At 72.3% G+C, this 57671-nt stretch carries 43 protein-coding genes (2 of these 43 running past the window's edge); 18 read left to right on the top strand and 25 right to left on the bottom strand.

Features of this window, described 5'->3' with window-relative positions; genetic code table 11:
* The 6 genes from F4692_RS19160 to F4692_RS19135 all read right to left on the bottom strand — a co-directional run.
* Window positions 1-1430, bottom strand: partial view of a bifunctional metallophosphatase/5'-nucleotidase gene (locus tag F4692_RS19160; RefSeq protein ID WP_179621332.1) — the 5' portion only. It extends 916 nt beyond the left edge of the window; only the first 1430 of its 2346 coding nucleotides appear in the window; the start codon lies at window positions 1428-1430; its stop codon lies beyond the left edge, outside the window.
* A 138-nt stretch (window positions 1431-1568) separates the two neighbouring features.
* Complete coding sequence (locus F4692_RS19155) at window positions 1569-6902, bottom strand: ExeM/NucH family extracellular endonuclease (RefSeq protein ID WP_257030056.1); 5334 nt, start codon at window positions 6900-6902, stop codon at window positions 1569-1571.
* Between the two features lie 153 nt (window positions 6903-7055).
* On the bottom strand, window positions 7056-7676 hold the full coding sequence (pgsA, locus tag F4692_RS19150; protein ID WP_179621330.1) for a CDP-diacylglycerol--glycerol-3-phosphate 3-phosphatidyltransferase: 621 nt from the start codon (window positions 7674-7676) through the stop codon (window positions 7056-7058).
* Entirely contained in the window at window positions 7673-9121 is a 1449-nt protein-coding gene (gene rimO / locus F4692_RS19145; RefSeq protein WP_218858802.1) for a 30S ribosomal protein S12 methylthiotransferase RimO, read from the bottom strand. Before rimO ends, pgsA begins: the two co-directional genes overlap by 4 nt.
* Window positions 9122-9253: 132 nt before the next feature.
* Window positions 9254-10951, bottom strand: coding sequence for a helix-turn-helix domain-containing protein (locus F4692_RS19140; protein ID WP_179621328.1), 1698 nt, complete (start codon window positions 10949-10951; stop codon window positions 9254-9256).
* Window positions 10951-13602: an FtsK/SpoIIIE family DNA translocase gene (locus F4692_RS19135; protein ID WP_179621327.1), complete on the bottom strand. Its 2652-nt coding sequence runs from the start codon at window positions 13600-13602 to the stop codon at window positions 10951-10953. Before F4692_RS19135 ends, F4692_RS19140 begins: the two co-directional genes overlap by 1 nt.
* 197 nt (window positions 13603-13799) lie before the next feature.
* On the opposite strand from F4692_RS19135, the gene F4692_RS21405 reads away from it, so the two are divergent.
* Window positions 13800-17234, top strand: a complete 3435-nt coding sequence (locus tag F4692_RS21405) for a M4 family metallopeptidase (protein ID WP_179621326.1) — start codon at window positions 13800-13802, stop codon at window positions 17232-17234.
* Between the two features lie 72 nt (window positions 17235-17306).
* Here the strand turns inward: F4692_RS21405 and F4692_RS19125 are convergent, their stop codons facing one another.
* Window positions 17307-18173, bottom strand: coding sequence for a M56 family metallopeptidase (locus tag F4692_RS19125; protein WP_218858782.1), 867 nt, complete (start codon window positions 18171-18173; stop codon window positions 17307-17309).
* A gap of 12 nt (window positions 18174-18185) precedes the next feature.
* On the bottom strand, window positions 18186-18548 hold the full coding sequence (locus tag F4692_RS19120; protein ID WP_179621325.1) for a BlaI/MecI/CopY family transcriptional regulator: 363 nt from the start codon (window positions 18546-18548) through the stop codon (window positions 18186-18188).
* A 109-nt stretch (window positions 18549-18657) separates the two neighbouring features.
* Between F4692_RS19120 and F4692_RS19115 the strand changes: the two genes are divergently transcribed.
* From F4692_RS19115 to cydD, 3 genes are read left to right on the top strand one after another with little or no spacing between them, the layout of a single operon-like run.
* Window positions 18658-20106, top strand: coding sequence for a cytochrome ubiquinol oxidase subunit I (locus F4692_RS19115; RefSeq protein WP_179621324.1), 1449 nt, complete (start codon window positions 18658-18660; stop codon window positions 20104-20106).
* A gap of 38 nt (window positions 20107-20144) precedes the next feature.
* On the top strand, window positions 20145-21164 hold the full coding sequence (gene cydB / locus F4692_RS19110) for a cytochrome d ubiquinol oxidase subunit II (protein ID WP_179621323.1): 1020 nt from the start codon (window positions 20145-20147) through the stop codon (window positions 21162-21164).
* Window positions 21161-24556 (top strand): thiol reductant ABC exporter subunit CydD, encoded by a 3396-nt coding sequence (cydD, locus tag F4692_RS19105; RefSeq protein ID WP_179621322.1) that lies wholly within the window; start codon window positions 21161-21163, stop codon window positions 24554-24556. The genes cydB and cydD overlap by 4 nt, the downstream gene beginning before the upstream one ends.
* Here the strand turns inward: cydD and F4692_RS19100 are convergent.
* The 3 genes from F4692_RS19100 to dapA form a co-directional block, all read right to left on the bottom strand.
* On the bottom strand, window positions 24533-26314 hold the full coding sequence (locus F4692_RS19100) for an ATP-binding protein (RefSeq protein ID WP_179621321.1): 1782 nt from the start codon (window positions 26312-26314) through the stop codon (window positions 24533-24535). The two genes, cydD and F4692_RS19100, sit on opposite strands and share 24 nt — an antisense overlap.
* 62 nt (window positions 26315-26376) lie before the next feature.
* The gene (locus tag F4692_RS19095) at window positions 26377-28062 is read right to left on the bottom strand and encodes a ribonuclease J (protein ID WP_179621320.1); all 1686 of its coding nucleotides are present in this window, start codon (window positions 28060-28062) and stop codon (window positions 26377-26379) included.
* A 23-nt stretch (window positions 28063-28085) separates the two neighbouring features.
* A complete protein-coding gene (gene dapA, locus F4692_RS19090) occupies window positions 28086-28976 on the bottom strand; it encodes a 4-hydroxy-tetrahydrodipicolinate synthase (protein ID WP_179621319.1) in 891 nt (296 codons plus the stop codon).
* Between the two features lie 60 nt (window positions 28977-29036).
* On the opposite strand from dapA, the gene F4692_RS19085 reads away from it, so the two are divergent.
* Both F4692_RS19085 and F4692_RS19080 read left to right on the top strand, forming a co-directional pair.
* A complete protein-coding gene (locus F4692_RS19085) occupies window positions 29037-29375 on the top strand; it encodes a TfoX/Sxy family protein (protein WP_179621318.1) in 339 nt (112 codons plus the stop codon).
* Window positions 29375-30193, top strand: coding sequence for a hypothetical protein (locus tag F4692_RS19080; protein WP_179621317.1), 819 nt, complete (start codon window positions 29375-29377; stop codon window positions 30191-30193). Before F4692_RS19085 ends, F4692_RS19080 begins: the two co-directional genes overlap by 1 nt.
* Here F4692_RS19080 and F4692_RS21890 read toward each other — a convergent pair.
* The 9 genes from F4692_RS21890 to gcvT all read right to left on the bottom strand — a co-directional run bounded on the left by F4692_RS21890 (window position 30190) and on the right by gcvT (window position 37564).
* Window positions 30190-31983 carry a M12 family metallo-peptidase gene (locus F4692_RS21890; RefSeq protein WP_179621316.1) on the bottom strand — a complete coding sequence of 598 codons (1794 nt, stop codon included), beginning with the start codon at window positions 31981-31983 and terminating at the stop codon, window positions 30190-30192. The two genes, F4692_RS19080 and F4692_RS21890, sit on opposite strands and share 4 nt — an antisense overlap.
* 101 nt (window positions 31984-32084) lie before the next feature.
* Window positions 32085-32507 carry an NUDIX hydrolase gene (locus F4692_RS19070; RefSeq protein ID WP_179621315.1) on the bottom strand — a complete coding sequence of 141 codons (423 nt, stop codon included), beginning with the start codon at window positions 32505-32507 and terminating at the stop codon, window positions 32085-32087.
* Window positions 32508-32735: 228 nt separating this feature from the next.
* On the bottom strand, window positions 32736-33083 hold the full coding sequence (locus F4692_RS19065) for a GntR family transcriptional regulator (protein WP_179621314.1): 348 nt from the start codon (window positions 33081-33083) through the stop codon (window positions 32736-32738).
* Entirely contained in the window at window positions 33080-33586 is a 507-nt protein-coding gene (locus tag F4692_RS19060) for a dihydrofolate reductase (protein WP_179621313.1), read from the bottom strand. The genes F4692_RS19065 and F4692_RS19060 overlap by 4 nt, the downstream gene beginning before the upstream one ends.
* Window positions 33587-33595: 9 nt before the next feature.
* Window positions 33596-34405 (bottom strand): thymidylate synthase, encoded by an 810-nt coding sequence (locus tag F4692_RS19055; protein ID WP_179621312.1) that lies wholly within the window; start codon window positions 34403-34405, stop codon window positions 33596-33598.
* A 53-nt stretch (window positions 34406-34458) separates the two neighbouring features.
* Window positions 34459-35232, bottom strand: coding sequence for a class I SAM-dependent methyltransferase (locus F4692_RS19050; RefSeq protein WP_179621311.1), 774 nt, complete (start codon window positions 35230-35232; stop codon window positions 34459-34461).
* A 42-nt stretch (window positions 35233-35274) separates the two neighbouring features.
* Window positions 35275-36135: a hypothetical protein gene (locus F4692_RS19045; protein ID WP_179621310.1), complete on the bottom strand. Its 861-nt coding sequence runs from the start codon at window positions 36133-36135 to the stop codon at window positions 35275-35277.
* Window positions 36136-36203: 68 nt separating this feature from the next.
* Window positions 36204-36455 carry a hypothetical protein gene (locus F4692_RS19040; protein ID WP_179621309.1) on the bottom strand — a complete coding sequence of 84 codons (252 nt, stop codon included), beginning with the start codon at window positions 36453-36455 and terminating at the stop codon, window positions 36204-36206.
* Complete coding sequence (gene gcvT, locus F4692_RS19035) at window positions 36455-37564, bottom strand: glycine cleavage system aminomethyltransferase GcvT (RefSeq protein ID WP_179621308.1); 1110 nt, start codon at window positions 37562-37564, stop codon at window positions 36455-36457. Before gcvT ends, F4692_RS19040 begins: the two co-directional genes overlap by 1 nt.
* Before the next feature lie 65 nt (window positions 37565-37629).
* Between gcvT and F4692_RS19030 the strand changes: the two genes are divergently transcribed.
* Window positions 37630-39135, top strand: a complete 1506-nt coding sequence (locus F4692_RS19030; RefSeq protein WP_179621307.1) for a leucyl aminopeptidase — start codon at window positions 37630-37632, stop codon at window positions 39133-39135.
* Here F4692_RS19030 and F4692_RS19025 read toward each other — a convergent pair.
* Window positions 39132-39389 (bottom strand): hypothetical protein, encoded by a 258-nt coding sequence (locus F4692_RS19025; protein ID WP_179621306.1) that lies wholly within the window; start codon window positions 39387-39389, stop codon window positions 39132-39134. The two genes, F4692_RS19030 and F4692_RS19025, sit on opposite strands and share 4 nt — an antisense overlap.
* Entirely contained in the window at window positions 39386-39748 is a 363-nt protein-coding gene (locus tag F4692_RS19020; protein ID WP_179621305.1) for a hypothetical protein, read from the bottom strand. The genes F4692_RS19025 and F4692_RS19020 overlap by 4 nt, the downstream gene beginning before the upstream one ends.
* Before the next feature lie 145 nt (window positions 39749-39893).
* Here F4692_RS19020 and lpdA point away from each other — a divergent pair, with 145 nt between their 5' ends.
* The 4 genes from lpdA (at window position 39894) to F4692_RS19000 (ending at window position 47966) form a co-directional block, all read left to right on the top strand.
* Entirely contained in the window at window positions 39894-41270 is a 1377-nt protein-coding gene (gene lpdA, locus F4692_RS19015) for a dihydrolipoyl dehydrogenase (RefSeq protein ID WP_308645384.1), read from the top strand.
* Window positions 41271-41321: 51 nt separating this feature from the next.
* Window positions 41322-43304 carry a 2-oxoglutarate dehydrogenase, E2 component, dihydrolipoamide succinyltransferase gene (gene sucB, locus F4692_RS19010; RefSeq protein WP_179621303.1) on the top strand — a complete coding sequence of 661 codons (1983 nt, stop codon included), beginning with the start codon at window positions 41322-41324 and terminating at the stop codon, window positions 43302-43304.
* Window positions 43305-43495: 191 nt separating this feature from the next.
* Complete coding sequence (locus F4692_RS19005) at window positions 43496-47011, top strand: ATP-binding cassette domain-containing protein (protein ID WP_179621302.1); 3516 nt, start codon at window positions 43496-43498, stop codon at window positions 47009-47011.
* Window positions 47012-47075: 64 nt separating this feature from the next.
* Window positions 47076-47966: a TIGR01777 family oxidoreductase gene (locus tag F4692_RS19000; RefSeq protein ID WP_179621301.1), complete on the top strand. Its 891-nt coding sequence runs from the start codon at window positions 47076-47078 to the stop codon at window positions 47964-47966.
* Here the strand turns inward: F4692_RS19000 and F4692_RS18995 are convergent.
* Entirely contained in the window at window positions 47912-48484 is a 573-nt protein-coding gene (locus F4692_RS18995; protein WP_179621300.1) for a hypothetical protein, read from the bottom strand. The two genes, F4692_RS19000 and F4692_RS18995, sit on opposite strands and share 55 nt — an antisense overlap.
* 66 nt (window positions 48485-48550) lie before the next feature.
* Here F4692_RS18995 and lipB point away from each other — a divergent pair, with 66 nt between their 5' ends.
* From lipB to F4692_RS18980, 3 genes are read left to right on the top strand one after another with little or no spacing between them, the layout of a single operon-like run.
* On the top strand, window positions 48551-49321 hold the full coding sequence (lipB, locus tag F4692_RS18990) for a lipoyl(octanoyl) transferase LipB (RefSeq protein ID WP_179621299.1): 771 nt from the start codon (window positions 48551-48553) through the stop codon (window positions 49319-49321).
* Window positions 49322-49368: 47 nt separating this feature from the next.
* Window positions 49369-50310, top strand: a complete 942-nt coding sequence (gene lipA, locus F4692_RS18985) for a lipoyl synthase (protein ID WP_179621298.1) — start codon at window positions 49369-49371, stop codon at window positions 50308-50310.
* Window positions 50311-50344: 34 nt separating this feature from the next.
* Window positions 50345-51055, top strand: a complete 711-nt coding sequence (locus F4692_RS18980) for a DUF4191 domain-containing protein (protein WP_179621297.1) — start codon at window positions 50345-50347, stop codon at window positions 51053-51055.
* A 15-nt stretch (window positions 51056-51070) separates the two neighbouring features.
* On the opposite strand, the gene F4692_RS18975 is transcribed toward F4692_RS18980, so the two are convergent.
* A complete protein-coding gene (locus F4692_RS18975) occupies window positions 51071-51454 on the bottom strand; it encodes an RDD family protein (RefSeq protein ID WP_308645383.1) in 384 nt (127 codons plus the stop codon).
* Between the two features lie 179 nt (window positions 51455-51633).
* On the opposite strand from F4692_RS18975, the gene glnA reads away from it, so the two are divergent.
* Window positions 51634-53055 (top strand): type I glutamate--ammonia ligase, encoded by a 1422-nt coding sequence (gene glnA, locus F4692_RS18970; protein WP_179621296.1) that lies wholly within the window; start codon window positions 51634-51636, stop codon window positions 53053-53055.
* 434 nt (window positions 53056-53489) lie between these two features.
* On the opposite strand, the gene F4692_RS18965 is transcribed toward glnA, so the two are convergent.
* Window positions 53490-53639 (bottom strand): hypothetical protein, encoded by a 150-nt coding sequence (locus F4692_RS18965; RefSeq protein WP_179621295.1) that lies wholly within the window; start codon window positions 53637-53639, stop codon window positions 53490-53492.
* Window positions 53640-54402: 763 nt separating this feature from the next.
* Here F4692_RS18965 and F4692_RS18960 point away from each other — a divergent pair.
* The 3 genes in view from F4692_RS18960 to F4692_RS18950 are tightly spaced (each overlapping or abutting the next) and all read left to right on the top strand, a layout consistent with a single transcriptional unit that may run on beyond the window.
* Complete coding sequence (locus tag F4692_RS18960; RefSeq protein ID WP_179621294.1) at window positions 54403-55983, top strand: DUF2397 domain-containing protein; 1581 nt, start codon at window positions 54403-54405, stop codon at window positions 55981-55983.
* The gene (locus F4692_RS18955) at window positions 55980-57281 is read left to right on the top strand and encodes a TIGR02678 family protein (RefSeq protein ID WP_218858781.1); all 1302 of its coding nucleotides are present in this window, start codon (window positions 55980-55982) and stop codon (window positions 57279-57281) included. Before F4692_RS18960 ends, F4692_RS18955 begins: the two co-directional genes overlap by 4 nt.
* A protein-coding gene (locus F4692_RS18950; protein WP_179621293.1) for a TIGR02680 family protein crosses the window boundary here: on the top strand, window positions 57278-57671 show its 5' end (the start). It continues 3920 nt past the right edge of the window; 394 of the gene's 4314 nt are visible here — the first part of the coding sequence; it begins with the start codon at window positions 57278-57280; its stop codon lies beyond the right edge, outside the window. Before F4692_RS18955 ends, F4692_RS18950 begins: the two co-directional genes overlap by 4 nt.

The raw sequence follows: 57671 nt of genomic DNA, 5'->3' as shown, positions 1-57671 counted from the left end.
ACGCGGCGCTGCCACTGCTGCTCGAGCGCGTTCTTGATCTGTGCGCCCGTCATCTTCATGTTGACCAGCGTGTTGGCGAACGGCTGCACGACGGCTGCCTGCTTGTAGGTCAGCGCGCCGTTGGTCCCGGTCATGTCCTGACGGAGACCACCCGGGTTCATGAAGGCGATCTGCGCGGCGCCGGCCTCCGGGGTCGACGTCGCCCAGCGCTGCACCTCGGCGACGAGGTTGCCGAGCGTGGACTCACCGCCGCGGTTCTCGGTGGTGCCGTCGGCGAGCTTGGCGCGGTTGAACGGACCGCCGAGCTTGCCGAGCTCACGGGCGCCGAGGACCTCGGCCTTGGCGCTGGCGGCGGTGACGCTCGCCTGGACCGCGTTCTTGGTCGCCACGGCGTCCGGGTCGGTGACCGAGACCTGGTTGGCCTGCACGACGTCGATGTCGCCCGGTGCGAAGGTGACGGCGTTGGTGTCGGTGTCCACCGTCAGCCGGAGCCGGTTGAGGTTGGTGCCGTACTGCCCGGCTGACACGACCGGGACGCTGCCGACGAGGCAGGTGTACTTCTGGTGGGTGTGGCCGGAGATGATGGCGCTGACGCTCGAGCCCACGCCGGTCACGATCTTGCCGAACGCACTGGCGTCGGACGTGCCGGCGCACGGGTCCGCCGTGTTCGCCGCCGCGCCCTCGTGGACGAGCATCACCACGACGTCGGCGCCGTCCGCCTTCAGGGCGGCGGCGCCGGCCTTCACCTCGTCGACGATCGACGTGACCTTGACGTCGGCGATTCCCGCCGGGGACACCAGGGTCGGGAGGTCCTCGGTCACGGCGCCGACGAATCCGACCTTGACGCCGCCGACGGTCGTGGACCACGTGCCGCCGTTCGACGCGTCGTTGGCGTCGGACGTGCGAGCGGTGACGTCCGGGAGTGCGTAGCTGTTGTCGGACTTCTTGCGGACGTTGGCCGCGAGGTACTGCCAGTTCGCGCCGCCCTCGGCGTTGGTGGTGTCGTCCGCAGCCGCCATCACGCGGTTGACCAGGTCCCCGTAGCCGCCGTCGAACTCGTGGTTGCCCGCGGCCGAGACGTCGAGCCCGGCGGCGTTGAGGGCGTCGATGGTGGGCTTGTCGCGCTGGATGAACGACTCGAAGGTCGAGGCACCGATCAGGTCGCCCGCGGCCGCGAAGACGGTCGGGCCGTCGAAGTCCGCCTCCAGCTGCTTCACCGCTCCGGCGAACTGGGCTGCACCGGCCTCCTGGGCACCGTTGCTGGTGTTCGACAGGAGACGGCCGTGGAAGTCGTTGGTGCCGAGGATCTGGATCTGGACGACGGCTGACTGGGCCGGCGCGGCCGTCGCGATGACGGCGAGCGGGGCTGCGACGAGCCCCGTCAGGGTGGCGGCGAGCGCGAGCTTGCCGCCGGGTCGGGTTGCTGACACGAGGTGGCCTTTCGGTTGAGTGCGTGCGAGTCGCGTCACCCTAACCCGGACTTTTTCGCGCCAGACGCGTCCACGGGCGGAGGAACGCACGAACGGCCCGGCCGACCCCGAAGGGGCGACCGGGCCGCACGTGTCAGGTCAGCGCCTGATCTTCAGCTTCACCACCGTCTTCTCGCGCTTGACGGTGTCGTCGCCGAGGTAGCGCACCACGAGCTTCTTGGTGCCGGGACGCGCGAAGGCCGGCAGCTTGACGACCGCCTTGCCGTCCTTGACCTTGAACCGGTACGCCTTCTTGGCGCCCTTGACCTTGACCGTGATCCAGCCGCTGGCCTTCTCGTCACCGGCCTTCACCTTGATCACGAAGCGGACCTTCTCGCCCACGGTGCCCGTGGCGTCGACGGGCTTGAGGGTCGGGTCCACCTTGTCCGGCACGCCCGGGGGCGCGGTCGGCGGCGTGGTCGGGGGCGTGGTCGGGGGCGTGGTCGGCGGCGTGGTCGGCGGCGTGGTGACGGCCTTGGCCTTCACCGTGACCGTGACCGTGCTCGACGACGAGGCGTGCAGGTCGTCCCCGACATAGGTGAGCCGGAGCGGGTGCACGCCCACCGGCAGCGCACCGGCCGCCAGCGGGATCGTCGCCTTGCCGTCGACCAGCGTGGCGTCCAGGGTCATCTGGCCCAGCCCGAGGACGACGTCACCGGTGGCCGTCGCGGGGGTGACCGAGACGGCGATCGAACCGGCCGAGCCCTCCTCGAGGGTGAGGTCGGTGCCGGCGACCATGGTGGCGATGCACTCCGGGCCCGTCAGCTCCACCGGCACGCGCACCACGGTGCCCGTGTTGTTGCCGGTCAGCGTGAGCGGGAGGTCCCCGGTGACGCAGGTCGGCGCCTCGACCTCGACGTCGGCGGTGCCGGTCTCGTCGAAGCCCGGCAGGGATGCCTGCACCGCGGTGGTGACCGTGGCGGTGCCGAGGACCTTGCCCCCCTGCGCCACCTCGAGCTCGGTGTCGGTCACGTCGCCGGGACCGCTCATCGAGAGAGAGGAGAGCGAGAGCTCGATCGTGTCGCCCGATCCGTAGCTCGCCGGCGCTCCCGCCGGGAACGCCACGTTGACCGCACGCTGCGAGTAGTCGACCGCGAGGGGCTCGTCGCCCTCCGCCGCGTTGGCGAACTCGTCCATGTACTCGACCATCGCGGCGAGGTCCACCTTGCCGGTGTCCTGCTTGCCCATCGCCTGGTTGAAGGCGCCGAAGTTGTCGCCACCGCCCGCCAGGAACGAGTTCGCCGTCACCGAGTAGGACGTGGTCAGCCCGACCGGCTCACCGTCGAGCCACATCGCCGTGATGCGCGAGCCCGCGGGCTTCGTGGCGTCGTAGGTGTAGGTGAAGCCCTCCGAGACACCGAGGCGCAGGAAGGGTCGGCTCGCACCGGCCGGCTGCCACTGCTGCTCGAGCACGGCCTTGATCTGGGCACCGGTCATGTCCATGTTCACCAGCGTGTTGGCGAAGGACTGGACGTTGGCTGCCTGCCGGTAGGTCAGGGTGCGCGGGAAGTCGCCCGCGTTGCCCACCATGTCGGCACGGAGGCCGCCGGGGTTCATGAACGCGATCTCCGCGCCCCCGACGGTGGCCGGGGTGGCCCACCTCTGGACCTCGGCCACCAGGTTGCCGAGCGTCGACTCGTTGCCGCGGTTCTCCGTCGTGCCGTCAGCGAGCTTGGCACGGTAGAAGGGGCCGTCGATCTTGCCGAGCTCGACGCTGCCGAGCGTCTCTGCCTGGGCGACCGCTGCGTCCACGATGGCCTTGGTGTCGGCGTCCACCGGGTAGAGGGCGGCACCGGTGGCGCTCTCCAGGTCGAGCAGGTTCTGCGTCTTGGCCTGCACCTCACCCGTGGCGGCGTCGACCTCGAACAGCAGCTGGTTCAGGCGCGTGCCGTACTGACCGGCCGAGACGACCGGGCGCTCGGTCACGGGGCGGCCGGTCCAGCCGGGCACCGGGAACGAGCAGTTGTACGCGAGGTGGGTGTGCCCCGACACGATGGCGTCCACGTTGTCGTTGACACCGTTGATGATCGAGCCGAAGTCCGAGGCAGGGTCGTCGTCCATGGTCGCGCACGAGGTGCTGGGGGCACCCTCGTGCACGAGCAGCACGATGACGTCGACACCGGCGGCCTTGAGGGCGTTCGCCTCGCGGTTGGTGGCGGCGACGACGTCCTCGATCTCCACGCCCTCGATGCCGGCCGGGGAGACCAGCTCGTCGAGGTGCTCGGTGACGGCACCGATGAAGCCGACCTGCACGCCGTCCATCTCCTTGACCCAGGTGGACTCGAGGAGGTCGTCGGCGGGCGCACCCGGCTTCTTCACGTTGGCGCCGAGGTACGTCCAGTCCGCGAGCGGGATGACGCGGTCGACCAGGTCGGAGTAGCCGGCGTCGAACTCGTGGTTGCCCACCGCCGACACCTCCAGGCCGGCCTCGTTGAGGGCATCGATGGTCGGGACGTCCTTCTGGATGAACGACTCGAACGTGGAGGCACCGATCAGGTCGCCCGCCGCGGCGAACACGGTGTTGGGCTTCTCGCCGCGCAGCTGCTTCACCGCGCCCGCGAGGACCGCCGCACCAGCGTCGTTCGGGAACGGGGACCCGGTGTTGTTGAGCAGTCGTCCGTGGAAGTCGTTGGTGCCGAGCACCTGGACCTCGACCGGTCCGGCCGGTGCGGCCGCCGTGTTGATGCCGATGATCTCCGGGTTGTGGTCGGAGGACTTGAACGGCGTGGCGGCGTAGAGGTTGGTCGCGTTCGAGTTGAACCGGCTGTACTCGTAGTAGACGGACTCGCTGGCGTTGATGTCCCAGATGTCGACGCCCTCGACGTCGGCCAGGGCCTCGTCGTTGGCCAGGACGTGGTCGAGCGAGCCGATCATGCCGTCGAAGTTGTAGCTCTCCTCGCCCTCGGTGTCGGACTCCAGGTTGGTGTACCCGGCGTCGTTGAGGACCTGGATCGGGTCCTCGTGGGTGTAGGCGTTGAAGTCGCCGGCGAGGAAGACCCGCGAGATCCCACGCGCGGTCTTGAAGGCGTCGGCGAAGGTCACCAGGGCGTTGGCCTGCGCGACGCGGTCCGGGTTGGCGTTGCCCTGCCCGGTGCCGTCGTTGGTGCCCGAACCCTTGGACTTGAAGTGGTTGACGACGACGGCGAAGGCGTCGGCGTCGTCCGTGCCGACCTGCTTGAAGGCCTGGGCGAGCGGCTCGCGTGCGTTGCCGAACGCCGCGCTGCCGACCAGGATCTTCGAGGTGCCCACGAGGGCCACGGCGGCGGGCTGGTAGATGAAGCCGGTGCGGATGACGTCCTCGTCGGCCAGCGGCGGGAGGTCCGCGCCGGTCGGCGAGGGGGCGTAGGCCCACTTCCCGGCGTTGCCCACGTTGAGCGCGTCGACGAGCTTGCCGATCGCGAAGTCGCGGTCCTTGCCGAACTTCGCCGAGTTCTCGAGCTCCTCGAGCGAGACGATGTGCGCCCCGGAGCCGTTGATGGCTGCGACGATCTTGGCCTGCTGCCGCTCCAGGCTCGCCTGGTTGGCGGCGCCGCGCGGGCCGTTGGGGTTGCACGAGTCGACCGTGATGCGGTTGCCCTGCCGGTCGGTGTACCAGCTGCAGGTGCCGCCCGAGCCCACGAACTCCTCGCCGGTGGTCGGGAAGAAGTTCAGGACGTTGAACGTGGCCAGCTTGATGTCACCGCCGACGTCCTGGGGGGCCAGGTTGTCCGCGCGGGTCTGCTCGACCTGGGGCTGCGAGGCCGTCGGCTTGCCGACCACGCGCGTGGTGGGCAGGAGGCGCCAGGTGCTGAAGCCCTCCGTGAAGACGACCGGCTCCGGGAACGTGACGGCGGCACCCACGCGCACCGCGTGGTCCGCGGTCAGCCACGGGAACGGCTGGTCGGTGTTGCTCGCGGTCACGGCGTAGTTGAGGCTCGAGCCGTCGTCGAGGACGATGCGGCGGGCGTTGTTGTACGCCGTGCGCTGGGCGATGAGCGTCGCCTCGGTCTGCGCGTCGTAGAGCTCGGTCGGGGTGACCAGCGGCTGGTCGGAGCCGGCGGCGAGGCCGATCTCGCCGTACATGGCCGGCGACGTGGTGTTCCCGGGCCAGAACGGGCTGCCGTCGTAGACGTCGGTCACGGTGAAGTCGGCGGTGGGCTCGAGGAGCTCACCCTCCATGGCCTCGCGTGCGGACGCCAGGGCGGCCACGGTCTCGCACGTGGCCCCCGGGAGCGCGCAGGTGGTGCCGGGGATCGTGGTCTTCGGGGTCACCTCGCCCAGCGAGGCGATCGCGGTGACCGAGCCCAGGGTGGCGTTGATCTGGGTCTGGCCACCGTTCTCACCGGCCACGCCCGTGACCTCGACGGAGTCGCCGATCGCGGGGTAGGTGGTGAAGCCGTTGGTGCCGCCCCACACGAAGACGGCGTCGGACGCGTCGGGCGTGTCGGCGCCCGGGGTCTGGATGTAGAAGCCGTTGAGGCCGCCGGTCGGGTAGGAGGCGGTCACGACGCCGCGCGTCTTGACGCCCTGCCCGCTGACCGGGGTGGTCGCACCGGTGCCCTGGATCTGCGCGATCGGGACGAGCGCCGCTGCCGGGCTGATGGTGAACGTGAAGCCCACCTCGTCGCTGGCGGCCGGGGTGGCGGAGTCGGTCGCGGTGGCCGTGACGTTGAACGTCCCGGTCGCCGTCGGGGTGCCGGAGACGACACCCGCGGTCGTCGCCTCGACGCCCGCGGGGAGGCCGGTCACCGACCAGGTGTACGGCGCGGTCCCGCCGCTTGCGGCGAGCGTGAAGGTCGCGATCGGCGAGCCGACCTGGCCGGTCTTGTTGCCCGGCGAGGTGGCCTCGAGGCCGGCCGGGGTCGACGGACCGGAGTTCTCCGGGACCGGCGTGCCGACGGTGAAGTCGACCGAGTTGTTGTCGGTGTCGGCGCCCGCAGCGTTGCGCGACGCAGCGGTCGAGTTCGAGAGCGCGCCTGCTGCCGTTCCCTCGCGGACGGTGGCGCTGCCGAATCCGACGACGTCGACGTCCGCGCCCCCCTTCGTCAGCTTGACGGTGCCGTTCGTCGCCCCGAGCCCGAGGGTGTAGGTGGCGTCGGGGGTCGGCAGGGCCACACCCGCGCCGGCGCCGGCGCCCTCCTGGATGAGGAACTTGCCACCGGGCGCGATGGTGCCCGTGAGGCCGTGGGAGCCACCGGGGTTGCCGTTGGCCGCGAGGTAGACGATCCCGTACTGCGCCAGGTCGACCTCGTTGGCCGTCGGGTTCTGCAGCTCGATGAAGTCGTTCTTGAAAGGGGCACCGCTGTTGCCGCCGCCTCCGAACACCTCACTGATGACGAGGTCGGTGCCTTCGGGGTTCGCGGAAGCTGCGAAGGGGGTGAGTCCGGCCGCCAAGAGGGCCAGACCGGCTCCTGCCGCGACATGGCGCGGCGAGGGGAGCGCGGGTGAGCGCATGTTTACTCCGGATGTAGGTGTGCGGGTGATGTGCACCGCATCTTGACCCACGAACTCCCGGATTCACCCCTGGCAACCGCACCTTTTCCTGCGATCGTTGCCAAAAGTTCACGATCGTCTTCGTCGCGATGTGACGTGGCCCACTCGGAGGGTTCAGGCGGGGTGCGTGGCGCGCTGCTTGCGCACCTCGCGGACGAACTCCCAGCCCGACCACATCGTCATCACGACCGCCACGGCGAGCATCGCCTGGCTGACGTAGAACAGCACCTCGCCCAGCGGCCCGGGCCAGAAGTCGAAGGCCCCGCCGTGCGCGTCGCCGTGCGGGAGGGGCCACAGGAGGCCCGCGAGGGCGAAGGCCTGGAGCACCGTCTTGATCTTCCCGCTCTGCGCGGCGGGGATCACGACGGTCTTGAGCACGGACAGGCGCAGGAGGGTCACGCCCCACTCGCGCAGCAGCACCACGATCGTCACCCACCACCAGATGTCGCCGACGATCGAGAGGCCGATGAACGCCATGCCCGTGATCGCCTTGTCGGCGATCGGGTCGGCGATCTTGCCGAAGTCGGTGATGAGGCCGTGCTTGCGGGCGAGGTCGCCGTCGACCTTGTCGGTGATCATCGCGACCGCGAAGATCGCGAACGCGACCCACCGCCACGTCGCCGACTCACCGCCGTCGTGCAGGAGCGCCCAGCCGAAGAGCGGCACCATCACGATGCGGAGCACCGTGAGCACGTTGGCGATGTTCCAGTTGGAGACCTGCTGGTCGGTGGTCATGCGACTCCGTCCACGTGCGCGATCAGGTCCACCCCGTCCGTGCCGGTGACGACCGCGGTGAGCAGGTCGCCCACCCGCGCGCCCTGCACGTCTGCCACCTGCGTCGTGCCGTCCACCTCCGGACCCTGGTGGGCGGCACGTCCCTCCGCGACGCCGTCGTCGACCGACTCCACGAGCACCACGACCTCCTCGCCGATGCGCTCCTCGGCCCGCTGGGCGTTGAGCTCCTCGACGAGGGCGGTGACGTGCTCGGTGCGGGCGCGGATCTCGTCCTCGTCGAGCTTGAGGGCGTCGTCGAAGCCGGCCGCCTCGGTGCCGTCCTCGTCGGAGTAGCCGAAGACACCGGTGACGTCCATCCGCGCGGCCTCGAGGAAGTCGCACAGCACCCGGAGGTCCTCGTCGGTCTCGCCCGGGAAGCCGACGATGACGTTGGACCGTACGCCCGCCAGCGGCGCCAGCGTGCGGATGGTGTCGAGGAGGCCGAGGAAGCTGTCCGGGTCGCCGAAGCGACGCATCCGGCGCAGCACGCCGGCACTGGCGTGCTGGAAGGAGAGGTCGAAGTAGGGCACGACGCCCGGCGTCGAGGCGATGGCCTCGATCAGGCCGGGGCGCGTCTCGGCGGGCTGGAGGTAGGACACGCGGACCCGATCGATGCCGTCGATGCCGGACAGCTCGGGCAGCAGCGTCTCGAGGAGCCGGAGGTCGCCGAGGTCCTTGCCGTAGGAGGTCGAGTTCTCACTGACGAGGAAGAGCTCCTTGACGCCCTGCGTCGCGAGCCACTGGCCCTCCTGCAGCACGTCGCTCGGGCGGCGGCTGACGAAGGAGCCGCGGAAGGCGGGGATGGCGCAGAACGAGCACCGCCGGTCGCAGCCGCTGGCCAGCTTGAGCGGGGCCATCGGGCCGGCGTCCAGGCGACGGCGTACGGCGCGGGGACCCGTCGCGGGCGCCCCGCTGCCGATCTCGCTGGTGTCGGCACGTACGTCGTGACCGGGCACGGAGATCGCGGAGGCGTCGCGCTCGACCGGGGAGATCGGCAGCAGCCGGCGGCGGTCGGACGGGGTGTGCGGGTGGTGCGTCTCGCCGCCCACGATGGCGCGCAGCTTGGAGGCGATGTCGGGGTAGTCGTCGAAGCCGAGGACCGCGTCGGCCTCGGGAAGCGACTCCGCGAGGTCCTTGCCGTAGCGCTCGGCCAGGCAGCCCACGGCCACCACGGCCTGTGCCTTGCCGCCGTGGCCGGCCGACTCCTTGAGGTCGGCCGCCTCCAGCAGCGTGTCGACGGAGTCCTTCTTGGCCGCCTCGACGAAGCCGCACGTGTTGACCACGACCGTGTCGGCGTCCTCCGGGTCCGCGACGAGCACGAAGCCCCCGGCCTCGAGCCGGCCGGCCAGCTCCTCGGAGTCGACCTCGTTGCGTGCGCAACCGAGCGTCACCACAGCGACGTTCAGCGGGGTCTCGGGGGTCGTGGTCTGAGTCGTCATCGCAGTCGTGAGTATGCCCGTCCATCGGTCGCGGACCCACAACGCCGTCGCGGTGAGGCCTCTCACCACCACGGGCTGCGGGTCCCGCGACGTCCGCTGTCAGTCGGCGACGAAGGTGCCCTGGCCGGCGACGCCCGGCTCCCCCACGGCCCGCGCCCCGCCGCCCGCGAGCGACACCGTGACCGCCCCGTCCGTCGACTGGACCCGGACGGGCGGCGACGCCTTGAGCTCCTTGGTCTCGCCGACCGCCAGGCCGCCCTTGAAGAGGATCTCGCCGGACGCATCGCGGACGACGACCTTCGCCCCGCCGTTCGCGGCGCTGACCACCACGGGCACGGCGTCGGCGAGCGGCGCGTTGCCCGCACCCTGGGGACCGCCGGAGCCGTTGAGCACGGGCGTCTGGTTGCGCAGCTCGGGAGGCGCGTCCATCACCAGGCGCGCGATCGACCATGCCAGCACGAGCGCCATGACCACGGCGACGAGGACGGACCAGTTGGGACCGCCGCGCGTGCCGCGGATCGAGCCGTTGGCGCCGGTCGCGAGCTCGGCCTCGAACACGCGGCGCGGGTTGATCGGTGCGTGGGCGTAGCGCTCGTCGTACGACGCGAGCAGCGGCGCGACGTCGATGCCGAGCACCCGCGCGAGGGTGCGCAGGTGGCCGCGGGCGTAGAAGTCGCCACCGCACGGCTCGAAGTCGTCGACCTCGACGGCCTCGATCACGTGCGGCCGGATCCGGGTGCGCTCGGCGAGCTGGTCGACGCTGAGCCCGAGTCGGGTGCGGGCGGCGGCGAGCTCGGGGCCGATGACCGGGTCCTCGGCGGGCTCGACCTCGAAGTCGTCGAGCACCAACGGCTCGACGGGCTCCCCCGGTCGGGCGATCGCGCGGACGCGGTCACCCCACGACTGGGTCTCCTCGACCAGGCTGACCCGGCCGGGACGGCTGAGCTCACGGCCCTGCGGCTCGTCGTCGTCGGCGTCGGCCGCGACGAAGTCGCGGCGGACCTCCGATCGCCGCGCGGCACCGGTCTCGCGCAGCGCAGCCGGGGTGGGGCTCGCGACCACCGGGGTCACGACCTCGTCCTCGGCCACCGCCTCCCGCGCGGACGAGCCCTCGACGGCGTCCTCGACGGGCGCGTCCTCGACGACGGTGTCCTCGACGACGGTGTCCTCGACGACGGTGTCCTCGACGGGCACCGCCGGCTCGAGCACCACGATCTGGCTGGCGTCGCGGGCCACCCGCGCCAACGCCTCGGACAGGTCCCCGTCGGCACCCACGACGCGCGTCGAGAGGCCGAGCGGCACGGCCAGCGGGGCGCCGTGGAGCAGCCGGGACAACGAGGTGTGCCGCTTGCCGGCCCCGGTGAGCTCGGCCTCGATCAGCTCGAGGTTGTGCGGGACGACGACCAGGCGACCGTCGCGCAGCAGGCCGCGGCGGGGAGTGTGCTCGACGTGGTGGACGGCCGTCCACGGCAGCCCGCGCCAGGTGCGGCCGAGCCGGATCCGCAGCCCCTGCGCGTCGGCGACGAGCAGCGGCGTGCGCGCGTCGACGAGGCCGTACAGCCAGTACGCACCGAGCAGGCCCATCGCGACCACGAAGGCCCAGTCGAGGGCCGAGCCGGTCTGGGCCGCCCGGCCGAGGTAGGCGATCGCGACCGCGGAGGCGGTCAGGCCCACGCCGGCGGCGACGCCGGCGTGGCGGCGCACCTCCACGTGGTCGGGGACGGCCGCGGGGGCAGTCCCCGCGGTCTCCTCGTCCCACGTGCCGGCGACGTCGTTCTCGTCAAGGACCGTGCTCATCAGGCTCCCCCCTCCAACGTTGCGATCACTGAGTCGAGCTCGTCCGGCTTGACCAGGACGTCACGCGCCTTGGACCCCTCGCTCGGGCCGACGACACCACGGCTCTCCATGATGTCCATCAGTCGACCGGCCTTGGCGAAGCCGACGCGCAGCTTGCGCTGCAGCATCGACGTCGAGCCGAACTGCGTGGAGACGACGAGCTCGATGGCCTGCACCACGAGCTCCATGTCGTCGCCGATGTCGTCGTCGAGGTCCTTCTTGGACTGCTGCGGGACCGTCACGTCCTCGACGTAGGTCGGCTCGAGCTGGTCCTTGCAGTGCTTGACGACCTGGTGGATCTCGGCCTCGGTGACCCACGACCCCTGGACGCGGACCGGCTTCGAGGCGCCCATCGGCAGGAACAGGCCGTCACCCTGGCCGACGAGCTTCTCCGCACCGGGCTGGTCGAGGATGACGCGGCTGTCGCCGAGCGAGCTCGTGGCGAAGGCCAGTCGCGAGGGCACGTTGGCCTTGATGAGGCCGGTGACCACGTCCACCGAGGGCCGCTGCGTGGCGAGCACCAGGTGGATGCCGGCGGCACGCGCGAGCTGGGTGATGCGCACGACCGAGTCCTCGACGTCGCGCGGCGCGACCATCATCAGGTCGGCGAGCTCGTCGACGATGACCAGCAGGTAGGGGTACGGCGTCAGCGTGCGCTCGCTGCCGGGCGGCACCTCGACCTTCCCGGCCCGCACGGCCTTGTTGAAGTCGTCGATGTGACGGAAGCCGAAGTTCGCCAGGTCGTCGTAGCGCATGTCCATCTCGCGCACGACCCACGCCAGCGCCTCGGCGGCCTTCTTGGGGTTCGTGATGATCGGCGTGATCAGGTGCGGGACGCCCTCGTAGGCGTTGAGCTCCACCCGCTTGGGGTCGACCATGATCATCCGCACCTCGTCGGGCGTGGCCCGCATGAGGATCGAGGTGATCAGCGAGTTGATGAAGCTCGACTTGCCGGATCCGGTGGCGCCGGCGACGAGCAGGTGCGGCATCTTGGCCATGTTGGCCACGACGAAGCCGCCCTCCACGTCCTTGCCGAGTCCGGCCACCATCGGGTGGTGGTCCGAGCGCGCGGTGGTGGACCGCAGGACGTCGCCGAGGGAGACGATCTCCTTGTCGAGGTTGGGGATCTCGATGCCGATCGCGGACTTGCCGGGGATCGGGCTGAGGATGCGGACGTCGGCGGAGGCGACGGCGTAGGCGATGTTCTTCGACAGCGCCGTGACCTTCTCGACCTTGACGGCCGGACCGAGCTCGACCTCGTAGCGGGTCACCGTCGGGCCGCGGGTGTAGCCGGTGACGGTGGCGTCGATGCCGAACTCCTCCATCACCTGCATCAGTCGCTCCACCACGGCGTCGCTCGCCTTGGAGCGCGCCTTGTGCGGCGAGCCGGGCTTGAGCGCGGAGTTCTCCGGCAGCGAGTAGGTGATGTCCCCCGACAGGGCGAGCTGCTCGACGCGCGCCGGCAGCGGGGTGTGCGGCGGCGGCTCGAGGGTGCCGGTGTCGTCCTTGCCGGCACCGACGACCGCCGGGGTGACCTCGGTCGGCGCGTCGGCGGTCGCGTCGGCGGTCGCGTCGGCGGTGGGGTCGGCGAACAGGTCGATCCCGTAGTCCTCGACCGGCTCGACGTCCTTCTTCCTGCGACGCTTGCGCAGCTCGCGGTCGGCCAGGACGGGGCTGTCGTAGGCCGGGTCGCCCATCTCCGGGTCGACGTCGTTGTCGAGCATCGAGCGGCGGCGGGTGCGCACCGGCTTCGTGGTCTCGTCGGCCTCGGCCTCGTCCGTGACGGGCGTACGGCCCAGCGCGGTGTCGCGCAATGCGGCCAGCCGCGCCGGGACCTGGTAGACGGGCGTGGCGGTGATGATGAGGACGCCGAAGCTCGCCAGCAGCGCCAGCAGCGGCACCACGACGTACGGCGTCTGCATGAGGTCGAGCAGCAGGCTCGAGGTCACGTAGCCGACGGCGCCACCGGCGCCCTGGAGGTTCGTGGCGTCGCCGAGGACGGGCTGCGGGTTGCCGTTGGCGATGTGCACGATGCCGAGCAGGCCGAGGGCGAAGGCCGCCCAGCCGATCACCTGGCGGCCCGCGGGGCCGTTGCGCTCGGGGTCGCGCAGGGTGCGCCAGCCGGCGTACACGAGGAAGAGCGGGACGAACCAGCCGACCTTGCCGACGGCACCGGCGGTCACCGACCGCGCGAAGTCCATCACCCCGCCGGGGAGCTGCCACCACACGGCGGCGGCGACGACCATGGCAAGGCCGAAGAGGAACAGCCCCACCCCGTCGCGGCGGTGCTCGGGGTCGAGGTCACGGGCGGACTGCCCGATCGACCGGGCGACCGCGCCGAGGGAGTGGGCGATGCCCAGCCACACGGCGGCGACACCCCGTCCGAGCGCGCCGAACGTGCGCGCGACAGGGCCCTGGCCGTTGCGCACCGCGCGGGGCGCCGGGCGTCCCTTGGACGCGCTGGACCGGCTCCGGCCCTTCGCTGCGGTGGAGCGCGGGGCGGGGCGCTTGCTGGTACTCCGTGATCGGGTGCTCGAACCCTTGGTGGTGCGCTTGGTTCCAGACGTGCTCGAGCTCCGCGACCCCGGCGGGGAAGACGTACGGGTCGCCATGGTCCGACCCTACGGCCACGTCCCACCAGTCACAGGGACCACACACGTGCGTGTCGCCGCCGCACCCGCCTTGACGAGGTGTTGAGGAAGGACGTCGGGCCGCCTCCCTTCCCAAAAGTCGGACGTCCTACTTATGGTGAGCCGGATCACTCGGGCGACTTGGGTTCCGGGTGCGTCTCGGAATCGGAGGATAGAGAGTGAAGCTCCTCAACAGGGGCCTTGCGCTCGCGGTCGTGGGGGCCGGGCTCGCCGCCCTGCCCACGATCGGGGTGCAGGCAGCACCGGCCGCACAGGCCGACACCAACGGCGTCGCCGCCATGGCCGACCGGGCCGACGGCACCGTCGCCGTGACGCGCGAGGAGGCGACCAGGAAGGTCGGCTTCATCCGCGTCAAGGGCGAGGGCGACCTCCTGCCGGGCGTCGAGGGCGACTCCCTCGCGGCGGCCAGGGACAAGGTCGACGCCTACCTCGACCGCTACGCCACCAACTTCGGCGCGCGGCCGGGCGAGCTCGTCCGCTCCGGCGTGACGAAGTCCGCGGCCGGCTGGACGGTCACCTACACGCAGTCCTACCGGGGCGTCGACGTCTTCGGCTCGATGCTGCGCGCGCAGGTCGACGAGCAGGGCGACCTGACCGCCGTCAACGGCTACGCCGCTCCCGACCTGTCGCTGTCCGTCGACCCGCGCATCGGTGCCGGCGACGCGGGCAAGCGCGCCGTCGGCCTGGTCCGCGAGGACCCGCCGGCCCACGACGGTGAGACCGCCGACCTGACCGGCATCGCGCCGCAGGGCACCGAGCTGGTCGTCTACCGCATGGGCGCGACCCGCGGTGAGGCCGGCGACGCCGTCCTGGCCTGGAAGACCGAGGTCACCAACGAGAAGAACGTGCGCGACGTCGTCTTCATCGACGCGCAGACCGGCAAGGCGCTCAACCGGTGGTCGCTCGTCCACGACGCGCTGAGCCGCGAGCTCTACGAGGCCACCGGCACCGCCCAGGCCCCGGTCCTGACCCGCGTGTGGAAGGAGGGCGACGCGTTCCCCGGCGGCCTCAACGCCGACCAGCAGAACCTCGTCAACTCCGCCGGCGAGTCCTACTGGATGTTCGAGAACACCTTCGGCCGCGACTCCTACGACGGCAACGGCGCGATCATGCGCACGGTCAACAACGACCCGCGCATCAGCTGCCCCAACGCCAACTGGAACGGCGTCACCACCAACTACTGCAACGGCGTCACCTCTGACGACGTCGTCTCGCACGAGTGGGGCCACGCCTACACCGAGTACACCTCGGGCCTGATCTACCAGTACCAGTCCGGCGCGCTCAACGAGTCCTACTCCGACGTCTGGGGCGAGACGCTCGACCTGATCAACGGCCGCGAGGACGAGGACGAGGAGTACACGACGAAGCGCGAGGTCGGCGACTGCGACGTCACCGCTCCCCCGGGCCTCGACATGGCGATCACCGCTCCGGCCAACCTCGCCGGCCCGTGCGTCGCGGTCGCCGCGACCGGCGCCAAGCCGTTCACCACGACCGCGACCACCGCACAGGTCGTCCGGGCCACCGACGCCGCCAACGCCGACGGCCCCTCCACCACCGACGGCTGCTCGGCGTTCTCCAACGCCGCCGCCGTCGCCACCAGGTGGGCCTACGTCGACCGCGGCACCTGCCCGTTCGCGACGAAGGTCGCCAACGCCAAGGCCGCCGGCGCCACCGGCATCGTCATCGGCAACAACAACGTCGACCCGCCGGCCGGCTTCACCGGCGACCCCGCGCTCTACGGCGTGATGGTCTCGCAGGCCGACGGCGCGAAGTTCAAGAGCACCGCCGACCCCGTCACGGTGTCCGTCACCGCCGAGGACGTCAGCACCCGTCCGGACACCACGCGCTGGCTGATGGGCGAGAAGTCGACCGCCTTCGGCGGCGCGATCCGCGACATGTGGAACCCCACCTGCTACGGGGACCCCGGCAAGGTGACCGACGCCGAGTACAAGTGCGACCCGACCGGCGCCGACGCCGGCGGCGTGCACAGCAACTCGGGCGTGCCGAACCACGCCTACGCCCTCGTCGTGGACGGTGGCGAGTTCAACGGCCAGACGGTCACCGGGCTCGGCCTCGACAAGGCCGCCGCCATCTGGTGGCGCGCACAGACGGCGTACCTCACCCCGCAGTCCAACTTCATCGACGCGGCCAACGCCTTCGAGCAGTCCTGCGTCGACCTGGTGGGCGCGCCGATCAACAAGCTGACGACCGAGCCCAACGCCACGCCGGAGTCGGCCACGCCGATCGCCGCCGGTGACTGCGCCTCGGTCCAGGCCGCCACGGCTGCGACCGAGATGCGCACCGAGCCCGTGAAGTGTGACTTCAAGGCGCTCCTCGCCAAGGACGCCCCCGCCACCTGTGGCGACGGCTTCACCGAGGACGTCCTGTGGAGCGAGGACTTCGAGGACGGCCTGACCGGCTGGGCAGCGAGCAAGGAGGTCGTCTTCGCCGGCGGCATCAACGAGCCGTGGCAGTCCGTCGCGTCGGCTCCTGCGGGCACCGGTGCGGCCCACCCGAGCAAGGTGGCCTTCGGACCGGCTCCGGACGAGGGTCAGTGCGTCAACGGCGCCGGTGACTTCTCGAGCCGCGACTCCATCACGGGTCCGGTCGTGCAGCTGCCCGCCAGCCTGCGCTCGGCCAAGCTCACCTTCGAGCACTACGTCGCCACCGAGATCGGCTACGACGGCGGCAACGTGAAGATGAGCATCAACGGTGGTCCGTTCACGGCCGTCCCGGCGGCGGCGTTCCTCTACAACGCGCCGACCACCCTCACCGGTCCGGCCACCAACACCAACCCGCTCGCCGGCCAGCCCGGCTTCACGGGCACCGACGGTGGCCAGACCAAGGGCAGCTGGGGCCAGTCGCAGGTCGACCTCGCCGCAGCTGGCGCCAAGCCCAACGACACGGTCCAGGTCCGCTTCGACATCGGTCGGGACGGCTGTGGCGGCAACGAGGGCTGGTACGTCGACAACGTGAAGATCGTCGACTGCAAGCTCGTCACCCGGACGACGGCGGTGCACCAGCCCGAGCCGTCCACCTTCGGCACGGCGTCGACCGCCGAGGTCACCGTCGCCCGCGACGGCTCGGTCGGCGGCGCGCCCGAGGGCACGGTCACCGTGACCGACGCCGCCGGCAAGACCCTCGGCTCGGCCACCCTCGCCGGTGGCAAGGCCTCGGTCGCCCTGCCGGCGGACCTGCCGGTCGGTGCCAACAAGCTCACCGCGACCTTCTCGGGCGACGGCACGCTGGCGAAGTCGTCGGCGACGTTCACCGCGACGGTCAAGGCGGCACCGCTGCCGGGCAAGGCCGAGTCGACCACCACCGCGAAGGTGAAGCCCGAGAAGCCCCGCCACAAGCAGGACTTCCGGGTGGTCGTGAAGGTCGAGGCCGACGGCACCACCCCGACCGGCAAGGTCGAGGTCAGGATCGACGGCACCAAGGTCGGCACCGCCCGGCTGGACGACGGCCGCCTGGTCCTGAAGGTGAAGAAGAACCTCAAGGTCGGCAGCCACAAGCTCGTCGCGAAGTACCTCGGGTCCGACACCGTCGGCACGAGCAGGGACAAGCTGACGTTCAAGGTCGTGCGTCGCTGACCTGACGCACGGCAGCAGGAGCACCACCCACGAGGGCCCCGGCGGAGCGATCCGTCGGGGCTCTCTGGCTGCTCAGGCGAGACCGGCCAGCCAGGGCAGCACGACCAGCAGGGTCGGCACCGCGAGGATCGTGGCCGCCAGCGCGACGACGGCCGCCGCCTGCACCCGGTGCGGCCGGGTGTCGCGCAGCACCTCGACGCGCGCCGCCAGTGCCGATCCGGCCGAGCCGAGCGAGCCGGCCGGCGCGGGAGACCCGGCGAGGGCGAGCAGGGCGCCCAGGAGTGCGCGTCGGTCGCCGGAGCGGCAGGCGGCGCGGTCGGCGAGGACCTCGACCAGCACCTCGACCTCCCGCCGCGCCGCCTCGCTCGCGACCCACCGCGGGAACGCCAGGTGGAGCGCGGCGAACGCCTCCAGCACGAGGTCGTGCCGGGCGCGCAGGTGCGAGCGCTCGTGCTCGAGCACGGCCTCAAGCTCTGCGGGCGCCAGGCTCCGCACCGTCGACCGGGAGACGACGATGCGCGACCCGGTCATGCCCGGGACGCAGTACGCCACGGGCAGGTCGTGCTCCAGCACGGACACTCCCCCCGAGACCCGCGCCACCAGGTCGACGCGCTCGCGGTGACGGCGCCGCAGCCGGCGCAGCGCCGTGCCGGTGCGGTGCCCGCTGAGCAGGAGCCGCGCCAGCACGACGGCGGTGACCGCGCCCGCCAGTGCCGCGACGACGACGTCGGCCGGCGCCACCGGCGGCGCCCACAGCCGATCGGTCGCGAGCGACAGCCCCGCACCCAACGCGGCCAGCACGGCGGCCAGCGCGGTGCTCTGCCAGAGCAGCATCGCCGCGGCGGGCGTACGCCTCAGGTCGGTCCACCGCGACAGCAGCCACGGCAGCGGCCCGGCGAGGAGGACCGCCAGTGCCCCGAGGACGACGGGGGTGAGCACGGGACGGGCCCGTCAGGCGAGCTCGTCGAGGGCCCGTCGCAGGGCCGCCAGGTCCTCGGCGCTCGCCTCCCCGACGAAGGAGACCAGGGCCTGGTCGCGGTCCGCGCCCGTGCCCTGGAGGGCCTCGTGCATCAGCTCGGCCGTCATGGCCGCCCGCGTCCGGCGCGGGACGTAGCGGAAGGCACGGCCGTCGCGCTCGCGGTCGAGGACCCCCTTGCGGGCCAGGCGGTCCAGCACGGTCATGACGGTGGTGTAGGCGAGGTCGCGACCGTCGAGCCTCTCGTGCACCTCGCGACCCGACGCTGCGCGGTCGAGGCTCCACAGCGCCTCGAGCACGGCCTGCTCGAGCTCTCCCATCCGGGACCTTGGACTCATGGAACCGGAGTCTAGGGGCCCTGTCCCCGGAATTACGACACGGCGTAGTATCTACTACGATATGTAGTAACAACGCGCGCCGCCGGCGCCGACCCGACAAGGGGTGCCCATGGAAGTCCTCGACATCGCTCGCTGGCAGTTCGGGATCATCACCGTCTACCACTTCCTCTTCGTGCCCCTCACCATCGGCCTCACGGCCGTCATCGCCGGGCTCGAGACGGCATGGCTGCGCACCGGCAACCAGGACTACCTGCGGCTGACGAAGTTCTTCGCCAAGCTCTTCCTGATCAACTTCGCCATCGGCGTGGTCACCGGCATCGTGCAGGAGTTCCAGTTCGGGATGAACTGGTCGGACTACTCCCGCTTCGTCGGCGACGTGTTCGGTGCCCCGCTGGCCATCGAGGGACTGCTCGCCTTCTTCCTCGAGTCGACCTTCCTCGGCCTCTGGATCTTCGGCTGGGACAAGCTCCCCCGCGGCCTCCACGCCGCGTGCATGTGGCTCGTCCACCTCGGGACGCTGGCGTCCTCGTGGTTCATCCTCGCGGCCAACTCGTGGATGCAGCACCCGGTCGGCCACCGCTTCAACCCCGAGTCGGGCCGCGCCGAGCTGACCGACTTCTGGGCCGTGATGTTCAACAAGGTCCAGGTGGTGACGTTCCCGCACGTCATCTTCGCGGCGTACATGACCGCCGGCACCTTCCTGCTCGGCGTCTCCGCCTACCTCTACATGAAGCGCACGCACGCGGACGACCGCCCGATGTACCACCGTGCGATCCGCATCGGCGCGGTCATCACGCTGCTCGCGGGCATCGGCGTCGCGGTGACCGGCGACCTGCAGGGCAAGGTCATGACCGAGGTGCAGCCGATGAAGATGGCGGCCGCGGAGGGCCTCTACGAGACCAGCGAGGGCTGCGCGCCGTTCTCCGTGCTCACGATCGGCACCCCCGACGGGCAGCACGAGAAGTTCGCCCTCACCGTGCCGTGCCTGCTGTCCTTCCTCGGCACCGGGTCGTTCGACGGGACCGTGGAGGGGATCAACCCGCTGCGCGAGCAGTACGTCGAGGAGTACGGCCAGGACCCCACGTCGACGACGTGGACCGAGAGCGGCGACTACACCCCCGTCATCCCCGTCACCTACTGGTCCTTCCGCTTCATGATGGGCCTGGGCATGTTCGCCGCGGCCGGCGCCGCGCTGATCCTCTGGCTGACCCGCGGGGGGCGTACGCCAGGCGTCCGCTGGCTCGGCGTCCTCGGCCTCAGCCTCCCGATCGCCACGACGCTGGCCTCGTCGTGGGGCTGGATCTTCACCGAGATGGGCCGCCAGCCGTGGGTCGTGTTCGGCCTGATGACCACCGAGTCGGCCGTCTCCCCCGGTGTCTCGGTGTTCGAGGCGGCGACCTCGCTCGTCGTCCTGACCTCGCTCTACGCCGTGCTCGCCGTGGTCGAGGTCAAGCTCCTCGTCACGTACGTCAACAAGGGCGCGGCCCCCTTCGTCGAGCCGCCCGACGTCGGCGTCGGCGGCGCCGACGAGGACCAGCCGCTGACCTTCGCCTACTGACGCCGACCACCGACGCCCGACCTGACAGAGAGATCACCATGGAACTCACCACCGTCTGGTTCGCCCTCATCGCCGTGCTCTGGGTGGGCTACTTCTGCCTCGAGGGGTTCGACTTCGGCGTCGGCATGCTGCTGCCGGTGCTGGCCCGCGACGACACCGAGCGTCGCGTCATGATCAACACCATCGGGCCCGTGTGGGACGGCAACGAGGTCTGGGTGCTGGTCGCGGGCGGCGCCACCTTCGCCGCCTTCCCGGAGTGGTACGCCACCCTCTTCAGCGGGTTCTACCTGCCGCTGCTGATGATCCTGGTCGCGCTGATCGTGCGCGGGCTGTCCTTCGAGTACCGCCACAAGCGGGAGGAGGCGAGCTGGAAGGCACGCTGGGACGCCGCCATCATCTGGGGCTCGTTCGTCCCGGCGCTGCTGTGGGGCGTGGCGTTCGCCAACATCGTCGCCGGGGTCCCCATCGACGCCGACAAGGAGTTCACCGGTTCGCTGCTGACCCTGCTCAACCCGTTCGGCCTGCTCGGCGGCCTGGTCACCCTGACCCTCTTCGCCACGCACGGCGCTCTGTTCGTGGCGCTCAAGACCGACGGCGACATCCGGCACCGCGCGCGCGACCTCGCCGTCCGGATCGGGTCGGTCGCCGCGGTCCTCGCGGTCCTCTTCCTGGTGTGGACCCAGGTGCGGACCGGCACGCCGACCACCGCGGTGGTCTTCGCGGCTGCCTCGCTCGCGCTCGTCGGCGGGCTCGTCGCTGCGCGGGCCGGGCGCGAGGGGTGGGCGTTCTCCGGCACGTTCGTCACGATCGCGCTGGCCGTCGCCGGCCTCTTCCTGGCGCTCTTCCCCGACGTGATGCCGTCGACGACCGACCCGGCCTACTCCCTCACCACCACCAACGCGGCGGCGACGGCGTACACGCTGAAGGTGATGACCTGGGTGGCGGTGGTCTTCACCCCGATCGTCCTCGGCTACCAGGCGTGGACCTACTGGGTGTTCCGCAAGCGCATCTCGGTGCACCACATCCCCACGCCGGTGCTCGCGGACGCGACGCGATGAAGCCCCTCGACCCCGCCGTGCTGCCGCACCTGCGGCCCGCAAGGGGGGCGTTGTCCGTCGTGGTCGCCGCCGGGGTGGTGGCCGGTCTCGCCACCGTCGCGCAGGCCTTCGCGCTCGGGGCGCTCGTGGTCGCCGCGGTCAGCCCTCCCGCGGGCGGCTGGCAGGCGGCGGCGGGGGCCTTCGCCGGCTTCGTGCTCCTGCGCACGGGCGCGGCGTACGTCGGCCAGCGGGCCGCCGCGCGCGCCGCCGGCGACGTGTCCGGGGCGCTGCGCGAGCGACTGCTCGAGGCGGCCCGGCGCACCGACGTGGCCCCCGCCCGGCTGGCCGTGCTGGCCACGCGCGGCGTCGCCGGCGTCGAGCCGTACGTCGCCCGCTACCTGCCCGCCCTCGTGCCGGCCGCCGTGCTGCCGGTCGTCACCCTGGCCGCCATCGCCTGGTTCGACCCGCTGTCCGGCCTCGTGGTCGCGCTCACGCTGCCGCTCGTCCCCGTCTTCGCGGTGCTGGTCGGGCTCACCACGCGCGACCGGGCACGCACCCAGTGGCGCGCCCTCGAGGCGCTGTCGGGGCACTTCCTCGACGTGGTGCGGGGGCTGCCGACGCTGGTCGCCCACCGCCGGGCCGAGGCGCAGGTCGCCACCATCCGCTCCGTGACGCACCGCTACCGGCGCGCCACGGTGGACACCCTCAAGGTGGCGTTCGCGTCGTCGTCGGTGCTCGAGCTCGTCGCCACGCTGTCGGTCGCGCTCGTCGCCGTCACGGTCGGGCTCCGGCTCGCCTCGGGCTCGGTGGGCTTCGAGGTCGCCCTCACGGTGCTGCTCCTCGCGCCCGAGGCGTACTGGCCGCTGCGTCGCGTCGGCGCGGAGTTCCACGCCGCCGCCGAGGGCACCGCGGCCCTGGCCGACGCCGACCGGCTGCTGGCGGACGCGTCCGGCGGCACGCGCGGCACGGCGCTCCCCACCTCGACCCGGCTGCGCCTCGCGGGGGCCCGGATCGGCCACGACGCGCCGCTCACCGCGCCCCTCGACCTCGAGCTGCCCGAGCGCGGGCTCGTCGCGGTCGCCGGGCCCTCCGGCTGCGGCAAGTCGACCCTGCTCGCGACCCTGCGGGGCGAGCACGCCCCGCTCGCCGGTGCCGTGCTCGCCGGCGGGACGCCGCTGTCGGAGCTGGACCCCGCGTGGTGGCGACGGATGGTCGCCTGGGCGCCGCAACGCCCGTGGCTGCTGGCCGACAGCATCGGCGCCAACGTCCGGCTCGGGCGGCCGTCCGCGAGCGACGACGACGTGTGGGACGCGCTGCGTCGCGTGAACCTGGACGAGGTCGTGCGCGCCCTGCCCGACGGGCTGGCCACGCAGCTCGGCGAGGACGGCGCGGGACTGTCGGCCGGCCAGCGGGCCCGCGTCGCGCTCGCCCGCGTGGTCCTCGCCGACCGGCCCGTGGTCCTGCTCGACGAGCCGAGCGCCCACCTCGACGAGGAGACCGAGGAGGTCCTGCTCGACACGCTCGCGGCCCTGGCCCGGCGCAGCCTGGTGGTCGTCGTCGCACACCGCGAGGCGGTGCTGGCGGCGGCGGACCGGGTCGTACGGCTGGTCCCGGTCGCCCCGGACCCCACGCCGGACCCCGCCTCGGCCGCTGCCGCCCCCCTCGCCGGCCCCGGGGTGGCGGCAGATCGCGCCGACGACGCCGTCGATCCCGCGATGCGCCGCCTCCCCCGCCCGCCCCGGGCCGTGGCGGCCGCCGAGCCGGACGACGCCGAGGCGCGGGCCCGGTGGGGCCTGCGCACCGCGACCGTGCTCGGCGCCCTGTCGACCGCCTCGGGTGTCGCGCTGACCGCGACCGCCGGCTGGCTGATCACCCGGGCGAGCGAGCAGCCGCCCGTGCTCCACCTGATGGTCGCCATCGTGGGCGTGCGCCTGTTCGGCCTCGCCCGCCCGGTGCTGCGGCACGTCGAGCGGGTGCTGAGCCACGACGTGGTCCTCCGCGAGCTGGCCGAGCGACGCGCCCGGGTCTACGCCGACCTGGTCCCCCTCGTGCCCGGTCGGCTCGGTCCGCGCCGCGGCGACCTGCTCACGAGCGTCGTCGACGACGTCGACGCGCTCCTCGACGACCGCCTGCGCGTGCGCCAGCCGCTCGTCACCGCCGCACTCGTCGGCGGCGCCGCGGCCCTGCTCACCGGCCTCGTCGCCCCGCTGGCCGGTGCCGTCGTGCTCGCCGTGGTGGCCACCGGCGGACTGGCGTTCGTCCTCGCCCGGCGCGGCAGCCGGGGCGCCGAGCCCCTGCTGGTGGCGCACCGTGCAGCGCTCGGCAGCCGGGTCGAGGAGGTCGCCCACGGGATCCGCGAGCTGGAGCAGTGGGGCGCCACCGACCGCGCCCTGGCAGCCGTGCGCACCGAGTCCGACGCGCTCGCGGGTGCCGTACGCCGCTCCTCACGCGCCGTCGCCGTCGGCACGGCGCTGACCAGCGCCGCCGCGGGGCTGGGCGTCGTCGCCGTCGCCGCCCTCGTCGACCCGGCCACGCTCTCCCCCGCCGTCCTGGCACTGCTGCTGCTCGTGCCGCTGGCGCTCGCCGACGTGACCGGTGGACTGGCCGACGCGGGCGCGCTGGCCGTACGGGCCCGCGCCGCTCGCGACCGGCTCGACCGGCTCGCCACGACGACCCCCGCGGTCGCCGACCCGGTGCGGCCGGAGCCGGCTCCCCAGACCTGGGACGTCGCGCTGCGCGGGGCCGCGATCGGCTGGTCGGAGCGACCCGCGGTCCGGCTGGAGCACCTCGTGGTGAGGCCCGGCGAGCACCTCGGCATCACCGGCCCCTCGGGCTCCGGCAAGTCCACGCTCGCCGCGACGCTGGTGCGCTTCATCGACCCGCTGTCCGGTGACGCCCACCTGGGCGGCGCCGACCTGCGTCGCCTGGCGCTGGACGACGTACGCCGTCGCATCGGCCTGGTCGACGACGACCCCCACGTCTTCGCCTCCACCGTCGCGGAGAACGTCCGCCTCGCCCGTCCGGGGGCGAGCGACGACGAGGTCGCCGCCGCCCTCGGGCGGGCCCACCTGGGGTCCTGGGTGGCGGGTCTGCCGGACGGGATGCACACCCACGTCGGGGCGGGGCGACGCGAGGTCTCCGGCGGTGAGCGTGCCCGGCTGGGCCTGGCGCGCGCCCTGCTCGCCGACCCGCCGGTCCTCGTGCTCGACGAGCCCACGGCGCACCTGGACGGTCCCACCGCGCGCGCCGTCGCACGGGAGATGCTCGACTCGGCGGGCCGCGCGGGACGGTCGATCGTCTGGATCACCCACGGGAGCGTCGGGCTGGACGCGATGGACCGGGTCGTGCGACTGGACGTGGCCGACACGCCCGGTCCGGTCCGGACGGGGTCAGCCGGCCTGGTCGCGGGGTGAGCGCAGCGGGACCGTGAAGCGGAACGTGCTCCCCCGTCCGAGCTCGGACGTCACCCGGAGCGAGCCGCCGTGCGACTCGGCGATGCGCTGCGCGATGGGCAGGCCGAGCCCGGTGCCCGGGATCGACAGGGCGTTGGGGTTGTTGGAGCGGTGGAAGGCCGAGAAGACGTGCTGCTGGTCGTTGGCGGAGATGCCGAGCCCGGTGTCGGTGACGTCGACCCACACCTCCTCGTCGGTGACGGTCATGTGCACGGACACGGCGCCGTCCTCGGGGGTGTACTTCACCGCGTTGTCGACCATGTTGTCGATGACCCGCGCCAGCTCCTCGGGGTCGCCGAAGACCACGACGGGATAGGGGGTGGGGCGGTCGAAGTGCAGATGCACGCCGGCCTGCTTGGCCCGGATGCTCAGCAGGTCGACGCTGGCCTCGCACAGCTCGGCGAGGTCGACGGCGCGGCGCACCGTCTCGCGCCGGCCCTGGATCCGGGAGTAGTGGAGCAGGTTGGCGACGAGGTTGCTGAGCCGTTGCGCGTTGCGGATGATCGCGTCGATCGACGTGAGGTCGGGGTGGCGGTCGGCGATCAGCTCGGCGTGGCCGAGGATCGCGGTCAGGGGCGTCTTGAGCTCGTGGGAGATCGTCGCGATCAGCTCGCTGCGGTAGCGCGCCAGCTCGCGGAGCTCCTGCACGAGTCGCTGCTCGGTCTCGAGCACGCGCGCGGCGCGGACGGTCTGGCCCAGCAGCCGGCCGACCTCCAGGATCGCGTCGGCCTCGGCAGGCGTGACGGGTCGGGCGTTGCGCGCGAAGAGGAGCACGAGGTAGCCCACCAGGTCGTCCTGCGAGACCAGGGGGCTGACGACGGCGCGCTCGGCGCGCATGCTGCGCATCAGCGCCTGGAGGCGCGGCGCCGTCCGCGGCATCCGCGGGGACACCGCGTCGTCGACACCGAGCTCGATGAGCACCGGACGGTCGTCGAGCGTCGTCAGCTCCGCGCGGAGGTCGGGCAGGTCGTGCTCGGGGGCGTACGCCCGGGGCGTGCCCACGCCGAGCTGGTGGCCCTGCGCGTCGGCCGGGAACGTGCAGACCCAGGCCTGCACGTTGCCGAGCGACTCCGCGACCGCCGTCACCGCGCTGCCGAGCGCCTGCGCGAGGTCGTGCTGGGTCGCGGAGCCGGCGACGGTGCGCAGCATCCGGTCGAGGTGGACGCGGTCGGTGAGCCGCTCGCGCTCGCGGGCGTTCGACAGCGCGACGCCGGCCTGGACGGCGAACATCTCCAGCAGCTCGCGGTCCGCCTCGTCGGGCACCCTCCCGTCGGCGGGCAGGTCGACCGCCATGTTGCCGAGCAGCTCGCCCGACGCGGAGTAGAGCGGCGCGTAGAGCGCGTGCTCGGGATGCCAGGCGTCCGGGTCGGCCTCGGCCTCGAACTCGGGGATCCAGGCGGCGCGCAGGCGCTCCGCGGACATCCGCCCCGCGGGGACGAAGCGGAGGATGCCCCACTTGTCCGCCTCGCGGAACTCGTCGAGGATCTGGTCGGCCGGGGTGCGGCGGTTGAGGATCTGGGCGACGACCTCGGGCGGTCCCGCGACGTTGGTCATGACCAGCGAGTCGCCCTCGAGCCGCGCGATCGCGGCGACGCCGTAGCCCAGGACGTCGACCACGCCGTGCGCGATCTCCTCGAGGATCACCTCGGTGTCGGTCGAGGAGTTCACGCGGCGCATCAGCTCCGCCAGGCGGCTGAGCGCACCCTGGTTGCGCGGCATGACCACCTCTCCGCCGGACCCCGTCGGGCCGGCCCTGCGACCCCGACCTGATCGTAGGGGCGTCAGGCCTCGATCACCACAGGGATGATCATCGGGCGACGGCGGTGGGCGCGGTTGACCCAGCGGCCCACGACGCGCCGCACGTTCTGCTGCAGCTGGTAGCTGTCGGTGGTGCCGTCGGCGACCGCCGCGTTGATCGCGTCGATGACCGGCTGGCGGATCTCGTCGAACGTCGACTCGTCCTCCGCGAAGCCGCGGGCGTGGATCTCCGGGCCGGAGACGACCTTGCCGGTGACAGAGTCGACGACCACGATCACCGAGAGGAAGCCCTCCTCGCCGAGGATCCTGCGGTCCTTCATGGAGGCCTCGGACACGTCGCCGATGGTGGTGCCGTCGACGAAGACGTAGCCGACGTCGACCTTGCCGACGACCTTCGCCACGCCGTCGACGAGGTCGACGACCACGCCGTCCTCGGCGAGCACGACGTTCTGCACGCCGGTGGCCCGTGCCAGGTCGGCGTTGGCCCGCATGTGGCGGACCTCGCCGTGCACCGGCATCACGTTGCGGGGCTTGACGATGTTGTAGCAGTAGAGCAGCTCGCCGGCGCTGGCGTGCCCCGAGACGTGGACGAGGGCGTTCCCCTTGTGCACGACGTTGGCACCGAGCCGCGCCAGTCCGTTGATCACGCGGTAGACGGCGTTCTCGTTGCCGGGGATCAACGAGCTGGCGAGGATGACGGTGTCACCCTCCTCGAGGTGCACGAACGAGTGGCTGCGCTGGGCGATCCGGCTCAGCGCCGACAGCGGCTCGCCCTGCGACCCGGTGGAGATCAGCACCTGCTTCTCCGGCGGGAGGTCGGCGAGCTCCTTGGCGTCGACCATCACGCCGGGCGGCACGGACAGGTAGCCGAGCTCCTGCGCGATCGCCATGTTGCGCACCATCGAGCGCCCGACGTAGCCGACCTTGCGACCGTGCGCGACAGCGGCGTCGAGCACCTGCTGGACGCGGTGCACGTGGGAGGCGAAGCACGCCACGATGATCCGCTGCTCGCTGCGGGCGAAGGCGCGCTCGAGGACCGGCGAGATCTCCTTCTCCGAGGTCGTGAACCCGGGGACCTCCGCGTTGGTGGAGTCGGTGAGGAAGAGGTCGACGCCCTCGTCGCCGAGCCGGGCGAACTCGTTGAGGTCGGTGATCCGGCCGTCGAGCGGCAGCTGGTCCATCTTGAAGTCGCCGGTGTGCAGCACGACGCCCGCGCCCGTGCGGATGACGACGGCCAGCGCGTCGGGGATCGAGTGGTTGACCGCGACGAACTCGAGCACGAACGGGCCGAAGGTGATCGTCTGGCCCTCGGCGACCTCGTAGTGCACCGTCTCCTTGAGCCGGTGCTCGCGCAGCTTGGACCCGAGCAGGGCGAGCGTCAGCTTCGAGCCGACGAGCGGGATGTCGCCGCGCTCGCGCAGGAGGTACGGCGTCGCGCCGATGTGGTCCTCGTGGCCGTGGGTCAGGACGAGCGCCTCGACGGCGTCGAGCCGGTCCCGGATGGGCTCGAAGTCCGGCAGGATCAGGTCGACGCCCGGGTGGTGGTCCTCGGGGAACAGCACGCCGCAGTCGACCAGCAGCAGCCGGCCGTCGTACTCGAAGGCGGTCATGTTGCGACCGACCTCGCCCAGCCCACCGAGCGGGATGACCCGGAGGCCTCCGGCCGGGAGGGGGGCGGGTGCGCTCAGGTCGGGGTGGGGGTGGCTCAAGGGAATCCTCTTCGGTTCGTGGGTCAGATCAGGCCGGCGGCTGCCAGGCCGGTGCGCAGCGCCGCGACCTCGTCGTCGTCGAGTGCGACGAGGGGCCCGCGGACACGGCGGTTGTCCAGCACGCCGAGCAGCTCGAGGGCTGCCTTGGCGGTGGTGGCTCCGTAGTTGGGGACGCCCATGACGGCGTCGAAGGCCGGCACCAGCGCGGCGTGGATCCGCAGCGCCTCGGCGTGGTCCCCGCGGACCCAGGCGTCGAGCATCGCCGCGAGCTGGTTGCCGGCGGCGTGGGCGCAGACCGAGACGAGCCCGACGCCCCCGTAGGCGAGGTAGCCCAAGGTCGCGACGTCGTCGCCGGAGTAGACGGAGTAGCCCAGCTCGACGAGCTGCGTGGTGCGCGGCAGGAGGCCGGTGGCGTCCTTGACCGACGTGACGTGGTCGTAGCCGCGCAGGGCCTCGTAGGTCTCGAGCTCGATGAGCGTCGCGGTGCGCCCCGGCACGTCGTAGAGCATCACCGGCAGGTCGGTCGCCTCGACGACCGAGGTGAAGTGGTGGCGCAGTCCGGCCTGGCCGGGCTTGTTGTAGTAGGGGCTGACCAGCAGGACCCCGTCGACCCCGACCTTCTCGGCCTGGCGGGCGAGCTCGACGGAGTGGGCGGTCGCGTTGGTGCCGACCCCGGCGATGACGGTGGCCCGGTCGCCCACGGCGTCCTGGACCGCGCGCAGGATCTCGCCGTCCTCGGCGACGGAGGTCGTGGGGCTCTCGCCGGTCGTGCCGCTGACGACGACCCCGTCGTTGCCGTTGTCGACCAGGTGCGCCGCGATGCGCGCGGTGCCGTCGAGGTCGACGCTGCCGTCCTCGTGGAACGCGGTGGCCATCGCCGTGAGGAGGCGGCCGAACGGGACGGAGTCACTCATGACCTCAGGTTATCGCCCCGGCTCGGCGCCGGTGTCGGCGGCGAGCCGCATACTCCTCGCATGGCCTACGACGAGGTGCTGGCGCGGCGCATCCACGACGTGCTCGACGGCGAGCCCGGCGTGACGTCGCGCAGGATGTTCGGCGGCCTGGGGTTCATGGTCGAGGGCCACATGGCCGTCGCGGCCGGGTCCTCGGGCTCGCTGATGGTGCGTGCCGACCCGGCCGACTGCGAGGCGTGGGTCGATGGCGCGAGCGTCAACCCGATGGAGATGCGCGGGCGCCCCGCGGCAGGGTGGCTCCTCGTCGCCGGCGAGGCGGTGGCCGACGACGAACGGCTGCGGCTGTGGGTCGATCGGGGCGTCGCCTTCGTCCGCACCCTGCCACCCGAGGAGCACTAGTGCCCGACCTCCTCCTGCCCGCCTGGCTCGATCCCGACCAGCGGAGGCTGCTGGAGGAACTCGCCGCCCGCAACGAGGCCGCCCACGGCGACGACCTGCTCGGCATCCTGCTCAGCGGCTCGGCCGGGCGGGCGTACGCCACCGCACACTCCGACCTCGACGTCGTCGTCGTGCTGACCGACGCGGCCGCTGCCGGGCGGTCCACCGTCCACGCGCCCGACGTGGACGAGGCCGTCGACTCGTGGTCCGAGCTCGTCACCCTGCCGCCGTTCGGCACCGAGGGGTGGTGGTTCCGCTGGATGTACGCCTGGGTGCCGGTGCTGCTCGACCGGACCGGCGGGGAGCTCACCGAGGCCGTGCGTCGCCAGGCGACGCTCAGCCCCGAGGAGGCCGACGAGGTGCTGCTCGAGCACGACCGGCTCGACGGCTGGGTCAATTTCGCCTACCGCGCGCTGAAGAACCACCGGGACGGGCGCCCGCTCGAGACCCGGCTCGACGCGGCGGAGTCCGTGCCGTGGCTGCTGGACGTGGTGTTCGCGACGGCCGGCCGGGTGCGCCCCTACAACAAGTACCTCCCCTGGGAGCTGCGCGAGCACCCGCTCCCCGAGTGGCCCGCGGACGAGCTCCTCGACCTCGTCCGCCGCACCGTCGACGGCGACGTCCCGGCGATCCGCGAGACGTTCACGCGCGTGCGTGCGGCGTGCGAGGCGTACGACACCGCTCGGGGCCACACCCGCACGACCGACGTGCTCGCCGGGTGGGACGACCACGCCGAGGTCTTCGCGGGGGGCCTCGCGGGCGCCGGCCGCGACGACTAGCGCACCACGAGCCGGAACTTCATCCGGGTCGACCCGCCCGCACCGGAGAGCTCCGCGGTGACCTTGCTGGTCGTGCGCGTCGTGGCGCGGCCCCGGATGACGATGCGCTCACCCACCACGCGCCACCTGAGCCCCTGCGGGAGCCGCCAGTCCAGGCGTGCCTCGGAGACCGCGCCCGTGAAGCGGATCTCCGCACGGTAGGTGCGACCGACCCTCGCAGCGGGGAGCGTGCGGGTGACGAACTCGATCGACGGGGTGGCCCGGGTGCCACCGGTGCCCGGCATGTCCTTCGCCGTGCCGACCGGCGCCGTCGACCCGACCGTTGGGGCGGTCGGAGGCGTCGTCGAGGCGGGCGGCGTGGAGGTCACCGGCGGCGGGGTGGCCGTCAGGCCGGCGCTGAGGGACACGGTGTAGCTGCCGAGAGAGCCGTAGTCGCTGTAGCGCCCGGCCTCGGCGGGGTCACCGTTGCCGACGCCCTCGACGAGGGCGGTGTACGTCGCGGACGCGGGGAGCTCGACGCTCCACAGGGCGGACATCGAGGCGTCCGAGGCCGAGTCCGCGGTCGGGTCGAGCGTCGCGACCGTCCGGCCGAGGGCGTCCAGGACGGTCAGGCGGACGTCGAGGTTGGAGTAGCCGGCCGGCCCGGCTACCGCGAGCGTGATCGGCCCACCGGCCGTGAACGTGAAGGCGTCGACGTCGGTGCGGGTCCCGATGACGCCGGCGGTCGTGGTGCCGACGGCGATCTTCGTGGCGCCCACCGCCCCGTTGGCGTGGTCGTCGGCGAGGGCGGGGGCGACCTGCGAGATGATGGCGACGTCGTCCTCGGTGTTACTGGCGTCCGGGTAGTCCCCGCGCGACCACTGCGAGGCGCGGCGGTTGTAGGAGGAGCCCATGATCGGTGCCCAGTCCTTCGCGCCGCTGTAGTAGCTGGTCTGACTGGTGCCGTCGTGGTGCAGCCCGAAGGTGTGACCCACCTCGTGGCTGATGACCTGGCCGACGTTGTAGCCGTTGGTGCCCGAGCCGCTCGTGAAGATCCACGCCGGCTGGTAGTCGTTGGCGCCGGCGTTGCCCATGACACCGACGTACGCCATCCCGCCGCAACCGCACCCGGAGCCCACGGAGTTGGTGGGCGTGATGACGACGGGCATGCCGAAGGTCGGGTCGGACGCGCTGGACCGGGTGAGGGCCGAGGCGGCCGGCTGGCGCGTGGTCACGTTGACGTCGAACGGCGCGTAGTCCTCGGCCACGGTCTGCCAGGCGAGGTAGATCTGGGCGCGCTCGACGTCGGAGAACGTCGACGGGTCGTCGTCGACGGAGAAGGGCGCCGAGACGATCTGCTCGCCGTTGCGCCAGCGGGTGCCGGCGTAGGTGGCGCCGTCGAAGTCCAGGTAGATCGTGCGGGTGGACCCCGGGCGCGACGACAGGTCGAACACGTCCGCGGGCACCCCGGCCGCAGGAGCCACGGCGACGGCGTCCTGCTGCGCCGGGGGCGCGGCCTCGTCGACGACGAACACCCGGGCGCACGGGTCGACCCACGTCGTGTCGTCCTCGGCCAGGTGCTGCAGCTCGTCGGTGGAGAGGGCGTTGTGGGTGCGGAGCACGGACATGCTCAGCCCCGACTGCAACGCGTCGCCGAGACGTACCGGCTCCGCCAGCGAGGTCACGGCGCACAGCACGTCGTCCACCAGCCCCGCCCGCGCCGGGGCTGCGGCTCCGAGGCCGGCGAGCGTGAGGGCGGCGGCGACGAGCGCGCGCACGACGAGTCCCGCGGGGGACGACCGAATGGTCACAGTGGGGGTTTCCTAGCGCTGGTATCAGTGGTCCCGAGCGGACATGACCATTGATATCGAGCGGTAGTTCACTATTTGTCTACATGCGGGTAGCGCCTGACCTACCGGTTGGTAAGTGTGCGCAGGATCACCGGGAGCACGTGGTGCTCCAGCATCGGCGCCAGGTCGTCCGGGTGGCCGCGCAACGGGGTCCACCGCACCTCGGCGATCTCGGCCGACGCCACCGGGTCCTCGTCGGACTCGACCCAGAACACCGTCGAGTGCAGGGTGTGGCCGGGCTCGTTGGCCGCCTCCGAGAGGAACTCGCCGAGCGGGGTGGCCTCCTCGATGCAGAGCCCGACCTCCTCGTACGTCTCGCGCAGCGCCGCCTCCCGCGCGGACTCCCCCGGCTCGAGCTTGCCGCCGACGAGCATGAACCGCTCCGTGCCGCGCTTGCGGACCGTCAGCACGTGGTCGTCGCGGACCAGGGCGACGGCGGCCACGACGATGTGCCGCTCACCCGCGGGGTCGTCGTCCTCGGCCATGGGTCGAGCCTGTCACGCGCGGCCCGGACAGCACGCAGCCACCCTGACCGGGGCTTACCCGGCGGGTGGCTGCGTGATGCTGCTCGCTGTCCCGTCAGCCGCCTCTCGGCGAACGGCCGCTCGTGGCGGCGAGGGGTGAGGCCCGGGGGCATGATGCGGGATCAGCTGTCCGTCCCAACGGGGCGCCGGGCCGATTCATTCCCGGCCGCCCCGTCCCGCTCGCTGTGTCTACGCGAGCGCGCGGCGTACGGCCTCGACCGCGTCGGCGTCGGACACCCCCAGAGCCCGCACCGTGCCTGCGTACGCCGACGCCGCCTCCCGCAGCGCGCGCGTGACCCCCGCCCCGGCGACGAACGTGCCGGCCCGGCCGCGGGTCTCGACGACCCCGAGGGCCTCGAGCTCCTTGTAGGCGCGGGCGACGGTGTTGGCCGCGAGCCCGAGTTCGGAGGCGAGGGCGCGGACCGGCGGAAGCCGGAAGCCGGGGGCGAGGTCGCCGGCCTCGACCTGCGCGCGGACGGCCTCGCGCACCTGCTCGAACGGCGCCACGTCCGATGCCGGGTCGATCCGCAGCCTCACGCCGCCGGGTCCATCCGCTCGAGCCAGACCCACTGGCAGCCCTCGCCGGACTCCCGGCGCACCTCGACCCACTCGTCGACGGCGTACTCCGGATAGAACGCGTCGCCCTCGGGCTCGAGGTCGACCTCGGTCAGCACCTGGTGGGTGGCGTACGGCAGCGCGAGGGCGTAGATCTCTGCCCCGCCGGCGACCATCACGTTGCCCGGCAGCCCGCCCGCGATCGTGAAGGCCTCCTCGAGGGAGTGCGCCACGTGCACGCCGTCGAAGCCGGGGTCGAAGGCCTCGTCCCGGGTGACCACGACGGTGGCGCGACCGGGCAGCGGCCGGCCGATCGAGTCCCACGTGCGCCGGCCCATCACGAGCGTGTGGCCGATGGTCTCGCGCTTGAAGTGGGCGAAGTCGTGGGGCAGGTGCCACGGGATGTCGCCGCCGTTGCCGATCACGCGGTTGCGGGCGTGGGCCGCGACGAGGACGACCTTCTGGTCGGGGCGCAGGGAGGTCATCGCGGCGCCTCAGACGGCGATGGGCGCCTTGATGCCCGGGTGGGGGTCGTAGCCCTCGACGTCGATGTCCTCGAGGTCGAAGCCGTCGATCTCGGTGATGTCCGGGTTGAGCACGAGGCGCGGGAGCGGGCGCGGCTCCCGGCCGAGCTGGAGGCGCGCCTGCTCGACGTGGTTGAGGTAGAGGTGCGCGTCGCCCATGGTGTGGACGAAGTCGCCGACCTCCAGGCCGGTGACCTGCGCGACCATGTGCGTCAGCAGGGCGTAGGAGGCGATGTTGAACGGGACGCCGAGGAAGGTGTCGGCCGAGCGCTGGTAGAGCTGGCAGGACAGCCGCCCGGGCCCGGTGTCCGACGGGGCGACGTAGAACTGGAAGAGCGTGTGGCACGGCGGCAGCGCCATGTCGTCGACGTCGGCGACGTTCCACGCCGACACGATGTGCCGGCGTGAGTCCGGGTTGGCGCGGATGCCCTCGACGAGGCGGGCGACCTGGTCGACGTGACGGCCGTCCGGGGTCGGCCACGAGCGCCACTGGTAGCCGTAGACCGGACCGAGGTCGCCGTCTGCGTCGGCCCACTCGTCCCAGATCGTGATGCCGCGGTCCTGCAGCCACGTCACGTTGGTGTCGCCGCGCAGGAACCACAGCAGCTCACCGAACACCGAGCGCGTGTGCACCTTCTTCGTCGTGACCAGCGGGAAGCCCTCCGACAGGTCGAAGCGCATCTGGTGGCCGAAGACGCTCAACGTGCCGGTGCCCGTCCGGTCGGTCTTCTCCACCCCCTCGTCGAGGATCCGCTGGAGGAGGTCGAGGTAGGCGCGCACAGGGCGACTCTACGCACCGCGGGCGTCGACGTCGGGCACCCGCGCGGGCCTGGTCAGGTGCGTGGGACCCGGGCCTCGACGACGACGCACTCGACGTCGAGGGCGAGGTCGCGCCCGTCGTCGAGCCGGTCGTACGCCGCGCGCAGGCGTGCGCGGCCCGCGGCGTCCTGCGCCCGCCAGGCGACCCCCGAGCCGCCGACCCTCGTGAGTCCCGCCCACAGGTCCTCGCGTCCCACGCGCCACTGCCAGGACGCGGTGCCGGCGCGGGTGACGGCGAGCCCGGCCTCGGTGAGGATGCCGGCGAGCCCGTCGGGAGAGCGCGGGTAGTCCCGGTCCTCCGGCAACCGGGGCAGGACCGGGCGCACGGCGTCCACCTCGTCGAGCAGCCCGTTCCACAGGCCGACGTGGGGCGGTGGTGTCGTGCCCCAGATCGTCGCGCGCACCACGCCGCCGGGCGCACCGACGCGGGCGAGCTCGCGCGCGCCGGCCCGCGGGTCGTCGACGTGGTTGAGCACGAAGCTCGCCAGCACCGTGTCGAAGCCGTCGTCCGCCAGCGGCAGGTCCGGCAGCCCGCCGCCGATCACCTCACCGGCCGCGCCGCCGAGGCGCGCCCGCGCGAGCGCCGCCATCTCCGGGTCGGGCTCGACCGCGACGACGTCGTGCCCGGCGCCGCGCGCGGCGAGCGCGAGCCGGCCGGTGCCGCAGCCGACATCGAGCAGCCGACCCGGCAGGAGCCCCCCGAGCAGCGTCGGGACCGCTCCCGCGCACAGTCCGGCGAAGCTGCGTGCGTACGCCTCGGCGACGCCGGTCCACAGTGCCTCAGCCACGAGCCGAGAACCTACCGACCCCGACCCGGCGTCGGCTGTCGGTCACCGCAGGCGGATCGAGCCGTCGGCCGCCGTGATGGTCTCGGGCTGCCCGCAGCGCGGTTCGGCGGTGCACACCACGAGCGCGCGCCGACCGGACTCCGACTGGCGCACGGCGTCCTGGGCACCGTCACGACGCGACGAGTCGAGGAGGTGGGCCCACCCACCGCCGGGGATGGCGACGCTCTGCACGAGCACGTCGTAGTCACCCAGCGCGACGAACGGCGGTGCGGCGGGCGGGTCGTCGAGGGTGTCCGGCGGGTCGTCGGTGTCGTGCACGTCGCCGTCGCCGTCGACCCGGACCACCTCGCCGGACCGGAGTCGTGCGGCCGCACCCGAGTCCCACGCCACGAAGGACTCCACGTCCGGGATCGCGACCACGACCCCGTCGAGGTGGAGCTCGCCCTGGGCGTACCAGGTGACCGGCAGCGGGTTGGTCTCCGCGCGGACGGCGTACGGCTCGGGGCGCGCCGCCCACCACGCCCACCCCGTCACGAGCAGCGCCGCGACGGCCAGCCCGGCGACGCCGCGCCGCAGCCCGCGCTGCCTCCTGCCCGACCGGAGCCGGCGGGCCCGCGAGAGCCACGCGTCGGGGGCGTCGGCGGGATCGCGCGGGCGCACGGCGTGGGGCGCCGCCTCGCCCGGGCGCACGGCGAGCCCGGCTCGCTCGCGCACCTCGGCCCACAGGGCCACGTCCACCTGCTCGTCGCGGACCCGTCGTTCCCACGACCGCCTGCTCGCCAGCAGGGTCTCGGCCACCACCAGGCGGGCGTCGTCGGCCGGCACGCCGTCGTCCTCCAGGGCGCCGACGAGGTCGTGCCAGCGCGCGTCGAGGTAGCGCTCCCAGTCGTCCACCGCCGGCATGGCCACCTCCCGCCGGGTCTCGTCGCTCTGCTCGGGCCGTGTTCGGAGCCGGGGCGCCGGCGGATGCCTCAGGCGCTGAGCGACATCGGCCCGTAGACCTGGCGGTCGTGCTCGAACAGCGTCACCGCGGCGACGCCGTGCTCGGCCAGGTCGGCCCAGATCTCGCCGACCCACGACTCGGCGTCGCCCTGGTTGCTGAAGCGCTGGTCGGAGTGCCCGGCGACCTCGACCGCGTCGCCGGCCTCGTCCTCGAGGCGCCACCACCACGGCCGGTCGGCGGACGACGGCGGCCGGAAGGTCGGGGGCTGTCCGGGCAGCATCAGGACTCCTTGACCGACGGGTCGACGAACGGGGGCTTCACCAGCTGGAAGATCTCGCGACGTCCGCGGACGTCGACGCCCACCTGCGCATCGGGGTCGACCATGACCGGGATCAGCGCGAGCCCGATGCCCTTCCTGAGCGTCGGGGAGAAGGTGCCGGACGTGATGTCGGCGAGGGGTACGTCGTGGGTGAGGGTGACCCCCATGCCGGGTCGCGGGATGCCGCGTCCGACGGCGACGAGGCCGCGCAGGCGGCGCCGGGGGCCCTCCTCCTTGACCTTGGTGACGGCGTCGCGGCCGAAGAAGGACTCCTTCGTCCAGCCCACGGCCCACGAGAGGCCGGCCTCGACCGGGTTGGTGTCGAGGCTGATGTCCTGGCCGTGGAGCGGGTAGCCCATCTCGGTGCGCAGCGTGTCGCGCGCGCCGAGGCCGCACGCGGTGATGCCCCACCGCTCGCCGGCGGCCATGAGGTCGTCCCACACCCGCCCGGCGGCCGCGTTGGCCACCACGATCTCGTAGCCGCGCTCACCGGTGTAGCCGGTGCGGCACACCACCACGCCGACGCCGGTGTCGGCGTACTCAGCCTCGACGAACGACATGTAGTCGTGGCCGGTGGGCAGCCCCACCTCGGCCAGCACCTCGTCGGAGCGGGAGCCCTGCACCGCGAGGACGGCGTAGTCGTCGTGGTGGTCCACGACCTTGACGCCCTCGGGCGCGGCGGCCTGCAGGCGGCGCACCACCTCGGCGGTGTTGGCGGCGTTGGGGATCAGCAGGACGTGCTCGTCGTCGTGCCAGTAGGCGATGAGGTCGTCGACGATGCCACCGGACTCGTCGAGGCAGAGGGTGTACTGCGCCCTGCCGGGCCCGATCCGGGCGAGGTCGTTGGACAGCGTCGCGTTGACGAGGTCGACCGCGCCGGGACCCGAGACCAGGGCCTTGCCGAGGTGGCTCACGTCGAAGACGCCGACCGACTCGCGGACCGCCGTGTGCTCCTTCACGACGCCGGTCGGGTACTCCAGCGGCATCGACCATCCACCGAACTCCGCGAACTTCGCACCGAGGGCCTCGTGACGGTCGTGGAGGGGCGACTGCTTGAGCGATCCGGCCATGGCGCGAACCTACCCCAGCGTCCCTCTGCTCCGACCCTGCGCCGGGACTCGCCTAGCATGCCCGGGTGACTTCGTACTCCCTGCGCAGCGCCAGCCCCGCCAAGACCCGAGCCGACGCGGTCGTCGTGGGGGTCGTGGCCGGGTCCTCGGGACCCCGTCTGTGCGACGCCGCCGAGGACGTGAGCGCCGCGTACGGCCGCCGCCTGCGCCCCTTCCTGTCGACGCTCGGCATCACCGGGAAGGCCGGCGAGGCGGTCAAGGCGCCGACCCGGGACGAGGTCAACGCCCCGTTGCTCGTGTTCGTCGGCCTGGGCGAGGACCCGACCGACGCCATCGCCGTACGCCGCGCCGCCGGAGTCGCCGCACGCAGCGTCGCCAATGCCGCGTCCGTCGCCCTCGCCCTGCCGAGCGACACCCCCGAGCTGGTCGCCGCGGTGGTCGAGGGCCACCGCCTCGGCGGCTACGCGTTCACCGCCTACAAGTCGGCGAAGCCGGAGACCACCGAGCCCAACGACGTCGTCGTGCTGAGCCCGATCGCGCGACGCGCGGAGGCGACCGAGGCCCTGGCGCGCGCCGAGGTCGTGGCCGACGCGGTCGCGCTGGTCCGCGACTGGGTGAACACCCCGCCGAAGGACTGCACTCCCCCGCTGCTGGCCGAGCTCGTGGTCGCCGCGCACAAGGAGACCACCAGGGGTCGCGGCGCCCCCAAGGTGAAGCTCGAGGTCTTCGACCACGAGCAGCTCGCCGAGATGGGCTGCGGCGGCATCCTCAGCGTCGGCGACTCGTCGGCGGCGCCGGCGCGGCTGGTCAAGCTGACGTGGGCACCGAAGGACGCGGTCGCCCACCTCGCGCTGGTCGGCAAGGGGGTCACCTTCGACTCCGGCGGCCTCACCATCAAGCCGTCCTCCAGCATGCTGCACATGAAGGGCGACATGGCCGGCGCCGCCAGCGTGGTCGCCGCGACGCTGGCCGTCGCGCGCCTCGGACTGCCCGTCAAGGTCACGACCTTCGCCCCGATGGCGGAGAACATGGTCTCCGCGACCTCGACGCGCCCCGGCGACGTCATCACCATGCGCAACGGCACGACCGTCGAGATCGCCAACACCGACGCCGAGGGCCGGATGCTCCTCGGTGACGCGATGGCGCTCGCCGTCGAGGAGTCCCCCGACCTGCTGGTCGACATCGCCACCCTCACCGGCCACATGCAGCTCGCCCTCGGCGACAAGGTCGGTGCGGTCATGGGCACCGACGACACGGTCCCCACCGTCCTCGCGGCCGGCGTCGCCGCCGGGGAGCAGCACTGGCGGATGCCGATCCCCGAGGAGATGTCGGAGCGGATCACCAGCTCCAAGGTCGCCGACCTCCTCCAGCACGACTGGGTGCGCTGGGGCGGCGGGCTGTACGCCTCCGCGTTCCTGCGCGAGTTCACCGGCGGACTGCCGTGGGCCCACCTCGACATCGCCGGCAAGGAGATGAACACCGGCGGCCCCTACGGGCACGTCCCGTCCGGGGCCACCGGCTTCGGCGTGTCGACGCTGGTCGAGCTCGCGCGCTCGGTCGCGTCCGCCTAGCAGCGACCGGGGAGGAGGTCCCCCAGGTCGGCCTGCATCTCCTCGGCGCCCCGCTGGCCGGCCCACGCGGCGAACCACTCGTCGACGACCCGGCCGACGAGCGAGTCGGACGTCGCGGTGCCGACGAACAGCGCGCAGGCGGCGGGACCGCTGCCGTTGAGGCCGTCGAGCAGGACCGGCTCCGGGTCCGTGCCGCAGCCGCTGATCGAGGCAGCGAGGGCCACCGCCGCGCAGCCCAGGAGGGCCGTCCTCACAGCCCGCCGCTCTCCTTCTTGCGCCGGTTGTAGTCGCGCATGCGCTGCGGCACGCCGACGACGGCGGCGTCGTAGGAGGGGACGCGGTGGCGGTTGGCGAACTCGTGGGCCCACTTGACGCTGGGCACCCGTCGGCGGGTCCACTCACCGTCGTGCGCCACGAGCAGGATCGTCACGTCGCTCACCGCCGTGCGGGGCTCGACGAAGCCCTCGACGCCCTGCCGCGTGGTCACGAAGTTCTCCAGGTGACGGACGTCCTCGCCGTCGGAGGCGCGGACGCGGGTGGATCCGGTCCGGGAGGCATCCCGCGCCGGAGCACTCGTGCGCCCCTTGCGGCGGAATCGATCGAACATGCCCATGGCGGACATTCTGCCGAAGGGTTCCCCACGACGCCCACCGATCGCCGCAACGGGCGGCGCCGACCCGGTGTGGACAGGCTCGCGAAGAGTGCAAAGATGGTCGCGCCCGCGAACGCGGGGAGTCGACCTGTGCGGAGGGAATCCTGTGGCGGACGGTGAGTACGACGTACTCGTCCTCGGGGCTGGATCGGGCGGTTACGCCTGCGCCCTGCGAGCGGCCCAGCTGGGCCTGAGCGTCGGGCTGGTCGAGAAGGGCAACCTCGGCGGCACCTGCCTCCACGTCGGCTGCATCCCGACCAAGGCGCTCCTCCACGCGGCCGAGGTGGCCGACTCCGCGCGCGAGGCCGCCCGGTTCGGCGTCAGCGCCACGCTCGACGGCATCGACATGGCCGGCGTCAACGCCTACAAGGACAAGGTCGTCGACCGGCTGTTCAAGGGCCTCACCGGCCTGATCAGGTCCCGCGGCATCACCGTCATCGAGGGCACCGGCACCCTCACCGGCCCGCGCGAGGTCACCGTCGACGAGACGGCGTACACCGGCAGGGCCGTGGTCCTCGCGTCCGGCTCCTACAGCAAGTCGCTGCCGGGGCTGGAGGTCGACGGCGAGAAGGTCATCACCTCCGAGCACGCGCTCCGCCTCGACCGCGTCCCCGCGTCGGCCATCGTGCTCGGCGGCGGCGTGATCGGCTGCGAGTTCGCCAGCGTGTGGAGGTCCTTCGGCTCCGAGGTGACCATCGTCGAGGCGCTGCCCCGGCTGGTCGCGGCCGAGGACGAGGCGTCGTCCAAGGCGCTCGAGCGCGCCTTCCGCAAGCGCGGGATCAGCTTCCTCACCGGCACCCCCTTCCAGAGCGTCAAGACGACCGACACCGGGGTCGCCGTCACCGTCGAGGGTGGCGACGTCATCGAGGCCGAGGTGCTGCTCGTCGCGGTCGGACGCGGACCGTCGACCGACGGGCTCGGGTACGAGGAGCAGGGCATCGCCATGGAGCGCGGCTTCGTCCTCGCCGACGAGCGGTGCCGCACCAACGTCGAGGGCGTGTACGCCGTCGGCGACATCGTCCCCGGCCTGCAGCTCGCGCACCGCGGCTTCCAGCAGGGCATCTTCGTGGCCGAGGAGATCGCCGGCCTCGACCCCCGCCCGGTCGACGAGACCGGCATCCCCCGGGTGACCTACTCCCACCCCGAGATCGCGTCCGTGGGTCTCGACGAGGCGAGGGCGCGCGAGCTGCACGGCGACGCCGTCACCACGGTCACCTACGACCTGGGGGGCAACGGCAAGAGCCAGATCCTGCAGACGCAGGGATTCGTCAAGCTCGTCGGACTCACCGACGGACCGGTCCTCGGCGTCCACATGGTGGGCGATCGGGTCGGCGAGCTCATCGGCGAGGCGCAGCTGATCTACAACTGGGAGGCACACGCCGACGACGTCGCGCCGCTCGTGCACGCCCACCCCACCCAGAACGAGGCTCTCGGCGAGGCGCACCTGGCGCTCGCGGGGAAGCCGCTCCACGCACACTCCTGACCGTCACCACCTCTTCTCCCTCTCCACCCACCTGCGAGCGAAGGAACCACATTGGCCTCCGAAGTCACCCTCCCCGCACTCGGCGAGTCCGTCACCGAGGGCACCGTCACCCGCTGGCTCAAGCAGGTCGGTGACACGGTTGCCGTCGACGAGCCGCTGCTGGAGGTCTCCACCGACAAGGTCGACACCGAGATCCCCTCGCCCGTCGCCGGCACCCTCCTCGAGATCAAGGCCAACGAGGACGACACCGTCGAGGTCGGCGCCGTCCTCGCCGTCGTCGGCGACGAGGGCGAGTCCGCGGGCGACGCGTCCGAGACCGCCGAGCCCGAGGCCCAGCCCGCCGACGAGCAGGAGTCGGAGAAGAAGGCCGAGCAGGAGGAGCAGCACGCCGAGGAGACCGGCGAGCTCCCCGCCGGCGACGAGACGCCCGAGTCCGAGAAGGACGACGCGCCCGCCGGGTCCGAGCCCGCCGCCGAGCAGGCGTCCGGCGGCTCCGGCGGCTCCTCGAACGGCGGCGGCGGTGGCGGTACGCCCGTCACGCTGCCCGCGCTCGGCGAGTCCGTCACCGAGGGCACCGTCACCCGCTGGCTCAAGCAGGTCGGTGACGAGGTCGCCGTCGACGAGCCGCTGCTCGAGGTCTCCACCGACAAGGTCGACACCGAGATCCCCTCGCCCGTCGCCGGCACCCTGCTGGAGATCAAGGCCGAGGAGGACGAGACCGTCGAGGTCGGTGCCGAGCTCGCGATCATCGGCTCCGGCGACGCCGGTGGCGAGCCGCAGTCCGCCGAGGCGCAGCCCAAGGACGAGGCCAACGCGGAGAAGAAGGCCGAGCAGGAGGAGCAGATCGCCGAGGAGAAGGGCGAGCTGCCCGCCGGCGACGAGACCCCCGAGGCCGAGAAGGACGACTCCCCCGCCGCCGAGGAGAAGCAGCCCGAGCCCGAGCCCGAGGCCAAGGGCGAGGCGCCCTACGCCCCGGCACCGCAGGGCGAGCCCGAGCCGCAGCGCACCGACGCCGCCGCCCAGGCACCCGCGCAGTCCCAGTCCGCACCGTCGCAGTCCGCACCGTCCGAGGGCGGCCGCGACCAGACCGCGTACGTGACCCCGCTCGTGCGCAAGATGGCCGACCAGCACGGCGTCGACCTCTCCACGGTGCAGGGCACCGGCGTGGGCGGCCGGATCCGCAAGCAGGACGTCCTCGACGCCGCTGCCGCCGCCCAGGCCGCTGCCGCCCCGGCCCCCGCTGCCGCCGCGGCTCCCGCGGCTCCCGCGGCGGCCGGCGCCCCGCCCACCGCCGCCGCCCCGACGTCGGCCTCGCCGTCGCCGCTGCGCGGCACGGTCGAGCCGCTCTCGCGCCTGCGCAAGGTGATCGCCACCCGCATGGTGGAGTCGCTGCAGGAGGCCGCCCAGCTCACCCAGGTCATGGAGGTCGACGTCACCGCGATCGCGCGGCTGCGCGAGTCCGCCAAGGCCGACTTCCTGGCCCGCGAGGGGGTGAAGCTGACCTACCTGCCGTTCTTCGCGAAGGCGGCGATCGACGCGCTGAAGCTGCACCCCAAGCTCAACGCGACGATCGACCAGGACAAGGGCGAGGTGACCTACTTCGACCGCGAGAACATCGCGTTCGCCGTGGACACCGAGAAGGGCCTGCTCACGCCAGTCGTCAAGGAGGCCGGCGACCTGTCGATCGCCGGGCTGGCGAAGAAGATCGCCGACGTCGCCGAGCGCACCCGCACCAACAAGGTGACGCCCGACGAGCTGTCCGGCGGCACCTTCACGATCACCAACCTCGGCAGCTTCGGCGCGCTGTTCGACACGCCGATCATCAACAAGCCGCAGGTCGCGATCCTCGGCCCCGGTGCCGTGGTGAAGCGTCCCGTCGTGATCGACGACCCCAACCTGGGCGAGACGATCGCGGTGCGCCACATGGTGTTCCTGTCGCTCACCTACGACCACCGCCTGGTCGACGGCGCCGACGCGGGCCGCTTCCTGCAGGAGGTCAAGAAGCGGCTGGAGGCCGGTCAGTTCGAGGTCTGAGCCCCGCCGACCAGATCCCCACATGAGCGGACACATGGCCGCTCGACACACGGAATACCGTGCGTCGAGCGGCCATGTCGCATCAGGAGTCCCTCTCGGAGCACCGTCCGTCGGTACGCGTCGTGACCTCCGCCGCACCCACCGAAAATCGGGCGCGCGGTGTCGGTGCCCACGTCTACCGTTGACCCACCGTGACTGCGACCGACCTCGCCGCGCACACCTCCGCGGCTCCCGCTGACCCCTCACCCTCCCCGCCACGGGGGCGGGTCCCCGTCGACTGGCGACGCGTACGCCGCCCGCTGTCGGTGGCGTGCCTGTCGCTGGCGCTCGTCGCGGCGGTCGCCTCCTCGCTCGGCAGCGTCGTCGCCGGCCGGCTCGCCGAGTCGCCGACGTCGACGCTCGTGACCGTGTTGGCGCTCTGCGTGGTCGGTGGCGCTCTGGTCGACACCGTCGCCCGTACGACCTGGGGCGTCGTGGTCGACCGCGCCGAGGGTCAGCTGCGCGCCGACCTCATCGACGCCGCGATGGCGCAACCGCTGTCCGAGCTCTCCGAGCAGGCCGTCGGCGAGGTGCTGGACCGCATCGACGACGACACCTGGGAGGTCGGCCAGCTGATGCGGTGGGGCGTGTGGATGGCGATCCGCACCCTGCTGTCCGCCGGCCCCCTGTGGCTCGTCGCGAGCCTCACGTGGTGGCCCTCGGCGTTCCTCTTCCCGCTGTGCGGCGTGCTGGTGTGGCTCTCCATCCGCCACCTCCTGCCGCTCATCGCGGAGCGCAAGGTGCTCGAGGAGGCCGCGTGGACCGACCACGCCGCCTCGACCGAGGAGGGCGTCGCCGCCCGTGACGACGTACGCACCTCGCTCGGCCAGCCCCACGTGCTGCGCCGCAACGCCGAGCTCGCCGCCGAGATCCACCGGCGGCTGCGCGGGGTCCTGGCCGTCGAGGTCAGCGTGACGCGACGCAGCGGCGCCCTGCTGCACGGCGTGCTCGCCGCCACCGGGCTGGTCGGCGTGGCGCTCGTCCTCCACGGCGACCTCTCGACCGCCCGCCTGGTCACCCTCTTCCTGGTCACCACGATGTTCGTGGGCCAGGTCGACATGCTCGCCCGGCACCTCCCCGACCTGCAGGAGGGCATGGGCGCCGTCCTGCGCCTGCGCGGCATGCTCGCCGTCCCGGCCGAGCCCGTCGGTGGTGCCGCGCTCCCCCCGGGCCCGCTCGACGTCGAGCTGCGCGGCCTCGCGTTCTCCTACGGCACCGGCACCTTCGCGTTGCGTGACATCGACCTCACGGTCCCGGCGGGGCACACCTGCGCCCTCGTGGGCCGGACGGGGTCCGGCAAGTCCACCCTCGCCTCCTTCCTCTCGCGCGCGGTCGAGCCGCCGCGCGGGACCGTCTTCCTCGGCGGGGTCGACGTCTGCGACCTCGACCTGCAGCTCCTGCGCTCGGCCGTCGGCGTCGTCACCCAGCGCACCGAGGTGCTCGCGGGCAGCCTCGCCGACAACATCACCCTCTTCAGCGGGGCCCCGCGCGAGCAGGTCGAGGCCGCGGTCGCGGAGCTCGGACTCACCGACTGGGTCGCGGGCCTGCCCGCCGGCCTCGACACCCTCCTCGGCCCCGGCGGCACCAGCCTGTCGGCCGGCGAGGAGCAGCTCGTCGCCTTCGCCCGCCTGCTCGTGCGCGACGTCCGCGTCGTGGTGCTCGACGAGGCCACCGCCCGGATGGACCCCGTGACCGAGGCGCGCGTCGTCCGGGCTGCCGACCGCCTGATCTCCGGGCGCACCGGCATCCTGGTCGCCCACCGGCTGTCGACGACCGAGCGTGCCGAGCAGGTCGCCGTGCTCGAGTCGGGCCGTGTCGTCCAGCAGGGCCCCCGGGCGCGGCTCGCCACGACGGAGGGTCCGTTCCGCGACCTGCTGGAGGCCGCCGCCCACGAGGTCGCCGTCGAGGACCACCACCACGAGGACGCCGCCATCGGCTCGGTGCGTCGCAGCACCACGCCGCCCGAGCCCCCGCACGTCGAGCCGCCGCTCGGCCTGCTCCGCCAGGTGTGGCACTGCATCCGGCTCAAGCCCGAGTGGGGCCTGCTGGGCGCCCTGCTCTTCCTGGCCGCCTCGGTGACCGGTGCCTACGGCGCCATCACCGGCTTCGTCTGGGGGCACGTCGTCACGTCCCTGCAGGACGGCGAGGCGCCCTGGCCGCTGCTCGTGGCCCTCGTCGCGTCGCTGATGGTCGGTCCGCTGCTGCTGTCGCAGGCCTTCTGGACCTATCCCCACTGGTGGGTCGAGGTCCGGATGCGGGTCCGCGCCGCGGTGCTGGCCGGTCAGACCGGCCAGCGTCGTCTGGTGCGTACGCCCCCCGGCGAGGTCGTCGCGCGCGCCATGGACGCCGACCGCATCGCGCGCTACACCGACCGCTGGGTCGACTTCGTCAACGGGCTGCTCGTCGCGGCCCTGACCGCCGTCATCGCAGGCACCTGGCTGGCCGGCGCGATCCTCCTCGCGGTGATGACCGCGTCCGCGCTCGCCTCGTCCCTGGGGCGCCGGGTCGCCGGCCGGTCGGCGGCGGCCAGCTCGGCCGCGCGGGCCGGGTTCGGCCAGGCACTGGTCTCGACCCTGGAGTCGATCCGCACGGTCAAGCTGGCCGCGGCCACCCCGCACCTGCACCGCCACCTGCGCCGGGTCGACGGCGGCCGGGTGGACGCCGCCGTGCGCGAGCACCGGGTCCAGTCCCTGCTCGACGGCGTGCCCGTCGTCATGGTCCAGTGCGGCGTCGTCGCGGCCTGGGGCGGCCTGCTCACGGGGCACTGGGAGCTCGCCACCGCGCTGCTCGTCGCCAACGCGGTGAGCGGCTTCGACTGGTTCGGCCGCGTCGCCGGCTCCGTCGTCACCGAGGCCCCGGGCACCCGCGCCTGGATGCACGCCACCAGCGCGCTCGCCGGCGGCGGTGACCTCATGGTGCTGCCCGCCGGGATGGACCTCTCCGCGGGCACGGCGGACGCTCCGGCCGAGGCCGAGCGCGAGCCGCTGCGCACCCTGACCCTCCGTGACGTCTCGGCGGTGCACGACGACGGCACCCTCGGCGTGCAGGACGTCGACCTCGAGGTCCGAGCCGGTGAGCTCGTCCTCCTGCTCGGCCAGGTCGGTTCCGGGAAGTCGAGCCTGCTCGGAGCCCTGGCCGGGCTGGTGAGCAGCACCGGCGAGATCCTCTGGAACGACCGCGTCGTGCAGGACCCGCAGACCACGCTGCGCCCGGCCCGGGTCGCGCACGTCGCGCAGGTGCCCCGCGTGCTGTCCGGGACGTTCACGGGCAACGTCGCGCTCGACCACCCCGGACGTGCGGTGATGCCCGCCCTCGACGCCGCGCGGATGGGTCGCGACGTCGCGGAGGCCGGCGGTCCGGACTCGCTCGTCGGGCACCGGGGCGTACGCCTCTCCGGCGGCCAGGTGCAGCGCCTCGCGCTCGCCCGGGCGCTCGCCGCCGACGCCGACGTCCTGCTCGCGGACGACGTGTCGTCGGCCCTCGACGCCGCCACCGAGATCGAGCTGTGGCGCGCCCTGCGCGAGCGCGGTGCGGCCGTGATCGGGGCGACCAGCAAGGCCGCCGCCCTGGCGCAGGCCGACCGGGTGGTCGTCCTCGACTCCGGACGCGTGGTCGACCACGGCCCCTGGCAGGACCTGTCCGCACGCTGGGCCCACCTGGCCGGGTGACGCGGCTCCGGGCGGCCCGACGCACCGGAACGGGGCGGCTTTGGTCGCATGGTTGGGTGGGGGCATGCGTGTCGTGATCGCCGGTGCCTCAGGATTCCTCGGCGCCCACCTGGCCGACCACCTCCGCGTGCACGGGCACGAGGTGACGGCGCTCGTGCGCCGCGAGCCCGCGTCGGCCAGGGAGTCCCGGTGGGACCCGGCGGCCGGGGAGCTCGACGCCTCCGTCATCGCCCGCGCGGACGCCGTGGTCAACCTCGCCGGTGCGACCATCGCGAGCAACCCACACTCGCGGAAGTGGGCCGAGGAGGTCCTGGACTCCCGGGTCTCCACGACGCGCCTGCTCGCCGAGACGGTCGCGACCGTCGAGCGGCCGCCGGCGCTGCTCGCCGGCAACGGCATCAGCTACTACGGCGACCACGGCGCCGCTCCGGTCACCGAGGACTCCGACAGCCTCGGCGACGCGTTCCTGACCCGGGTCGCCCGCGAGTGGGAGGCCGCCGCCGAGCCCGCCGTCGCGGCCGGCGCCCGCGTCTGCGTGCTGCGCACGTCGCCCGTGATGGACCGGACCTCGCCCCCGCTCAAGCAGCTGCGCCTGCTCTTCCAGGCCGGGGGCGGCGCGCGGCTCGGCTCCGGCGAGCAGCACATGCCGATGATCTCGCTGCGCGACTGGATCGGCGCGGTGAGCTACCTCATCGAGTCCCGCGACGTCTCGGGAGCCTTCAACCTCTGCTGCCCGCACACCCCCACCAACGCCGAGTTCACCCAGGCCCTCGCCGAGGCGCTGCACCGCAAGGCGTTCCTCGCCGTGCCGGCGGCGATCATGAAGGCCGCCGCCGGCGACCTCGCTCCCGAGCTGCTCGGCTCGGTCAACGCACGACCCGCCGCGCTGGAGCGGGCGGGCTACGACTTCGAGGACGAGGACGTCCGCGAGGTGCTGGCGGCCGGGCTCGCCTGAGCCCCCGCCTCACGCGCCTCGACGACCTGCCAGGCCCCGCCCGCCCCTCGGACCAGCACGACCTCGCGGGTCGAGGCCCGGTCGCCCGGCAACGCGACCGCGGTGGCGCCGCCGACCGCCTCTCCCCCGACCACCCGGTCCGTCACGACCAGCTCCAGCCGCCGTGGGCCGCGCTCGACCACCTCGAGGGCGAGCACCTGCGTCGTCAGTCCCTCGACCCGCAGCCCGCGCTCGCGGTAGTGCCGCAGCAGGCGTACGTCCGCCCGACCCGCGCGCGAGCCCTCGACGTAGAGCCGAGCCAGGCCGCGGACGTCGGCCTCGGCCCAGGCCCGCGCACGACGCGCGTCCCATGCCGCCAGCACGGCGGCGGGCGAGGACCGCCCGACCGCTCCGACCTCGTCGGGCAGCACCGGGTCCGGCGGCATGGGGCCGGGTCGCGCCAGGGTGACCACCACCGTCGCGACGACGAGGGCGCAGGCGACCGCGGTGAGGGCGGGGAGCAGGCGGCGCGGGTCCACACGACCACCTTCGCCGAACCGCCGCCGCGCTGCAGGAGTCATCCACAGGCGGCGTAGGCTCACGCCATGGCGCTGGAGCAGACGACCGAGCACCCGCTGCGCGACTCGCTGGACTACGAGGTCGCCGGTCTCGGCGCCGACGCCGTCGACTACCCCGCTGCGTGGGACCTCCAGCGCCGCGTCCACCAGGACGTGTCGAGCGGGGTCCGGCCCGACACCGTGCTCCTGCTCGAGCACCCGCCCGTCTTCACCGCCGGCAAGCGCACCGACGACCACGAGCGGCCGCTCGACCCGGGCGGTGCCGCCGTCATCGACGTCGACCGCGGCGGCAAGATCACCTTCCACGGCCCCGGCCAGCTGGTCGGCTACCCGATCGTCGCGCTGCCCGACCACGTCAAGGTCGTCGACTACGTCCGTCGCGTCGAGGAGGCCCTGATCGCCGTGTGCGCCGACTTCGGCGTCACCACGGCCCGGGTGCCCGGCCGCAGCGGCGTGTGGCTGCGGGCCGACGGGCGGGGACCGGAGCGCAAGATCGCGGCGATCGGCATCCGCGTGGCCCGCGGTGTCACGATGCACGGCTTCTCGCTCAACTGCGACGTCGACCTCGGCTGGTACGACCGGTTCGTCGCGTGCGGGATCGATGACGCCGGCGTCACCTCGCTCAGCCAGGAGCTGGGGCGGGACGTCCCGGTCGACGAGGTGCTGCCGAGCGTGCGACGCCACCTCACGACGTACCTGTCGTGGCTGCCCTACACCGCCACGCCGGACTACGAGGCACGCCCCGAGCCGGCGCACGGCCCGCGCATCGAGCTCGTCCGCCCGCAGTCCCCGGCCTAGCCGGGCGTGAGTTGGGGCGTCCGACACGCCCACGTAGAGTGAGGGACGTGACGACCGCTCCCGCACCTGAAGGACGCAAGCTGCTCCGACTGGAGGTCCGCAACGCGGAGACCCCGATCGAGAAGAAGCCGGAGTGGATCAAGACCCGGGCCAAGATGGGCCCGGAGTACACCTCGCTGCAGAACCTCGTGAAGTCCGAGGGCCTCCACACGGTGTGCCAGGAGGCGGGCTGCCCCAACATCTACGAGTGCTGGGAGGACCGCGAGGCGACGTTCCTCATCGGCGGCGACCAGTGCACCCGGCGCTGCGACTTCTGCCAGATCGACACCGGCAAGCCCCAGCCGCTCGACCGCGACGAGCCGCGGCGCGTGGCGGAGTCGGTGCAGAAGATGCAGCTCAAGTACGCCACCATCACCGGCGTCGCGCGCGACGACCTCCCCGACGGCGGCGCCTGGCTCTACGCCGAGACCGTCCGGGCGATCCACGAGCTCAACCCCGACACGGGGGTCGAGAACCTCATCCCCGACTTCAACGGCAAGCCCGACCTCCTCCAGGAGGTCTTCGAGTCGCGCCCCGAGGTGCTGGCGCACAACGTCGAGACGGTGCCGCGGATCTTCAAGCGGATCCGTCCCGCGTTCCGCTACGACCGCTCCCTCGACGTCATCACGCAGGCCCGCGACTTCGGGCTGGTCACCAAGTCCAACCTCATCCTCGGGATGGGCGAGACCCGCGAGGAGGTCTCGCAGGCGCTGCGCGACCTCCACGAGGCGGGCTGCGAGCTGATCACCATCACGCAGTACCTCCGTCCCTCCCCGCGCCACCACCCGGTCGAGCGCTGGGTCAAGCCCGAGGAGTTCGTCGAGCTCAAGGCCGAGGCCGACGAGATCGGCTTCGCCGGCGCGCTCTCCGGACCGCTCGTCCGCTCGTCCTACCGAGCCGGACGGCTGTACGGTCAGGCCATGGACGCGCGCGCCGCCGCGACCGCCTGACCCTCACCACCCTCCACCTGGACAAGGCACCCTCATGTCGACCCCCGCCACCACGCCCAGCTCCCGCCGCGGGCAGATCATGCAGACCTACCAGATGGCCAAGCGGTCCGACCCGCGCCTCGGCCTCATCGTCATGGGCGTCTTCGTGCTGGGTGCGGCGCTCGGCTTCGCGCTCTTCTTCTGGGTCCTTCCGGGCAGCGGCGTGCTGGGCTGGATCCTCGCGGTGGTCGGCGCGCTGATGATCGGCGCGCTGGGCGCCCTGCTGGTGTTCGGTCGCCGCGCCCAGAAGGCGGCGTACACCCAGATGGAGGGCCAGCCCGCAGCCGCGGCCGGCGCGCTCCAGATGCTGCGCCGCGGGTGGAAGGTCGACCCCGTCGTCGGCTTCACCAAGCAGCAGGACGTCGTGCACCGCGTCGTCGGCCCGCCCGGCATCGTCCTGGTCGGCGAGGGCTCGAGCCCCAACCGCGTGAAGGCACTGCTCGCGACCGAGCGCAAGAAGCACGAGCGCGTCGCCTACGAGGTCCCGATCCACGAGGTCGTGTGCGGCCGCGGCGACGGCGAGGTCCCGCTGCCCAAGCTGGTGCGCCACGTGCAGAAGCTCGGCCGCAGCGTGAAGCCGGCCGAGATGACCGACATCCTCCAGCGCCTCAAGGCGCTCGACGCGCAGCGCGGCAAGCTGCCGCTGCCCAAGGGCCCCGTCCCGACCTCGATGAAGGGCATGCGCTCGCAGCAGCGCGGGCGCTGAGGCAACCCGTCCGGCCTAGACGACGACCGTCCGCGTCCCGGCGGCGACGTCGTGCAGGCCCCTCCCGCCGGCCGTCAGCAGCGGCGGGACGAGCAGCGCGACCAGCGCGGAGCGTACGAGCGCTCGCAGCAGCGACACCGGCTGCGAGGCGTCGGGTCGGCGGACCACCCGGACCCGGGTGACGAGCTTGCCGAAGGAACCACCGGTGAGCGCGGTGAACAGGGCCGACTCCGCGACGAACAGCCCGAGCGTGCCCAGGCCGTTGGGGTTCCCCGCGAGGACGTCCGCGGCCACGAGGCCCTCGACGACCGCCAGGCAGGTCAGCCAGTCCACGACGAGCGCCAGGATCCGTCGCCCCCAGGACGCCGGCGGCAGGTCGGTTGTTACAGCGCTCGTCACGCGGCCAGCCTAGGAGGGGCGTACGCACGGCCCACCGGCCGGTCAGCCGTAACACGCCCGAAACAAACGGGATACGGTCTAGAAACTGCTCCCCTCTAGCGTGACGTCACGGTGCAACGAGGCTCCGACAACGAACGCTGCAACTCGACGTGCGCTGGCCGCCGTCAAGGAGGAACCGAATGTTCAACAACTCCGATGAGCTCCTGAAGTTCATCAAGGACGAGGGCGTCGAGATGATCGACGTCCGCTTCTGCGACCTGCCCGGCGTGATGCAGCACTTCACGGTTCCGGCGTCCTCGTTCGACCAGAGCGTCTTCGACGACGGCCTCGGCTTCGACGGCTCCTCGATCCGCGGGTTCCAGGCGATCAACGAGTCGGACATGTCCCTCTTCCCTGACCCGACCACGGCCTACCTCGACCCGTTCCGCCGCTCGAAGACGCTCAACGTCAACTTCTTCATCCACGACCCGATCACGGGCGAGGCCTACAGCCGCGACCCGCGCAACATCGCGCGCAAGGCGCTGGCGTACCTCGACTCCACCGGCATCGCGGACACTGCCTACTTCGCCCCCGAGGCCGAGTTCTACATCTTCGACAACGTCCGCTACAGCACGGGCGTCAACGAGGGCTACTACCACATCGACTCCGTCGAGGGCTGGTGGAACTCCGGCAAGGACGACGGCGACAACAAGGGCTACAAGACCCGCCTCAAGGGCGGCTACTTCCCCGTCGAGCCCTACGACCACTACAGCGACCTGCGCGCCGACATGGTCAAGAACCTCGAGTCCTGCGGTCTGCACGTCGAGCGCGCCCACCACGAGGTCGGCACCGCCGGCCAGGCCGAGATCAACTACCGCTTCGACACGCTGCTCAAGGCCGCGGACGACGTGATGAAGTTCAAGTACCTCATCAAGAACACCGCGTGGGAGCAGGGCAAGTCGGTCACCTTCATGCCGAAGCCGATCTTCGGCGACAACGGCTCCGGCATGCACGTGCACTCCTCGCTCTGGAAGGACGGCGACCCGCTGTTCTTCGACGAGACCGGGTACGCCGGCCTGTCCGACGTCGCCCGCTGGTACATCGGCGGCATCCTCAAGCACGCCCCGTCGCTGCTGGCGTTCACCAACCCGACGGTGAACTCGTTCCACCGCCTGGTGCCCGGCTTCGAGGCCCCCATCTCGCTGGTCTACTCCTCGCGCAACCGCTCCGCCTCGGTCCGGATCCCGATCACGGGCGCCAACCCGAAGGCCAAGCGCGTCGAGGCCCGCTTCCCCGACCCGTCGGCGAACCCCTACCTCGCGTTCTCGGCCCTGATGCTCGCCGGCCTCGACGGCATCCAGAACAAGACGGAGCCGCCCGCCCCGGTCGACAAGGACATCTACGAGCTGCCGCCGGACGAGATGGCCGACATCGACCAGGTGCCCACCAGTCTCGGTGCCGTGCTCGACGCTCTCGAGTCGGACCACGACTACCTCACGGCCGGCGGTGTCTTCACCGACGACCTGATCGAGACGTGGGTGCACTTCAAGCGCACGCAGGAGATCGCGCCGGTCCAGCTGCGGCCGCACCCGCACGAGTTCGAGCTGTACTACGACATCTGATTCGCGGGTATCGCTGACCTGCGGCTAGATGCCTGAAACGGCGTCTGACCTGCGAAAACGTCTTCCAACGTCTTCCAGCGTCAGGCGCCGTTTTTCGTTGTTGTGCGTACCTAGTGCACCCCACGCGGCGCCGTGTCCCAGGCGATACGGTCGGGACCAGACATGGCCTGGCGCCACATGTCCAACGTGGTGCGTCACCGGGAAGACGCCGATGATGCTGAGCGTGAGCGCGATCTTTGCTGACAGCTGCGTTCATGAGAGCAAACCTGCCGCTGACCTGCGGCTTTGTCGCCTGGGACGCCGATAGCGTCGGCTCCCATCTGCGACCCTCCGCGATCCAAGCGCACCCAAACCGCGCCCTCGAACAATGGGCTTCGATGGGCCACAACCGACCGCAGAGAGCACCCCTGCAGCGCGGCAGAGTCGCCGACCTCCTAGATCGCCAGCACATCGGGATCCAGCGCGATGATCGTCCGCGCGGGGGCCTCCAGCTTCGCCCCGTAGGCGTCCTCGTCGCCGGGGCTCCCGGCGCCTCCGCCCGGGCGGAACAGGTTCAGCAGATTGCAGGTGCCGATCCTCGTCACGCCAGCTCACCTCCCCGCCGAGGACGACAGCACTACGGGCTAGCGGCCTGCAGGTTCTGCAACTTCGCATGGAGTGTGGCGGACAGGGGGCTCATGGCATTTGACGTGCGGTGACCACGGCCCGCTGATGCGCATACCGGCCCGCAAGTTGCGCTCCCTCCGAGGGCACGGATCTACGGATGGCTCGCCTCTTCGTGATGGGCTGCTGCCGCTGGGCACGATTGGTGGCACTCCGGAACCCACCGCGTACCGGCCTCGGTCAAAGCATGAGTCGGGACACCGGACCGAACCATGCGAATAGGGCGTGCCTGCGGGGACACTCTCCGATGCATGCTGGACCCATGGTGGACCGCCGAGACCCCGAATGGGTTACCTGGCCAGAGGCGGCCGAGATCGTGGGCTGCCCTGTGCCCACCATCGACTGATACACCCCCACCGGTCGCATCCAGAAGCGACCACGACACGGTGCCCGTCCGTCGTCAACCGCATTCGGTCGCGGACTTCGCGAAATGGTGGCGACAACGGCAGACCGCACGGGGGCAGCAAACGCCCTGCGCTTGCGCACGCACGTGCTGGGGGCGGCGTCGCCATCCAACTCGGCGCGCCGGCCGAACTACGGAGATATCTCGAGCCTGAGACTGGCCAACCGGCGAGGCAGCCACCCATAGAAGCCGCCTGTCTGCCGGCGGTTCACCCGATTCCCAGTCGAAGTGTCGGTGCTTCCCTGCAGGATGACGGCACTGAGTGCACAAGGGAGAACGCGATGCAGGGTTCCGACAGCTGGCAGGAGACGGCCGAGGACGTCATCGTCACTGGCACGCGCCACGACCTCTTCCGATACCTCACCTCACCGCTCGCCGAGGAGTACCGGGCGATCATGGGGCTGTTCGCCGGCCCGCTGCTCGCCGACCTCTCCCCCGCCGAAGCCGCAACCCAGCTCATCGAAGCCGGGGTCACGTTGACCGAAGAACAGGTCTACGCCCGCTGCGAACGTCTGGAGAAGTGGGGCAACCTCGTCCGCGGCGTCCGCGACACCCACGCCGCCACCGTCCGCGACTTCCACAAGGGCCGCAGCCGATTCCACGCCTCCAAGCTCGGCGGACGGATCCACCGCGACACCGAGGAGATCATGGCCGCCAGCGACGGCGCCCGCGAAGTCGCCCGCGAGCTCCTCGGTAAGACAGTGGACCAGCTCGCCCACATCCTCGACCGGCTGCGGGCTGGTGACGGCGGCGTCCTCACCGACGCCCACATCGAGACGCTCGCCGCCGACGTCACCACCGTGTTCAACAACCAGCGGCTGTTCAACGAGTCGGTCCGCGACTTCTATGCCTACCTCAACCAGATCCTCACCCGCTACGACCTCGCCGGGGAGGAGTACGGCCAGTTCAAGACGATGCTGCTGACCTACGTCGACCTGATCACCGCCGACGTCACTCGGCACGCACCCGCTGTCGTGGACCACCTGACCGCGATCCGCGCACGCCTCGATGTGCTGCTGGCTGCGCGCGCGACCCGCACCGGGCCCCTCACGCACGACGGAACCGACACCGAGACCCTGCCCGGCCGCACCCGCGACGAATGGGAGCAGCTGATCGCCTGGTACACCGGCAGCCACAGCCGCTCCGGGCCCGACACGCTGCGGCTCGCGGCAGACCAGGCGCTGGGACAGCTGCTGACCAACGCCAAACGGATGCTGGCCTCAGCCGGCACCGGACTCTCCCGCCGCGCCGATCTCATCAAGCTCGCCGGCTGGTTCGACAGCTGCGACACCGACACTGCCCACCGGCTCTTCGCCGCCGCGTTCGGCACCTACCCCGCCCGACATCTGCTGATCGGCCCCGCCGAGCCCGACCCTCGCGACGGTGCCGCGACCTCCTGGTGGAACGCCTCCGCGGTCGACGTGCCGATCAGCCTGCGCGACCGCGGCGACCGCGCCGCCCGAGGCCGCACCTCCCCTGTCCCCGACCCTGGCGAGGACCGCGAGACCATCCTCGCGGCCGCCGAAGCCGAGCTCGACGACCGTCGCGCAGCCGCGGCGGAGCTCGTCGCGGCCGCGACCCTCCACGACGCGCATGTCTCCCCCGCCGCCCGTGACCTTGTGCTCGACCGTCTCGGCCACCTGCTCGCCATCCACCAGGACCTCACCGCAACGGTCTCCGTCACCGACGCCGACCTTGCCCTCGTTATTACCGCAGAGCCGGCACCAGATGCCATCACGGTGCTGCACTCTCACGACGGAACCGTCACCATCCACGACCTCCACCTCACCGCCGCCAGCAGCCAAACCCCGTCCAGCGAGGCCCCGCCGACGCTTCGGTCAAGTGAGGAACGAACCGCGTGAGCATCGCCCGCAACGCCTCGCCCGCCGGCGCCGCAGCCACCCACGGCAGCAGCACCGCGACGCATGAGGGCACCGAGCGTCGCCAGGCGGCGTGCGCCCTGCTGAACACGCCGATCCTCCATGCCCTCGATCACCCCGACCAGCTGGCGCTGGTGCGCCGGCACAGCGCCTACCTGCGGCAGCTGTTCTTCAGCCGGGTCGGATACACCCTCATCGTCGAGACCGGGTTCGCCCGGTTGCAGAAGGATCCGCTGGTCCGCAGCACGGTCGTGCGCCCCGCGCTGCGGACCTCCGGGCAGCCGTTCACGGCGCGCACCTACACCTACCTCGCGCTGCTGTCCTCGGCGCTGCTGTCCAACGACGTCGCCGACCAGGTGTTGCTCTCGACGCTGGTCGAGCAGGTCCGCGCCGACGCCGTCACCGCCGGCCTCACCCTCGACGACACCACCGAACAGGCCCGCCACCTCGTCCAGGCGCTCCACCTGCTGATCGGCTGGGGTGTCGTCGCCGAGACCGACGGCACCGTCGCCGGGTGGGGCGCCCGCCACGAGGAGGCTCTGCTCGACGTGAACCGGGCCCTGCTGCCGCACCTGCTGTCCGGCTCACTACGTGACCTCACCGGCCCCGAGCAGCTCCTGACCCGCACCGATGACGTCCTCACCGGTGAGGCACCGCGACGCAGCCTGCGACGCAAGCTCATCGAGAACCCGCTGGTGCGACGCGAAGACCTCACCGACGCCGAACGCGACGTGCTCTCCCGCGAGCGCACCGACCTAGCACGGCGGCTCGATGAGGACTTCGGACTGATTCTCGAGGTCCGCGCCGAAGGGGCGCTGGCCTACGACGTCGACGATGACATCACCGACGTCGCGTTCCCCGGCCGCGGCACCGTCCCCCACGCCGCGCTGCTGCTCACCAACGCCCTCATCGACGTGCTTCGCCCCACCGGGGAGACCCGCGCCGAGGTCGACGGGGTCGCCGTCCCCGGGGTGCTGGCGTCGTGGCCGACGGTGCGCGAGAACGTCGAGCTGATCATCGAGCAGTACGGCGCCAGCTTCGGTGACGCCTACCGCTCCAACGCCGAGACGCTCACCAACGCCGTGGTCGAGCTTCTGAGCTCTCTCAGCCTGGCCCGCCCGGTCGCGGAGGGCCTGGTGCTGCATCCGGCGTGCGCGCGGTACCGGCCCGAGCCGCGGCGGGCACCCGCCACCCGCGCCGCCCGCCGCATGAACGCCGCCCCGAACCCCACGACGACCACCAAACAGCTGAGCCTGCTGCCCACCGAGGAGACCCCATGAGCACCCTGGCGCCCACCGACGCCCTCGGGACCAACGGCACCAGCAGCGTGCCGGTGCATCACCCGGAGCGGTGGCGGCTGCATGGCGCCGGCATCACGATTGTGCGGCACTACTACGACAACACCTTCTCCTTCTCCGGTGGCCGGATGATCCTGCGCGGCACAAACGGGTCGGGGAAGAGCCGGGCGATGGAGATGCTGCTGCCGTTCCTCCTCGACGGTGACCGCCGCAAGATGGACTCCACCGGCTCGGGGAACGTCCGGATGGAAGTGCTAATGAAGGCCGGCGGCGAAGGGCAGCCGAACCGGCTCGGCTACCTGTGGCTCGAGCTCGAGCGCAACGCTCCCCATGACACGGGCACCGCCGAGGCGGTAGACGAGGCGGTAGGTG

The organism is Nocardioides cavernae (assembly GCF_013410035.1).
GTDB classification, from domain to species: Bacteria; Actinomycetota; Actinomycetes; order Propionibacteriales; family Nocardioidaceae; genus Nocardioides; species Nocardioides cavernae_A.
This window is presented reverse-complemented; position numbering and strand designations above follow the sequence as displayed.

Bases quoted from the DNA above. Each gene is read 5' to 3' on its own strand.
- F4692_RS18980 (WP_179621297.1), top strand. From the start codon at position 50,345: ATGTCGACCCCCGCCACCACGCCCAGCTCCCGCCGCGGGCAGATCATG.
- F4692_RS19140 (WP_179621328.1), bottom strand. From the start codon at position 10,951: ATGAGCACGGTCCTTGACGAGAACGACGTCGCCGGCACGTGGGACGAG.
- F4692_RS19020 (WP_179621305.1), bottom strand. From the start codon at position 39,748: ATGGGCATGTTCGATCGATTCCGCCGCAAGGGGCGCACGAGTGCTCCG.
- F4692_RS19085 (WP_179621318.1), top strand. From the start codon at position 29,037: ATGGCCTACGACGAGGTGCTGGCGCGGCGCATCCACGACGTGCTCGAC.
- F4692_RS19120 (WP_179621325.1), bottom strand. From the start codon at position 18,548: ATGAGTCCAAGGTCCCGGATGGGAGAGCTCGAGCAGGCCGTGCTCGAG.
- cydB (WP_179621323.1), top strand. From the start codon at position 20,145: ATGGAACTCACCACCGTCTGGTTCGCCCTCATCGCCGTGCTCTGGGTG.
- gcvT (WP_179621308.1), bottom strand. From the start codon at position 37,564: ATGGCCGGATCGCTCAAGCAGTCGCCCCTCCACGACCGTCACGAGGCC.
- cydD (WP_179621322.1), top strand. From the start codon at position 21,161: ATGAAGCCCCTCGACCCCGCCGTGCTGCCGCACCTGCGGCCCGCAAGG.
- F4692_RS19040 (WP_179621309.1), bottom strand. From the start codon at position 36,455: ATGCTGCCCGGACAGCCCCCGACCTTCCGGCCGCCGTCGTCCGCCGAC.
- F4692_RS19100 (WP_179621321.1), bottom strand. From the start codon at position 26,314: ATGCCGCGCAACCAGGGTGCGCTCAGCCGCCTGGCGGAGCTGATGCGC.
- F4692_RS19070 (WP_179621315.1), bottom strand. From the start codon at position 32,507: ATGGCCGAGGACGACGACCCCGCGGGTGAGCGGCACATCGTCGTGGCC.
- glnA (WP_179621296.1), top strand. From the start codon at position 51,634: ATGTTCAACAACTCCGATGAGCTCCTGAAGTTCATCAAGGACGAGGGC.
- F4692_RS18960 (WP_179621294.1), top strand. From the start codon at position 54,403: ATGCAGGGTTCCGACAGCTGGCAGGAGACGGCCGAGGACGTCATCGTC.
- pgsA (WP_179621330.1), bottom strand. From the start codon at position 7,676: ATGACCACCGACCAGCAGGTCTCCAACTGGAACATCGCCAACGTGCTC.
- F4692_RS19155 (WP_257030056.1), bottom strand. From the start codon at position 6,902: ATGCGCTCACCCGCGCTCCCCTCGCCGCGCCATGTCGCGGCAGGAGCC.
- lipB (WP_179621299.1), top strand. From the start codon at position 48,551: ATGGCGCTGGAGCAGACGACCGAGCACCCGCTGCGCGACTCGCTGGAC.
- F4692_RS19115 (WP_179621324.1), top strand. From the start codon at position 18,658: ATGGAAGTCCTCGACATCGCTCGCTGGCAGTTCGGGATCATCACCGTC.
- F4692_RS19060 (WP_179621313.1), bottom strand. From the start codon at position 33,586: ATGACCTCCCTGCGCCCCGACCAGAAGGTCGTCCTCGTCGCGGCCCAC.
- F4692_RS19000 (WP_179621301.1), top strand. From the start codon at position 47,076: ATGCGTGTCGTGATCGCCGGTGCCTCAGGATTCCTCGGCGCCCACCTG.
- dapA (WP_179621319.1), bottom strand. From the start codon at position 28,976: ATGAGTGACTCCGTCCCGTTCGGCCGCCTCCTCACGGCGATGGCCACC.
- F4692_RS19045 (WP_179621310.1), bottom strand. From the start codon at position 36,135: ATGCCGGCGGTGGACGACTGGGAGCGCTACCTCGACGCGCGCTGGCAC.
- F4692_RS19135 (WP_179621327.1), bottom strand. From the start codon at position 13,602: ATGGCGACCCGTACGTCTTCCCCGCCGGGGTCGCGGAGCTCGAGCACG.